Consider the following 55075-nt stretch of genomic DNA (forward strand, 5'->3'; position numbering starts at 1 on the left):
ATTTTGACCGAGCGTCTCCGGGACAATCCCTACACGGTTCTGCTCCTCGACGAAATTGAGAAGGCGTCACCATATCTGCTCAATCTGTTCCTTCAGGCTTTTGACGAGGGGTGGTTGACGGATGGCCGTGGTAAGAAGGTCTATCTATCCGATGCCATTATCATCATGACCTCGAACCTCGGTAGCGAGAACTTCAAGAAGTACATGAAGCCGCTTGGTTTTGGCGTCAAATCGCTTGGCGACATGAAGGAAATCAAGAACGAAGTGCTGAAAGCCGCCGAGACGCGCTTCTCGCCGGAGTTTCGGAACCGGATTGATGAGATTGTCGTCTTCTCGCCGCTGACGCAGGACGAAGTGCGGCAGATAGCGGTGCTCTACCTCAAGAAAATCGAGCGGCAGATGGCCAAGTTTGGCAAGTCCATGCAAGTCACCGAAGCCGCCATTGACCAGCTCGTGCAGCAGGGCTTCAGCCCGGCCTATGGCGCGCGTTTCCTCAAGCGGACGATTGATGAAAAGGTCAAACTCCCGATTACGCTTCAGTGGAGCGCCGCGAATGCCTTTACCGTGGATGCGCGCGACGGGCAGGTGGTGGTGACTGAAGAACGGGCTGAAGCCAGTCCGGTTTCCTTTTCCGTCAACTGAGCCAGCTTGCAGCTTCAACGCTTATCTTGGGGACACCCGGCCGGGTGTCCCCAAATATTTTGGCATCAGTGACTTCCTACCTGCGACGACTTAGATGCTCGGCGAGCAGAGAACTTCCGTCAGGACCCCGATGGCGAAAGCCAAGTCGGCTTCGGTCAGAATGAGTGGTGGGAGGAGGCGGATGACCTGCGTGCCAGCATTGAGCACCAGAAGCCCCCGCGCTTGCGCGGCCGCAATGTATGGGGCGGCTGGTTCGGTGAGTTCAACGCCGATCATGAAGCCACGTCCGCGAACGTCCCGAATACGCTCGCTTGGGATGGCGCGAAGCTGCTCAAGAAACCATGCGCCACGCGCTGCGACCTGGGCCGGGAGCTGCTCCGCTCTGAGAATGCGCAGGGTTGCGCGGGCTGCTGCGCAGGCCAGGGGCGCGCCGCCAAACGTCGTCCCATGCTGACCCGGTGATAGCTTCACGACGCGCTCCCCTAACGCCACGGCGCCCATTGGAAAACCGCTGGCAATGCCCTTGGCCATGGTCAGGATGTCGGGCTGAAGGCCAACGGACTCACAAGCAAAAAACGTCCCAGTTCGCCCAAAGCCCGATTGCACTTCGTCCACGATGAGGAGCGCCCCACGGTCTGAACACAGGCGTTGAGCGCGCTGGAGAAAATCGGCCGTCCCCGGCTGGACGCCGCCCTCTCCCTGGATGACTTCGAGAATGACGGCGCCGACGTCATCGGTCACGGCCGCTTCAAGCGCCGCGAGGTCATTGTAGGGAATATAGTTGAAGCCGGGTAGCAACGGCTCGAATGGCTCGCGGTACTTTGGCTCCCAGGTTGCGGTCAACGCGCCGGCCGTGCGTCCGTGGAAGCCACGCATCGCCGCAACGACACCGGTGCGGCCGGTCGTCAAGCGCGCGAACTTGAGCGCGGCTTCGTTAGCTTCGGCCCCGGAGTTGCAGAAGAAGACTCGTGTTAGCCCGGCCGGAAGGACGGTGGACAGTTCGGCATAAAGTTGAGCGCGTTGGTCGTTGCCGAACGAGCCAGAGCAGGCAATGAGCGTTGCGGCCTGGTGGCTGATTGCCGCCACGACGGCTGGATGGCAGTGGCCGAGGCTAGCCACGCCGTAGGCGGCCGTACAATCGAGGTAGCGCCGTCCATCGGCGTCCCAAACATAAGCGCCTTGCCCGCGGGTCAGGGTGATGCCCCGCGGCACGTACAAGCCTAAGCCATGCCGTGACTCAAGCGCCGCAAACGTTTCCTCTCCGGGGTCAACCTGCGTGGCAGTTCCATTGAGTACGGCGTCACGCATTCGACCCCCGCTGGCCGACGCCATTGGCAAGGTGTTTTTTGATGAGCAGCTCGGCCAGGTCGGGCACGACTTCCCAGGCAATTTCGCGGATCACCTGGTCAGAAATTTCGGCAACGACACGCCGCACGATGTCATCCACCACGGCTTGCGGCAAGGTGAAATTTGACCAATCAGGAGCGCCGGTTGCTAGCTCGGCAGCCGGCGGCATGGTCAGGGTCGGCGCGGTTTCAGTCGGTGTCGGCGCCCGGTCGGTCAGCATCGGCTGCGCTTCGGCTGGAAGCGCCTGGTCAGTCGGTGTGACCGTCACCGGCAGGCTTTCCATGGCTGGCGAAGCGCCCACGCTTTCAACCACCGTTGGCTCGACCCCTATTGGGGCTGAAGCAGGCGCAACGCTCGTCGGTTGAGGCAAAGCCGGTTCATGGATGGTCGCATCCACTCCCGTGGCCATCTCGGTGGCCATCTCGGCGGGTGGCGCTGATTCCGCTTCACTGACTGGGGCTGCCTCTTCATCGAGCGGCGGCAAAGCAAAGACCGGTGGCAGGCTCGCCTCGGTCGCGGTCAGTGGCTTGGGCTGAACTGGCGTGTCTAGCGCGGCGCTGGCATCTGCTTCCGGCGCAGCTTCTGGCACGGATGGGGTGGGGGACGCCGCAAAGAGCGTAGCCGATGGGATCGGCTCCGGCGTGAAAGGTTGAAAAACAGGCTCCTCGACCGTGGCCGGGGCAGTAGCCGTCACCACTGGCGGCGAGGTAGTGTCTGGGACGGGTTCGACTTGCTGCTGGTTTCGGATGGCAAGCAACTCGTCTGGGAGCAGGTCCGTACCGCGGACGGGAGGCTCGTCCTCCATCACGACTTCAAAAACCGGCATCGTTGCCATCCCCGCTGGTTCGGGCGAAGTCGTGGCCGTTGCCAAGCTGGGCGGCGGTTCATCTGGCTGGCTTTCGACCGAAGGCGCGGGTGGTTCGGTCGGTGCCGGTGGCGAAACCAGTCCGGTGAGAAAATCAGGCGGCGGAATCGGTTCGTTGAGCAGCGCGCTGGTTTGGGTGGCTTCAAGTGAGGACGTCACGGGACTCAGTGACGATGTTTCAGCCTGTGTTTCGAGCGGTGTGGTGACTGGCGGCTCAACTGTCACCGATGGCGACCAGGGTGGTGCGACCTGGACTGGCGGCGTCACAACCACGTCCGGGGTCTCGATTGGGGCTGGCTCGACCAGCGCACTCACGCTGCTGACCGGGGCGATGTCTTCGGCGGCCGTCGCCGGAGGTGCTTCAGTCACTACTGGCGGCGGCTCGGCCGGGACAACCTGAGATGACTCAACCTGAGACGACTGGGCGGCCGGCAGCGGCGCGTCATCCAGCTCCAGTGGTGAGTCCACATCAACCGAGGGCGGCGCAACCGCAGCCCCAAGCAACTCTGGCAACTCAGAAGGAGTAAACCGAGCTGTTTTCGTCCCAAGGTCCGGGGTGGGCATCTGGGAGAAAGTTGGCCGCGCGATTGGTGACGAGAGGGTTTTGGGCGGTTCTGGGTAACTCAGCACCGGCGGGGCTTGTTCCGGCGGCGGCAGGTCGAGAATAAAATCCGTGGCTTCTTCGGTTGTCTGGGCTGGCGGCGCGGTATCGAGCGGCAAAAGCGGCTCCAGGTCCGGTAGTCGCCCATCATCCAGCATTGAAGGCAGCATTGAGGGCGAAACCTTGATGGTCGGCGGTGGAACTTCCGAACTGGGGTCACCGACCGGGCTGCCAAAGTTAAACTTTGGCAAGCTACTGCCGAGCGCGGAAGGTTCCTTGGGCGCGACCGGCGGTGAAACAGAGCCTAAAATTTGCGTCTGCGCTATTGGTGTTGGTGGAGCGGCAGCGTTCTTGCCCGCGCGTTCCAGGGCCGTCTGAATGAGCGAAACAAACTCCTGTTCCCCGATGGGCTTGATGATGTGCCCATCGGCCTTGACACGCTCAGCTTCTTTCTCGTCATAAGGCTCGAACTTGCCACTCAGAAGCAAAACGGGAATGTGCTTGAAACCTGGATGCTGCTTGACGTACTTACACACCTCATAGCCGCTGCGCCCCGGCATAAAGACGTCGGCCAGAATGAGATCGGGGCACACATTGGGAAGCTTCGAGATCGCCATTTCGCCATTACTGGTCGTGATGATATCGATGTCGTATTTTTCAAGGTACAGCCCGAACATCTTTTGGATGCTCAAGCTGTCATCTGCCAGCAAAACTTTACGACGCATTGGCCGCTCTCTCCCCTTTCACGATGAGGGCTGAATCAACTTTGAGTACGAAGTGGAAAGCGAGCGAAAATTAACACCCTTGTCGAAGCCTGTCAAAACCTTCACCAACCAATTACGGGCTGCTCGTCGTCCGCCCACGACCGCTGCCAGTCGCGCCGACCGGTCGGGGAAGACCATCCGCGATGCCGTGCATGGCGATATGGTCTTTTCATCTGACGAGATACGGTTGCTCGACACCCGCGCCATGCAGCGGTTGCGTGGGGTCAAACAGCTTGGACTCAGCAACTTAGTTTATCCTTCCGCAGTCCACACGCGCTTTGAGCACTCGCTCGGCGCTTGTCACCTAGCCGGAAAAATCATTGAAAGCCTTGAACAAAAAGGTGTGCATCGCTTCAGCCAGGACGACCGGCGGCACGTCCGGGCAGCCGCTCTGCTACACGACATTACCCATGTTCCATTCGGCCATACCTTCGAGGACGAGCGGCGCATTGCCCCGCGCCACGATGCCGACCCATCCCGGCTGGAAAACGCTTTGGCTGATGGGGTTGGCGATGAACTCAAGCGGCAGGGGCTGCTCCCGGCCATCCGCCCCTACCTCACCGGCGGCATATTGGCAACGACTGAAGACCAATTTCTACGGGATATTTTCGCCGGGACGATTTGCGCCGACCTACTCGACTATCTCCGACGCGACGCTGCTTTCTGCGGGCTGACGATTGATTACGACAACCGAATTTTTTCGCTGTTCACGCGCCTGGGCGGACGCCTTGCGCTCGACCTCCAACGCCATGGACTGTTTCGTCACGATGCGCTGTCGGAAGTCGTCCAGGTTTTGCGGATGCGTTACCTTCTGACGGAGCGCGTGTATTTTCATCACGCCAAAGTCGCGGCCGGCGCGATGTTGTCAAAAGCTTTGGAACTGGCGATTGCCGCCGGACACTTTCGCTACGCCGATCTCATTCAGTTGCGGGATGATGCCTTTTTGCATGTGTTACAGGAACGGGTTGAGTCCCTGCCAGATGTGCGGCAACTATTGACATCACTGGCTACGCGCCAGTTGTATAAGCCAGTTTTTCTGTGCACGCGCGATGGGTTGGACGATGACTACCTGGAGGGCCTCAGGCGACAGTTTCATGAAAATGCAGATGGTGCGCGGACTAGGTTAGAGGACGAGCTATGTACTGCGGTTGGCGTCCCCAATGGAAGTATCATTGTGTATTGTCCGTCGCCCGATATGGCGCTCAAGGAAGCCAACGTCACCGTTCAGCTATCAGAAAACCATTCGGCTCAACTCGCATCACTCCACCATCCTGAGATTGAGACCCTACTTCTGCGCCATCGTCAGCTCTGGCGGCTAGTGGTGCTGGCCGGCCCGCACTTTGGGCGACACGACGCCAAAATCCGGCGCGCACTGGCCCACCTTTGCGAGGAACGGCTCAACCTTCCAAACCAGATTGCGCGCGCCCGGAGCCTTCAAAAGGCGCTTATCTTTCCGGCCTGATGGGGGTGGCTCACGGGCCGTCGCCCTGGTCGTTGGACGGCGCAAGGCGCTTCAATAGCTGTGTGATGCGCGCGCGGTCAAGGTGAAACGCTGCCCGATTGACGATGCACCGGGCGCTGACCGTGGCAATTTCTTCGAGCATTACCAATCCGTTTTCGGCCAGCGTTTGACCGGTTTCAACAATGTCCACAATACAATCTGCCAGTCCCAATACCGGCGCAAGTTCGACTGAACCGGTGAGTGGAATGATCTCGACCGGCGTCGCGCGGGTTTGAAAGTGGCGCTGAGTGACATTTGGATACTTGGTCGCTACCCGCATCTTTGAAAGGCGGTTGGTTTGTCGCCAGTCCGCGTTGGGATAACCGGCGACCACCAGCCGGCAGACGCCAAAGCCAAGGTCAAGCGGTTCATAGACATCCGGTTCAGTTTCAAGAAGTACGTCGCGCCCACAGACCCCGGCCTGGGCAACGCCATGCTCAACGTAGATCGGCACATCCCCCGGCTTGACAAGCAAAAAGCGATATTCTCCGGCTGCATCGGTCAGCACCAGCCGCCGACTCTCAAGCTGCTCTGGGCTGACGACAATGCCAGCTTGGGCCAGGCGGGCAAGCGTTGCGTCCTGGAGGCGGCCCTTAGCCAACGCCAGCGTGGTCACTGTGGGTTGCTCGCTCGCCGCGCGCGCGTCACGTTGGGAGGCGTGGAACGGGCGGCATCAGAAGCGTCGCGCTCCTCCTGGTCGCGAGGCGCGGCGGTCGCCGGTTTGGCATCGTCACCATTGTTTTTGTTCTTCATCCGGCGGGCAATCTGCGGCGCATATTCCTTGGCGGCGGCGGCCAGTCCGAGATAGACCGTCTGGAAGGCTTCAAAGGTGATGGCCATTTCCGTCCGCAGCGACCACTTCAGGCCGATATCCTGTTCCTTGTCCACGAAGAAACTCCCAAAGGCGAGCGCCTCGTTGGCATTGAGCAGGAGCGTCCGTAGGTCGTCGGCATCGCTGGCATCGGCCAGGTTGCCAAAGGCGTAGGAGTACAGTCCAACCATTTTCTTGCGCGGTGAGTGGATCACCACAATGTCAACCTCTTCGCCGGTGGTCATTCGGTAGCGGCTCACGATGGTGTTTGGGTCTTTGTCGGCCCGCTCCAGCCGGACGCCTTTGATCTGCCGCAAATACCCGCGCAGCGTCTCATGGAGCGGCTTAGGTCTAGGCGCATTCGGATCGGGCGGCGTTTGACCGGTTGTGGCTGGTTTGGCGGTTGCCGGTGGCTTGGCCTGGGTGTTTGCGCCTGGCGTCCCAGCGCTTGGCGCGGATGGTGCTTTGCGACGGGTTGGGGCAGTCTCCTGGGCTACGACCTCCGCGCCAATGAGCGCGATGCCCAATGCCGCCAGCATCACGTGACGTCTCATGAGTGCATCCCCGCAGGTTCAAAAGTTGAAGGCGTTCAACCGGCCAACAACGCTATCATGCCTGAGCCAAGTTGGGCATGACGGACTTCAGGAGAGGCATCAAAGCATAGCTACCTTTCAAGCCGCATCATAGCGAAACCTTTGTCCACGTCGAATGAAAGGCTTTTCAAAGTATTCCCAAGAAAGCTTGGCCAACCAGATAACGACAACCGCAGCGGCGCTTGTCACCAGAATGCGCGGCAGCGTCTCCAAATTGGGCGGGCCACCAAACACGACGGCATGCGCCAGCCCCAGGACTGGAACATGCATGAGGTAGAGTCCGTAGGAAAATTCGCCCACCCAAACAAACCACGACCACCGAAAGAAGCCCGCCAGCCGTCCACTCTGGCGCGTCAGCACCAACCAGAACAGCATGGTGTAGGCCACGGCTTGGGCAAAGTAGAACGTCGCCACCTGGGCTGGCGCGTAAAAACTCAACCGCCGACTGTAGAGCAGAAACAGCCACCCGCTGGTGACGGCAAGCATGGTCCACCACCAAGGTCGTTGCCGCGTCAGCCAGTCCCAAGCCGAGGCGTCCCGGTAGAGGAGCGCCGTGAGCACCCCAAAGCCCAGCGCGTCAAAGCGCAGTGGCGTGAGAACGTACTGCGCCGTTGCGTTGCCATAGGGCGTCAGCGCTAGCCCAAAACGCAGGATGGGCGCAGCCATGATAAATCCCAGCACGACCCCCCGCAGCCAGCGCGCCGGAACGTAGCGAATCAGCAGCGGCAACCCCAGGTAAAACTGTTCCTCGACGGCCAGCGACCAAGTCGGCGATAACCAGTACGCGCCGTATTCGCCGGCATAAGCCATGGCGAAGTTTTGAAGGTAAAGCCAGTAGCTGATAAACCAGCGCCCATCCGTGGCATTCAGGGTGCTGACCGGCCGTTGGATGAGCCAGTGGAGCGCCTCCAGCCCACCGGCCCACGCCACCAGCCTGGCGATGAGAAATAAACCGACGACCGCATAGTAAAGCGGAAAAATGCGCAGCAGGCGTCGCAGGTAAAAGGTTTTGAAGTAGTTGGGTTTTAGGCGAGCATCATACAGGACGCCTGCAATCAGAAACCCTGACAGGATGAAAAATAAATCCATGATGCCAATGGTCCAGCCAAGATAGTCGGCGGCATGCTTGAGCGGACTGGGTGGTGACTGGCGCGTGATCAGGTGGACGTAGTGAAAAAGCACCACGACCAGGGCCCCAAAACCGCGAATGCCATCCAACTCGACGAAGCGTTTCGTTCCTGGGTTAGCCATGCCAAAACTGTAACTGTCCTTGTTGATTGTTGATGTCCACTGTCCTCAAGCCGAACTAGAAAAATCCAGTCTTTTCAGTAACAAACTGTTTACATGGTGGGCATAACATTTAGCTCACTCTACAAGACATTTGTTCCCCATGAACGTTTTTTTCCATTGCTTCGCTGCCGCCGTTCGCCACGCTTGTCACGGGGCAGCCAGGCCTCAGGTTCAAGGAGTCAAAGCAAACATGCAAAGCTTAAGAATCCATGCGCGTCAGTCCCGCCGGGCACTGGCGCTGGCGACAAGTGTGGCCTTGGCATTGGCCGCGCTCTGGTTGCCGTGGGGGCGGTCAACCCAGGCTGATACCACGGTCGGGAGTCTCCCAGCCGCGTCGGTCACGACCGCCTCAACCACATCGGTGATGATCCCTTACACTGAAACCTTCGATGGTATCGGTAGCGGTTTGCCCGCCGGGTGGACGGTGCGCACCGGGGCTACCGCCACCTCACTTGGCACTGCGGTGTCGTTTTCAACATCGGCCATTGACTGGGCGAATACCAGTGGTGCCTTCAAAAATTTTGCTTCCGCCAACAACACCGGTTTCAGCGATACAACCCCAGCCGGAACCCAAAACAGCGCGCCGGACCGGGCGCTGGGCATTCGCCAGACTGGTGCGTTTGGCGACCCCGGCGCAGCATTTACCTATCAACGCGACACCACCGGCGAAACCATTGATACCATTAGCTTTGACGCGCAGATGTTGAGTGTCCAACCGCGCAGCACCACCTGGACGCTCCAGTATGGCGTTGGCGCTGCGCCCACGTCATTCGTAACGCTGGCAACCTACAGCGATCCTGGCGCGTGGGGCAACACCAACATTTCAGTCACCTTGACGCCGACGCAATCGGCCGATGTCAGTAACCAACCGAGCGTGTTTTTCCGGGTTGTGGCCCTGACCGCTTCAACTGGCTCTGGCAGTCGCGACAGTTTTGGAATTGACAACTTCACGCTTTCCAACTCGAGCGGTCCGCCGCCGACCTCCCCAATCGTGCCATCCTGTCCCGGCACGGTTGCGGCATTTCAGGGGACGACCGCCGTGGCCTGTGGATTGAGCGCGACCGACGCCGACAGCATCGTGAACAGCGCGACGGTTTTCAGCGTGACCCCGCCGACGAGTGGATTCTCGATCATTGGTTTTACCCCGGCCGGCAGTGTCGGCGGCACTGCGACGGCAACCCTCCAGATTGACAACACGGTTCCAACCGGCACCTACAGCGTGGTGGTTCGCTGGTCCAACGACGATACGCCGACGCCCCAGACGGCCGATTGCACGATCACGGTCAATGTCGTTACCGCCACATCGGTCACGCCGATCAACCAGATTCAGGGCACGGGCAACACCTCCCCGCTCGTCAGTACGGTACAGACGACTGAAGGCGTCGTTTATGGCCTGCGCAGCAACGGCTTCTTTATTCAGACGCCGGATGGTTCGTCACTGGATGATGGAAACCCAAACACGTCGGAGGGGATTTTTGTGTTCACGGGCAGCACGCCACCGGTGCAGATTGGCAACCTCGTGCGCGTGCGCGGAACGGTAGCCGAGTTTGTCCCAGCGGCCGATCCACAACAACCATCGGTCACCCAGCTTTCAGGCACGCTGACGATTGCCCGGCTTGCCTGTAGCGCCCCCTTGCCGGCGCCAACAATGATTACCCCGGCCATTGCAAACACACCTTCGCCACTCGAACCGGCGCTGCCGCTGCGCTATGAACGGTTTGAAGGCATGCGGGTGTCGGTCGAGCACTTGGCCGTCGTCTCGCCAACCGGTGGTAGTATCAACGAGACGAATGCCACCTCGACCACCAACGGCGTTTTCTTCGGCGTTGTAGCCGAGGTATGCGGCAGTGATTTCTGTTTTTCGCGTCCGTTCCGCGAACCAGGCATTCGGTTCCCTGACGCGGTGCCAGGTGGCGGAGTTACCGGAACCCTTCCGGCCCCGATCAACGTGCCCCGGTGGGATGCCAACCCGGAACTCCTTCGGGTCTTCAGCACAGGACAGCCTGGCACAACAGCCCTCAACGTGCCGGCCGGAAATCCGCCGGGTAACTTACCCAAGCCGGCAATTGTGACCAATCTCGTCGGCGCGATGGATTATGCCTTCCGCACCTTTACCATCCTGCCGGAGTTGGCCAATCCGCCGGTCTTCAGCAACAGCAGCGATCCGGCGGTTGGCGCGGCCGTGCCGCTAGCGGTTCAGCCGTCCGGCCGGGTAACGATTGTCTCGATGAACCTTCAGCGGTTTTTTGATAACCGGAATGATCCAGGGCGCGGTGAACCGGTTCTGACGACTACGGCCTACAACAACCGCCTCAACAAGTTTTCGCTTCAGGTGCGGGACATCCTTCGTAACCCGGATGTCATCGGGTTGCAGGAGGTGGAAGCCCCGACAGATAACCTGTCGGTGGTCATCAACGACATGGCGGCACGGCTCAATACCGACAATGGGAATCCGTCCAATGGCGATCCAAGCCTGCCTTTTTATGTGGGCTACATCTTCCCGACCAACGACGTGGGCGGTATTGCGGTGGCCTACTTGGTCAACACGAACCGCATCACGGTCAACAGCGTGACCCAGGTGGGTGCCAGTGACACCTATGTGCGGCCGGACAGTTCAACGGCGATTCTCAATGACCGCCCACCGATTATTCTGGAAGGGACACTGGGCACCTATGCCTTTACCGTCATCAATCTCCACCAGCGTTCGTTGAACGGCGTTGCTGATGGGGGCGCGCCGGTCAACGGCTATCCGAATGAGGGCTACCGGGTACGTCACAAGCGTCAGTTGCAGGCGGAGTTTGTCGCCAATCTCATTCGCCAGCGGCAAATCCTGAACCCCAGTGAGCGCATGGTCGTGATCGGTGATTTCAACGGCTTCCAGTTCAACGATGGTTACACCGACATCTACAACACGATTCTGGGCAATCCGCCGACGCCGCCAGCCAGCGGCGCGAACGATACCCGCGTTGTGTTGGCTCCGACCGGAGCGTGGAATCCGCCGACGCCACCGCTGGTCAGTCTCACCGGGACAGCCGCGACGGTTTCTAACTATTCGTTCCTGTTTGACGGTAGCGCCCAGACGCTCGACCAAGTGGCTGTGACGCAGAACGTGAGTGACGAAGGCGCATTTTCGGAGACGGCGCGAGTCAATAGCGACTTCCCGGAAGTTGACCGCAACAACCCGTCGTCGCCAAGGCGGTTGTCCGACCATGATCCGAAGCGGGTGGTGTTGGTTGTGCCAACGGCTGCGCCAGTTCTCCAAAACTGCCGGGTGTCGCTCAATGTGACTGGGCAGGTGCTTTCGGGCAACACTTGTGGTTTGCCAGACTACGCCGGCGACTTGGTGCTGACGGCCGTGCTGACCAACACTAGCTCGCAGACGATCTCGGATGTTTCCATCCAGGTTGCGGGCTTGGGCTACCCGGACAGCACGCCGACGGGCGTGATCGTGCCGTCGCCGCCGCACCGCCTGTTGACGGCGGATGGGGCGACCTGTAGCAGTGGCGGACAGGCCGGCGCCAGCCAGTCCACGGTCAACGGTCAAGCGCCGATTGGCAGCAATACACCGATTGGGACACTCAACCCAGGTGACACGCGCACCATCACCTTCCGCATCGCGTTGCCGCAGGTACGGCGGCTGCGGTTCTACGTCAACGTGTTTGGGGTTGGGGGGACGGCGTGTCCGGTAGCCTCAAATGAGACGCGGTTGACGGGGCCGGTGATGGCAACGATGACGCAACTGGAAGGTCCGGCGCTGGGCTTTGAGTTGCTACGCGACAAGGGCGGCGTGACGGTCAAGCCGGTGGAGTCGCGTCTGACCAAAGGCGAGCAGCCAACGGCTGGACGGCGGTAAGCCGGTTAGTTCAGCTCCTAACCTTGGCGGGTGGTGAGTTCCTCACCACCCGCTTTTTTAGCCACCTCATTTGGTTCGAGCTTCGTGGATACTACCGCCCTCGACGGTTTTTTCCCCGAGTCTTATTGTCGGCAAGCCCTATCCTTGAGGGTGGTAAAGGGTGCGTTCAGGTGCCGCCGGCATCGCACAAACGCAGGTTACTTCTTGCGAGTTGTTCTATTTGAACTTTCGTGTCATGCTACGCAGCTACCGTTTCGTCCGCAACAGCTTGATGGCTTGCGGTGGCACGGTATGAGTCATCGCGAAATTTTCCAGGATAGAGTATGGCACATTTGCGCCGCCGGATAGTTGGATTGGCGATACTGCTTGTCGCGCTGATGGTTGCGATAGGTGTCGGGGTCAGTGCGTACCAAAGTCTTCGACAACCAGTAAGTCACCGAGCGGCTGAAGAACTGATTACGGTTGAGCCAGGGATGGGTGCGCGTGAGGTGGTAAATTTGCTCTATGAACGGGGCGTCATCACAAATCGCTACCCGGTGCTGCTCTACTTGCTGATCAACCCGGTCGGGCGACGCCTGCAAGCCGGCGATTATGAGTTTGAGTCACCGATCTCGCCAGTAGCAGCACTCGACAAAATCCGCCGAGGCGCGGTGGCAACCCGCAAAATCATGTTCCGGCCGGGGCTGACCATTTATGAAGTCAACGAACTTCTGCCGAACCGCCCTCCAGAGGGCAAACTCGATCCGGCACTCCTGGACGTACGCTTGATTGCTGACCTTGACCCAACTGCCAGAAGCCTAGAGGGGTACATTTTCCCGGATACATACATTGTCCCGAAGCGGGCGACAAATGCAGAAATTCTGGCCGAGGCCGTGGCACGTTTTCGCAGAGCCTGGACGCCGGAGCTGCGCCAACGCGCCGAAGGATGCCGTCTGACGGTGCGCGAGGTGGTCACGTTGGCCTCGCTCATCGAGGAAGAAGCGGCGGATGATGCAGAACGTCCATTGGTGTCGAGCGTTTTTCACAATCGGTTGCGCAGGGGCATGCGGCTTGAGTGCGACCCAACGTTCATTTACGGGGCGAAGCTCAACGCGACTTGGGATGGCAATGTGAATAACCCGGCCCACCGTCGTTTGCTGTCTCCCTATAACACCTACCTTTACCCAGGACTACCGCCAGGCCCGATTGCCTCGCCAAGCGAAAAGTCACTCCGGGCGGCGCTTCAGCCAGCGACAACTGACTACTTCTACTTCGTTCTAAGCGCTGGTGGCCGACACCGCTTCTCCCGAAACGAAACCGAACACCAGGCCGCCGTCGCCGAATACCGCAAGCTCCAGCAAGTGCAGCGACAGTCCCTGCACACGCAGGACATCAACAAAAAGTGAGCCGGACAAGAACCCACGTCTCGATGGACGCCGAGTTGCAGAATCCGCCCGCGTTGCGAGAACTGCTTGAAGCCGCGGTTGACACTGGTGAAATACAAAGCGCTGTCTGGCTGGTGTCCGACCGGGGAAAGCCGATTGCGGAAGGCGTGGTTGGGGCAGCGCAACCGGACACGATCTATGATTTGGCATCACTGACAAAGCCGCTGGTGACGGCGCTCCTATGTGCCCGGCTGATCGAATGTGGTGACTGCGCGGCGCAGGACACGTTGGGCAAGTGGTTGCCGGCGCTGCGTGATAGTCCCTATGCGCGCGCCTCGATAGAGCAAGCCCTGACCCACACGGCCGGTTTTCCGGCCTGGCTTCCGCTCTATGTCCTGTGCGGCAATCCAGGCGAGGCCCTGGCCGTCATCGCGCAAACTCCACCGGTTGCCGCGCCTGGAACCGAAGTCGTGTACAGCGACCTGGGCTACATCGTGCTGGGACAACTGCTCGAACGGTTGACCGGGCAGCCGCTGGACGCCTCATTCGATGAACTCGTGGCGCACCCGCTGGGGCTAACGTCCACCCGTTTCTGTCCACCGCCGGATTGGCGCTACCGGGTTGCCCCAACGGAAGACGGCAACGCCCATGAGCGCCGGATGACCGAGCAGCTCGTGACCGATGGGCGACTGGCGAACCCTGATGCCCAGGCACGCCTGCGCCGCTATGCGGGATGGCGCACGTCCCGCATCCACGGCGAAGTTCACGATGGCAACGCTTATTTTCTCGGCGGTGTGTCCGGTCACGCCGGACTGTTTTCAACCGCCACGGAAGTCTGGAAACTGGTGCAAGTGTTTTTGCCGGACAGCCCGTTGTTGCGCCCCACGACCTGCCGGTGGTTTACCACCAACTTCACACCGGGCAAGGCGGAAGACCGCTCCTTCGGTTGGATGCTCGCATCTTCACCAAACGCAACCGGTGTCGGACTGTCGCCCACTGCCTTCGGTCACTTGGGTTTCACCGGAACAAGCGCCTGGTGTGATCCCCAGACCACGCGCGTCTATGTGCTGCTTGCCAACCGAACCTTTCCCTTTCGGGCCAGTTTGCAGGATGTCCGCCGGTCCTTCCACGCCCTGGCGTCGTCAGTGGGCAACCACGGCTGAATCGTTTGGTGGAATGCGCTATGCTTCCGCCGTTGCTCAACCATCATCTGCCCGCACGGTCACAAGGTTGCTCAAGAATGTCTTTTATCTCGGAAAGGATGTTGCCCCATGCCAGTCAATCCGGTTGATGCCAAGAAACTTGCCACGGAAAAAAACACCACCGATTTGCGCCAGATGCTGGAGCAATCCGATGAGTTGATGCGCGTCGTCATGGAAAAGGGTGACATGGAAACCGCTGAGAAGGCCGCCCAAGAGGCCGCGGCCGCGGCCGCGGCGCTTATCGTGCGGAAGCAAGGCGGGGTACGGGAATTGGCCAAGCGCGTCCGTGAGCGCGTTGCCGGTGAAAAAGATGACGCCGAAGATGAAAATACGCAGCCAACGACTGGCGACGCCGGACAGTAGCGCGTCTGACGGGTCGCCTTGCCTGTTAGGATGGATGCACATTCCCTTGTTGCGCGCTTCACTTCCAGCGCCGGTGGCTCGTGACAACCGGCGCGGATGCCTTCATGCCAATCTTTCTCTATGACTTTCGGCGCTGGCTGCCGGCTCATGTGACGCCGCAGGCGGTCATTCATGAGTGGCTAGCGCAAGCGCATGCCAAGGCGGGGGCAGGCGATGAACCCACCTTGGCTGCGGCTCGCATGCGTCGCGCTTTTGAGCGGTTTGGTTGCGCCCCAGACCGCGTTGCCCAGCGCTTCCACGCGCTCGAAGACTTTACCCACCAGGACTGGGGGCGGATGCGAATTTTCGACCTCACGATGGCTTCCGAAGGTCACTCGCTGTCAGCTCGGACGGCCTATTTCGCGGAAGTTTCTTCCCAAGTGCTGGCGCAGTTGTATGCCGATGAAGCGGCTGCGCCGTCCCATCTCATTCATGTGACCTGCACGGGATATGCGTCGCCCAGCGCCGCCCAACGACTCGCGGCGGCCAAGGGGTGGTTCACGACCGTGGTGACGCATGCCTACCATATGGGCTGCTACGCCGCGTTTCCGGCTGTTCGGCAAGCCGCCGGTTTTTTGCTGTTGGATGGCGCTTCCGGTCGGGCCGATGTCGTACACACCGAACTGTGCACGCTGCACCTCAACCCGGCGCTGCACGACCCGGAGCAGCTCGTCATTCAGAGCCTTTTCGCGGATGGTTTCATTCGCTACACCGTCGAAGCCACGCCTCCAGCCGCCACATGTTTCGAGCTGTTGGCTGCCGTCGAAGAAATCGTGCCGGATTCATCAGACGCCATGACTTGGCAGTGTGCTGAGTGGGGATTTCACATGACGCTGGCGCGCGACGTGCCGGCCCGGTTGGCGCAGGCGCTCCCTGGCTTTGTGGCGCGGCTGGCAAGAAAAGGCGGACAAACCGAAGCCGCCGTCCGCAACGCGGTGTATGCCGTACACCCCGGCGGGCCGAAGATCATCGAGCAGGTTCAGGCGGTACTCGAACTCGACGCATCACAGGTGGCGGCTAGCCAGCAGGTGCTTCGCCAGCATGGCAATATGTCGTCCGCCACGCTGCCTCATGTTTGGGCGACGCTCCTTGGCGATGCTGCCATCCCAGATGGCGCGTTGATTGTCAGCCTGGCGTTTGGTCCGGGCTTGACCCTGTGCGGAAATCTGTTGGTGAAGCGATGGTCATGATGGTTCACGGATGGCTGGCCGCGCCGTTTCTCATCCAGGGCGCCGCCATGCTGGTGGATGAGTTCTGGTTTCACCGGCGGCGCGGATTGGGACGCTGGGAGCGGGTTGGTCACCCGCTCGATACCCTGACCGTGCTGCTCTGCTATGCCATCGCGCTTTTCGTTCCCTATTCACCCGACAGGCTGCCGTGGTATGCCGGTTGCGCGATCTTTTCCATGCTCTTTGTGACCAAGGATGAATTCGTGCATGCCAAGGCCTGTTCGGCCGAAGAGCATTGGTTGCACGCGCTGCTGTTTGGGCTGCACCCGGTAACGTTGGCAGCCGCCGCACTCATTTGGATGGACCTTCCTTCGGGCGCTGCCGCCGGGCGCGGGTTTCTGGCCGGGACGTTTGCCTTGGTGATGGGGTTTGGGCTTTATCAGGTGCTTTACTGGAACTTCTGGAAGGCGCGGCAACCATGACGACCGTCAACAACGCGCTCTACGACACGCTTGGCAACCGGTGGTACACCGCGCAGGATGACCCGGTGGCACTGCTCCGCGCCGAAGGCAACCTGCGCAATCCGTGGATTGCGACGGCAATTGCCACTCGGTGTGGAACGGGCGCGGCCGTCCTGGATATTGGCTGCGGCGGTGGCTTCTTGTCGAACGAGTTGGCACGCGCTGGTTTCACCGTGACCGGATTGGATCAATCGGTGGAAAGCTTGGCCGTGGCACAGGCATACGATGCCACGCGCAGTGTTCACTACGAGGCCGGGAGCGCCCTGGAACTACCTTACCCAGACAAGTCATTCTCGGCCGTCTGCGCCATGGACTTCCTCGAACACATCGAAGACCCGGCGCGGGTTATCCAGGAAGCGGCCCGTGTGCTGCGGACGGGTGGGTTATTTTTTGCCTCGACTTTCAATCGCAACTGGCTGAGCTGGCTGATTGTCATCAAAGGCGTCGAGTGGTTCGTTCGCAATACGCCACCAAACATGCACATCCTGCGGCTGTTCATCACGCCACAGGAGATGACGCAATACTGCCACGCGGCCGGACTGGTCAACGTGGCGTTTCGCGGGATGCGACCGCGCCTAAACGCAGCCTTCTGGCGCATGCTGTGGACGCGCGAGGTGCCGCCGGATTTCGAGTTTACATTTGTGCCGTCGCTCCTGACGGGCTACCTGGTCACGGCCGAAAAAGCCTAAGCCTGGCTCAGGGCAGTTCCGAAGATGCCGGTACCACGGGCGTGCCAACGGATGGCGTATTCGTCTGGCGCAAACGCTCAGGACGTTCCGAGCGGTCGCTCAATCCGCGGTCACCACCCACGCGCTGGCCGGGTTCCTCGATCAGTTTGCCAAAAATCATTTTGCCGGCCGTTGTTTGCAAAACGCTCGTCACGCTGATGTCCACGGCGCGTCCGATCTGTCGCCGCGCATTGTCCACGACGACCATGGTGCCATCATCGAGGTAGGCCACCCCCTGGTTGTATTCCTTGCCTTCTTTCAGAATGAAGACCTGCATCGTTTCACCCGGCAGGACGACCGGACGCAGCGCGTTGGCCAGTTCGTTGATATTGAGCACCAAGACGCCACGCAGTTGCGCGACTTTGTTGAGGTTGAAATCGTTGGTGACGATCTTGGCGTCGAGCTGCTTGGCAAGTTCGATGAGCTTGAGATCGACTTCCCGAACATTCGGGAAGTCCATGTCGGTGATGATTGTGTCGAGCTTTTTGTTTTTTTGAAGGCGTTGCAGGATGTCAAGTCCACGCCGTCCGCGGTTGCGCTTGGTTGCCTCGGCGCTGTCGGCGACGTGTTGCAGCTCCCGAAGCACGAACTGGGCAATGATCAGGCGCTCGCCCAAAAAGCCGGTCTCGGCGATGTCAGCAATGCGTCCGTCAATGATGACGCTCGTATCGAGAACCAGATTCAGTGGGCGACCATCTGCGCCCGCCGCGCTTTTCGTCGAGGCGCCAAGCAGCTCCCACCACCGGTCGCTTGCGCCGCCGCGCACCATGCCCAAGTAGCCAAGGCCGAGCAAAGTCATCAATGCGACATACGTCTTGATTGAGTCCGGCAAGCCTGGCTGGAGGCTGATGATGAGGCCGATCAGCGTCGCCGCGGCCAGTCCGGCCAAGAGTCCGAGCAAGCCCCCAAGCAGCGTTGTCATCGGACGCGATCGCAGATGGTATTCAATGGCCACGACCGCGCCGCCAACACCTAGTCCAAGGGTGGCCGACCAGAGTGCCGATTCAGATGGTTTTACCAGTAGGGCAATTCCAAGTGAAAGTAGCACCAAAATGAGTTGCGTAAACAATCGAGCACTATGCATACGGTAGTATCAAACCTGATTGGCTGGCGATGGGGTGGCAGCCAGCTCGCAATAAGCCTGTTATGTGTGGAATGTGACTGATTCAATAGCCTGCCGCAAGCTGGACTGACGGTCACCGCGCATTTCAAAATCGGGCCAGGTCAGGCAAAGTGGAAGTCTTCGGTAAGGTCTGATGAGGGGGATGAGTTTTCGTGCAATCTCTTGCCTGGGCTAACCTTCAGCATCGCCCGGCTCGCTCGTTGGCGACGGTTTTTGGCGTCGCGGTTGGCACCGTGCTGGTTTTACTGACGACTGGGTTGGCGCGTGGCATCATTGCCGAGCGCGCCGAGCGCGAAGCGCGGGTTGGCGCGCACGTCATGGTGCGCCCGCCCGGCTCGTTCGGCGGTGGGGTCGTGTCCAATCAGCCGGCCTATCCGCTCGACAAGATACCGCGCATGGCAGCTATTCCCGGCGTGCGGGCGGTCGTGCCGGCCATCCAGTACGCGCTGCCGTCTGACAGCGGCATCGGCTTCCGCTTGCTCGAAGGCGTCCCGTGGCCAGACTATGCCGCCATGAGCGGCGTTCAGATTGTCGCCGGCCGCGCGCCCCAGGGTCCAGATGAAATTGTGATTGACCAGGAGCAGGCGCGCAGCCGTGGCTTTGAGTTAGGCGCGCGGGTCACACTTTCCAAGCATGCGTTTACGGTCGTTGGTATCTATGCTCCCCCCAGCGGAGCCCGCATCAAAGCCCCACTAGAAACGCTTCAATCCATGCTGGAAGCGCCGGGTCGGTGCTCGTTGGTATTCGTGCAATGCCAAGCGGCCGGTGAGCAGGAAGCCGTCTATCAGCGATTGCGCGAGGCGTTCCCCACGGACCAGATCATTTTCATGCGCGACTTGCCCAGCCTTTACGCTGGAGGTTTGCCGGCGCTCGATACGTTTCTGCGGGTTGTCGTCGGATTGTCATTGATTATCAGCCTACTGATTGTGTCGCTGGCGATGTACACCTCGGTCATCGAGCGGACTCGTGAAATTGGCATCCTCAAGTCACTTGGCGCGACCAATACCTTTATTTTGCTGGCGATTGAGCAAGAGGCACTCCTACTGAGCAGCTTGGGTGCCGTGCTAGGCATTGGGTTGGCCTACCTCGGTCGCTGGTGGATTGTCAGCTTCACTGCCTTTCGCGCCATCGAGTTTGACCCCGTATGGTTCGCTACCGTGGCCGTTGTGGCGCTCATTGGCGGCGGCGGTGGCGCACTCTATCCTGCTTGGCGCGCGATGCGGCTCGATCCGGTTGAAGCGCTGCGCTACGAATGACTGGGGCGCTGGGGTGACGGCGTCTGGGGGCCGTCAGGGGTGCGCAATACCGACACACAAATTGCCGCAGTAAGCTTCACGCGCATGGCAACCATCGGGTACATCGAACTTCTGCGCCGGAATCCCCGCTTCCGAAGGGTCTGGTTTGCCCAAGTCGTCAGTGAGTTGGGCGACTGGCTCAACTATGCCGCGCTGATGCAGTTGGCGCGGCAGTATGGTGGCGGCGCGGAAGTCGCCGCGCTCATCATCGCCATTGAACTCCTTCCGTTTCCGCTCTGGAGTCCGGTGGCCGGCATGGTTGCCGATCGCTTCAACCGGCGGCACGTCATGATGGTTGCCGACGCGCTGCGCGCCATCATCGTTTTGGGGTTCCTGCTGGTTGATCGGCCTGAACGCCTCTGGCTGATTTATGTGCTGTCGGCACTTCAGTTTTCACTCGCGGCCTTTTTTGAGCCGGCCCGGCAGGCGCTGATCCCCTCGGTAGCGCGACCGGAAGAACTCATTACGGCCAACCAGCTCACAAGCCTGACTTGGTCCTTTACGCTGGGGTTGGGGGGCTTTTTGGGGGGCGTGGTCGCCAACGCCTTTGGGTTGACGGCCGCCTTTTTTGTGGACGCCGCTTCGTTTCTGGTTTCCTTTGCCATCCTGTTCGGCATGCGCGACGCTCCCGCTGTGGCCGAGACGAAGGGTATGGCGTTCGATACGGGGTTCTGGGTCGCCGTCAGGTATCTGTTCGCGCATCCGGTGACGCTGGCCGTAGCGCTAGTTAAAACCGGGATTTCGATTGCGGGCAGCGGCGTTTGGCTGTTGGCGGTCGTCTATGGTCAAACGGTCTTCCCGTTTGGCAAGGACGGCGCGCTGGCGGTCGGGATTCTCAACGGCGCGCACGGCCTTGGCGCACTCATCGGCGCGTTGACGGCCGGCTGGTTCATGCGCCGCCAGTTCAACATTGCCTGGAGTATCTTCTGGCTTTTTATGTTGCGCGGGCTGTTTTTTGGTCTCTGGGCCGGCGCGTTCAGCCTCTGGGTGGTTGCTTTGGCCACGATTCTGATTACGATCTGCGGCAGCTTGCTCTGGGTGGTCAGTACCACGTTGCTGCAACGGCTGGTCCCGGATGCCTTGCGCGGGCGCGTGTTTGCCATTGAGTTCGGCGCATTGACATTTGCGATGGCGGGTTTTCTATGGTTGACCGGACGGGCGCTCGATAGCTGGGGCTGGACGCCGACCCTGACCGTGCTGGCCACCGGCGCGTCGGCGTTTCTCGTGGCGGCCGGCTGGTTGCTCCTGATGGGGGTGTCGTCCCTGACCAAGCTTTCTGCCGAGACGACAGCGGATACGGTCGCCAATAAACCGGCTCGGGAACCCGGCGTGGCTTGAGTGCGTCAACGCACCAGACACATTCTGCTACGTCCCGGAGCGCACATCATGCCAACCTTTCCACGCTTGCTTACGGTTCTCGTTTTGGCACTTTTTCTGGTTACGAGCCATGACGCTTTTGGACAGAAACGCAAGCGCCGTCCGGTTTCCCGCCCGACATCTGGCTCACCAGTGGTCGCTTCCCCTATTTCCAAGGAGTCATCCATGAACCCCGCAACCGCCCCTCAAGAAGCCGCCGGTGGCGTCAACCGCTTTGCGGTGGCATTGCACCGGCGACTTGGTCAGCAAACCGATGGCAATCTGTTTTTCTCCCCATACAGCATCAGTTCTGCCTTGGCGATGACGGCGCTTGGCGCACGCGGCGCGACCTTGTCAGAAATGAATACTGCGCTTCAGTTCCCGTCCGGCATTCCCCATGCGGCTTTCACTGCGCAGGACAACCTCATCAAAACGCCCAACGCGCCCTATGTGTTGGCGGTGGCGAACGCACTGTGGGGGCAGCGCGGGCTGGGCTTTGCGTCAGACTTTCTGGCAGCCACGAAGACGTATTACGGAGCGGGATTTGAAGAAGTTGATTTTCAGGGAAACCCGGAAGGCTCACGCACCCGAATCAACGATTGGGTGGCCGGCCAAACCAAGGGACGCATCCCGGATTTGTTGCCGCCGGGCTTCGTGACGCCCCTGACCCGTTTGGTATTGACCAATGCGATTTATTTCAAGGGGGACTGGGCGACCGCTTTCAACCGTGATGGCACGAATGAGCAAGACCGTTTCCAACTGGCCCGGGGCGGCACGACGACGGTTGCCATGATGAATCGGACGGGCCGCTACGCGCATTTTGACGGTGGCACATTCCAAGCGCTGACGCTGCCTTACCGTGGTCAGGAATTGGCGATGGTCATACTGCTGCCCAATACCACCGATGGACTGCCCGCGCTGGAGCAGTCGTTGACGGCGGAGCGCCTTCAGGAAGTGACGACGAAGGCTATTGCGCGCGAGGTGCAGGTCAGTATCCCGCGCTTCAAGCTCACCTTGCGCGTGGATAGTCTCGTCAACGACCTCAAGGCGTTGGGGATGCCCTTGCCCTTCACTGAAAGCGCCGATTTTTCCGCCATGACCAAGCAAACCAAGCTGTGGATTGATGGCGTGGTTCACAAAGCCTTCATCGAGGTCAACGAAGAGGGAACGGAAGCTGCCGCCGCTACTGGCGTCGGGATGCGGACGACTTCAATTGCCGTCGAACCGGTGCGCCCGCTCGTGTTCCGGGCCGATCACCCATTTTTGTTTGTGATTCGGGACAACCGCAGTGGCGCGGTGTTGTTCATGGGGCGAGTGATGAATCCGTCCGCGCAAAACTGACCCACCGCGGCGCGCGCCAGTGACGCAATCCCGCGCTGCGGTGACGTTCTTTGGGGAGCCAGATCACCAGGACGGTGCTCAAGGTCGTAAACAGCGCCGTCCCAACGATGACGCCGTGGTAGCCACCAACCAGCGAGGCCAGCGGCTCGAAGGCGCGTGGTGCGAGTGACCCAACGCCCCAGGCAAAGCCCATCATGAGCGCCGATACGGTGGCCGTTCGCTGGGGAACGAGTTCCTGCGCCATGGCGACGTTCACTGGAATCGTTGCGCCCAGGGCAAAGCCGCCGCACACGAGCAAAGGGAGCGTCCAGTGGGTTGGCGCAAGAAAGGCCGCGGCCAGCAACGGCCCTGACGTAATGCCTGAAAGCACCGTGACGGCGCGTCCGCCGATGCGCTCGGCAAAGAAGCCGCCGGCCAGCCCGCCAATGCCCCCGGCTAACAAAAAGACGGTAAGGGCGTTGCCGATCTGGGTCAGCGAGGCCCCCTGGGCTTGCAAAATAAACGGATAGTACGCATTGACGAGCATCTGCGTCGCGGCCCGCGCGACCGTAATCGCGTAGAGTGCCAGAAGCGGAACACTTGCCAACTGCAATGCCTGCACCAAACCCGGTTGAGTTGGTTCGGCTGGAGCTGTGGTAGATGGGCGAGGTGGTGGCGTCGGGAGCGGCGGAAGCCAAAAGAACAGACCCGTCATGATCGCGACGCCGGCAATGGCCAGATACCAAGTACTCCCCAGACCGGCGAGTTCAATGGTTTGCGTGACCATCAACGGCCCACAGGCCACGCCGATCGTTCCCGCGGCTGAGAACAGCGCCATGCCGATGCGCCGGCGCTGACCACTGGCGAGAGCCGCCATCGCCGCTCCCTGTGGGTGGAACATGCCCACGCCCATCCCCCCGACGACTAAAACCAGGATCAACCAACCGTAGCCGGTGGCTTGGCCAATCGCCGACAGACAGAGCGCCGCCAGCAGCGGACCTACGAGGGCAAAGCCGCGCCGCGACCAGCGATCAGACAGCATCCCATAGGCCGGCTGGAGGAAGTTTGAAAAGAGCGCGTAGATGGGAATGAGCCAAAACGCTTGCGCCGCCGACAAGTGCAGGTGCGCCGTCATCAGCGGCAGCAGCGGGAAGATAAAGCTTGAGTAAGCATCGTTGACAAAGTGCGCCAGACAGGCCAGCCACAGTGCCGTCGGATTGGCAAAATTCGATAGACGCGGTGCGGAAATGGGTGAAGAGACTGAAGCCGTCGCTGCCATAAGATGCGCGACCTTAGCATGGCTTGCGTCTGGATGAGTGCCGTTTTGCCGGATAGCCGCGAAGCCGTAAACCCGCTGAGATGCATTGCGTGGCAGTGCTATGCTGTTGCATACCAGATTGCGTGAAGGGAATGGCAGACCATGAAACGCGAAATTGTCAAATACGGGTCAAAGGTTTTGACGGAAAAAGCTGCGCCGGTAACGGAATTTGATGACGCTCTGGCGCAACTGGTCGCCGACATGTTTGAAACGATGTATGACGCGCCAGGCGTCGGGTTGGCCGCGCCGCAGGTCGGGGTTTCCAAACGCCTCTTTGTGATGGATTGCAGCAAGGAGAGAAATCGGCAATTTGTTTTCATCAATCCAGAAATCATCCAGACCGAAGGCTCACAGACTGGAGATGAAGGCTGCCTGAGTTTTCCCGGAATTTACTTTGATGTGGAGCGCGCCGCGCGGGTGATTGTTCGGGCGCAGGATGTGAAAGGTACGTGGTTTGAGGCTGATTTTCTTGACCTCGAGGCCCGATGTGTTCTGCACGAGTACGACCACCTCGAAGGCGACCTCTTCATCGAGAAAGCCAGCCCACTTCGCCGGGAGCTGGTCAAGCGTAAAATCTGGAAGCTCAAGCGGGAAGGGAAATGGTGAGCTGACGTGGGGGATGCCTTACCCTCGATTGCTGCGTCGGACTACCTCAACTCGGCCGTCCTCATGGAGGACTTTCTCACCGGCGCGCAGCGCGAGTCTTGCCACTTGATAACGGATGCCGCGCCGGCGCGATGCGCCGAACTACTCCGGCAGGGCGAAGTTACCGCGGCGTTGATCCCCGCCATCGAGTATCAGCGCCTACCCCATCTGTTAGCCGTGCCCGGTGTGGCAATTGCTTCCAAACGCGCTGTGCGCAGCGTCGTCCTGGTGGCCAAAAAGCCGCTGCCCGAAGTCAAAACCGTTGCCCTCGATACGTCATCGCGGACGTCGGTTTCACTCATTCGTATTTTGTTTGCCGAGTTTTATCGCCAACCTGCGGCCTTTCATCCGGCACCCCCAGACATCCCACAGATGCTTGCCGACGCCGATGCGGCGGTCATCATTGGCGATCCGGCACTGACATTCGATCCGACTGGGTTGTACGTGTTTGACTTGGCCAGCGAATGGCGGCGCTTCACGGACTTGCCCTTTGTGTTTGCCATCTGGGCCGTCCGCGAGGCTGCGCGTGACCAGGTCGCGACACTTGACTTCATCGCTGCGCGAGACGCTGGTTTACAGGCGCGTCCGGCATTGGCGGCGCGTTACGCTCCGCGGCTTGGCTTGCCCGTTGAGACACTCAACACGTACCTGCTGGAAAACATTCACTACCGATTGGATGCTGACGATCTAGCCGGTTTGATGCGCTATTGGGAGCTGGCGGCCAAACATCGGTTGATTGACGAGGCGCACCCAGTTGTTTGGCTGAATCCGGCTGAAGGCTAGGCTGGCTTGAGTCGCGCCAGGTCGAAGCGCGCCGGTGGGCATCCGGTTTGCACCATTTCGGCGGCCAACCGACCGACTTCGAGGCTAAAGCCCATGCCGTGGCCATGGCAGGCCAGGGAGAACCATACCTGGGGGTGATTGGGAAGTGTCCCTAGAAGCGGCAATCCATCCGGCGTGAAGCCCATGACGCCCGCCCAGCGATAGTCAATGGGCAGACCCGACAGCTCTGGAAAGTGCCGGTCTTTGAAGCTTTCGAGAAAACCCTGGACCTCGGCCGTCGGCGTTTCATCCGTCCCGATTTCGGTGGAGGCAAACGCGCGACGGCCGCCCCCAAAAAGAAACCGACCATCCGGCAACTGACGGAAGTACTCATAGCCATGGTTGGCATAGACAACCTCCGCCAAGAGCCGCCTGGGGTAGGCAGCGGTGACGAAAATCTGCCCACGGGTTGGAAAAACCTTGTCGGCAAAGTCTGGACTGAAATGGACGGCCTCACCATTGAGTGCCAAAAGAATGCGCTCGGCGCGGAGGCTCCCCCTGGGGCCGTGCGCCCGAACCCCATCGGGGGTTGTTTCGAGTGCCGTTACGGGCCAATGCTCGAAAACTTCTGCCCCGGACTGTTCAATCAGGGCCCGGACGAGCTTGACCGGGTGAATGCCGGCGTCGTGGGGATTGTGGATTGCCGCGTAAAAACCACGTCCGAGCGGATCGCTCGGCAGGAAGGTCACGTTGAATCCGTCTTCGCGCAAAAGTTCGGCTGACTGTGCGAGGACGTTGGCTTCGTCGGGTGTTCCCGCCAACGTCAAGCTGCCGCAGGGCAGGTAATCGCAGGCTACGGTCGGGTAGCGCGCCAGGAACGCCCGAATGTGGTCATGACTGGCAACCGTGGTTGCAAACACGTCACGGGCGGTCGCGCGGCCGTACTTGGCAACTGACACCGCGTAATGATCAGCCGTGCCAGCGAGTAAGAAACCGGCATTTCGCCCGGTTGCGCCGCCGCCAATCTGACGTCGGTCAACGACGGCCAGTTTCCAAGCCGGTTTGGCCTGGGCCAAGGCATAGGCGGCTGCTCCCCCGGCAATACCACCGCCGATGATGAGGCAGTCAAACGTCTGCGCGGTAGGTGATGGTGGTTGCCAGGGTTCAGCCGTGGCCTGCCAAAACGATGCGGAGGTCATCGGTAGGTGCGCGCGCCCGCTTGCTCTGAACGCGCTGCGACCTGCTCAGGGGTGTGCGGCGCGGCATCCAGGGCAAACGCCCGGCGCAAGTCAACCAGTTCAGAATCTTGTTTGGCCGCTTCACGGAGTCCCAGAATGAGTGGGTGAAGGGTCTTGTTGACAATGCCCATGAGTAGAAACTCCCGAATGGCCGCTTCTTGTTCGGGTGTCAGGGCGCCAAGGCGCTTGCGATGACGCTCAAACTCAGCTTCGCAAATCTCGGTCAGGCATTCCTTGAGTGCCGCAACGGTCGGTCCAATATCAAGCCGGTCCGCGTCCGTCAGGAAGGCAACCATCTCGGCTTCGACAATTGCTTCCGCGCGTTCGGCTTCCCGTCGCCGTTCGCGCTGGTTGGCGGCGATGACCCGCTGTAAGTCGTCGAGGTCAAAGACAAAAGCGCCGTCAATCACCGCAATGTCGGGCGCAATCGTCCGGGGAACCGAAAGATCAAACAGCAAGAGCGGGCGGTAGCGCCGCCGATCCAGCGCCGCGCGAACCATCGTCGTGTTGATGTGATAGGTCATGGCACCGGTTGAAGCCACAACGATGTCGGCCTCGTGGAGCCGGAGCGGTAGTTCGTCAAGTCCGAGCGCGCGCCCCCCGCCGTGGAAGCTATCCGCAAGGTGCTGGGCATGGGCAAGCGTCCGGTTGGCGACAAAGAGCGTATCAACCCCGGCTTCAAAGAAGCATTTGGCGGCCAGTTCGGCCATTTCTCCCGCGCCGATGAGCAGCAGGGCTTTGTTCGTCAGATGGTCGAACACTTTCCTGGCCAATTCGACGGAAACCGAACCAAGGGAAATGGCATGTGCGCCAATACCGGTTTCTGTCCGAACTCGTTTGGCGACGGCAAAGGCTCGCTCGAAAAGGCGTCGCAGGTGGCGCCCTAGGGTGTTGGCCGCCGTTGCGATGGCGTAGGCGCGCTTGACCTGTCCCAGGATTTGGGCCTCGCCAACAATCATTGAATCGAGGCTGGCCGTGACGCGCATGACGTGCCTGACCGCGGCGCTTGACTGGTGAACGTAGAGATGCGGGCGGACTTGTCCACTTGGGAGATCGTGAAAGTCGCACAGGAAGGCCGTCACTGCTTCAACGGCTTCGGCCGTTGGCACGCAGGGAACGACGACCACTTCGACCCGATTGCAGGTCGAAACAATGACCGCCTCGCTGACGCGGCCACCAGACAGGAGTCGCTGGAGAGCCACTGCCATCCCGTTCTCGGAAAAAGCCAGCCGCTCGCGCACGCTGACTGGCGCTGTGGTGTGATTGAGTCCGACGAGGAGCAGGTTCATGGAGCGCGGTACTAACTAGCGGTGATGGTCGGGGGGCGCACTGCTCACCAAGCGACTTTGAATAAATCAGCAACGGCCTCGCGCGCAAAGCTGGCGGCTGAAAGGCTGGCAACCGCGCGCACTGACAAAAGCCCAAGAGCATTCTAACCGATGGCGTGAAATCCGTTAAACCAACCAATGCCAACCAGGCTTACGATCACGATGGCAAATCCAACGATGCCCAACCACGCGGCTTTCCGTCCCCGCCATCCGGCGGTAAGACGGTAATGAACCACACAAAAGTATATTAGCCAAGTCGCCAGGGAAAGAAATTCAAGTGGGTCGCCGTGCCAATAGACGCCATTGAGACGGCGCGATCCGACAATCCCGGTCAGTATCCCCAGCGTAAGCAGCGCAAAGCCGATCATCAGCGCCTTGGTGCTTACGTCATCACAGGTATCCAGGGATGGAAGGCGCGACCAGAGGGGGCCAAACTGTTTTCGCTTAAGCTGGCGCTCCTGCACGATGTACAAAATGGCCGCCACAAACAGAATGGCAAACGCCGCATAAGCGAAAACGAAAAGCACCGCATGCAGTGTTAGAAGTGAAGCGGTCTGACCATAAAACTTCAGGACGGCGGCGGTGTCACTTGGCGCTGGCAAAAGCCAAGCTGCCAATGCAAAAAGGAACACCATCGGCATCGCAAAGGCCGCAAATGACTGCGAGCGATACCAGGCATAGGCTCCGAGAAAGTAGGCTGCAATCGCCCACCCCAGAAATGAACAGACCTCTTGGTAACTCAACAATGGGCAACGGGCGACTTCCCAGCCGCGAACCACAACCGAAGCTGTGTGCGCTGCAAAACCGGCACCCATCAACCACAGGGCCAGCCAAAACCAGCGCGGACTGAGTGGACGCCATAATGCAGCCAAGGCATGGCCAGCGCCAAAGGCATAGCAGGCAACGGCAATGAGAAGCAGCGCAGACATAGGAACTATCTCAAGACAGCTTGACTCTAACGTATGCCACTAGGCTTACGTCATAGACGTGTGTCATGGTACGCACGATCAGCCGCGCACTCAATTCGTCCAACCACGCGGCTCCGCGCTCCACGAAAATGATTGCGCAGGGCAGGACACGATGACCTTGAGAAATAGGTTGCATTTACCATGAAGGAAAACTTTCAGGGCGGCTTGCTGGGGGCTGCCATCGGCGATGCGTTAGGGTTTCCATTCAAAGGATTGAGCGCCGCAGAAGTTAGCGAGTATGGTCGTTTCGAGTCACTGCGTGAACTCCAGCCCGTCCCGTCTGTCCGCGCCTTGCCTGGCGAATTAGCCGACGAGGGGCAGCAGCTCTTGCTGACGCTTGAGGGAATCTGCACGCAGCGCGCGCTCGATGTGCCAGACCTTACTCGGCGGCTCAAAGGCTGGTTTCGGAGTCATCCAAAGGACATGACGCCGCTTGTCCGGCATGTCCTTACCCGTCTCGATGCTGGCGAAGTTGCGGACGAAGCGGCTGAAGGGGCGTCGTTCGATGCACAGTTTAACCCACCCGATGGTGGGCATCTCACGCGCTGCATCCCGGTGGCGCTGTACCGGGTCAGGGATGCCGACCGTCGCCGGGCGGACGTCACGGCCGTTGCCCGTCTGACCCACTGGGATCCGGTCGCTGTCCAGGTTGCCTTGGTGGTGGGAGAACTCTTGGTGCAACTCGTCCAGGGCAAGTTGGGTTCACTTGACACCTGTCTCCCCCCCGATGCGTTGCCGGAAGTGCAGGCGGTTGTTCGGTCATCTCGTGAAGCCGAACAACTAGATGTGTCAGGCAGCGCTCTTGGGGTACTGGGGGTTGGATTGTGGGCGCTGAACAGGTCCAAAACCTTCGAGGATGGCTTGGTTGAGGTTGTTTCCCTTGGCGGAGCAACGGATACAAATGCGGCTGTCGCGGGCGCACTGCTCGGCGCGAAATTCACCCGTCTCGCGCTTCCTCAGCGCTGGGTATATCGTCTGGAAGGGCATGCCCGACTCGAGGTCCTCGGAACGCGCTTATTTGAGCTGGCAACCCTTGTGACTCAGCGTTGATCGGGGCGCGCGGTTATGTGTCGTCTGGTTTGACGATGACGGCTTGGGATGGCGGCCAGAAAACCTGAACTCGCGTGCCTACCGCCCAGTCGCTGGTTGGCGTGTGGCGGAGTGCGGCTGTGATGACTTGTCCATCCGATAAGCGGATAGTCCAGTAGGTTTCAGACCCGGCATACGCTCGTTCAGTAAGTTGCCCAGTGAGCGCTGTCCGATGGTTGGAGAGGACGTCGGACAGGGATGCAACCTGAATACTTTCCGGGTGGACAGCAATGGTTACTGTCTGCCCCGGCTTTGTCGGGAGATGGTTATTGGCGACGTTCACTAGGTGTTCCCCGATGACAACGGTGCAGGTGTGGTGCTCCGTGCGGCGCACTTCACCTCTCAGTAGATTGCAGTTGCCGATAAAAGACGCCACAAAGGCCGTGCTCGGTGTGGTGTGCAGTTCTTCAGGGGTTCCGACCTGTAGTATTCGTCCACTATGCATGACGGCAATGCGGTCTGAGAGGGTCAAGGCTTCAACTTGGTCATGGGTGACAAGAATAAAAGTCATTCCAAGTTGACGTTGGAGCGCTTTCAACTCACGTCGCATATGGCGGCGCAGGTGTGGGTCAAGCGCGGACATCGGCTCATCGAGTAGTAACACTGGCGGCTCACAGGCGAGCGCGCGGGCAAGGGCAACGCGCTGTTGTTGCCCGCCAGACAGTTCGTGTGGGTATTGGTGGTGAATGCCCTCCAACCCGACGAGCTTGAGCATGGCTTCGACCCGCTGCCGAATGACGGACTGGGGCTGCCCCTTCCGCATCAGCCCAAAAGCAATGTTGTCGCCCACATTCAGATGGGGAAACAGCGCATAGTTCTGGAAGACAGTATGAACTGGACGGCGATACGCTGGCTGGTTTGTGATGTCTTGCCCGGCCAGGTGAATGCGCCCAGTGTCGGGATGCTCCAGCCCGGCGATGAGGCGCAGGAGGGTTGTCTTACCGCATCCCGACGGTCCCAGGAGTGTCAGAAACTCCCCGGCATCAACCTGTAGCGAAATATCGGCGAGTGCAATCTGTGAACCGAATCGCTTGGTAAGCGTGAATAACTCAACGGCAGGTAGCATGACGCACGGCGGGCGATAGCTGAGGAGTTATTATGCTGTGCTAAAAGGTGGTGTCTTTGAAAGAAGTGTTACTGATCGTCAGTCATGAAGTCGGTTCAATACTACTGCCGCACGCAAAAAACGGAAGCAGAAAGTACCGTTTCAAAAACTTTGCATGGATATCGCATTCCTGCCTCCATGCAAAGGTTTAGCCGTCACGCCACTTGACTCGATACATCCTGCTTCCCTTGACTTCAAATCATTCTCAGGTTTGTTGCTTCGCTATTGCAGGCAGGGTCGGCGCTCCAAAAAAACCTGTTTGAAGCTTGTTTTCTCTTTGACTTGCGCCGTTTTCACCCGTATCCCCTCACCCAGTGGGTTTCTTGAGGGATTTTGCTTTGCGGTGCTTGGCGACTCGTTCCTGCCTCAGTTCAATGCGCCGTGATTTTGATGGATTAGGGCTTGACAAGGCTTGTCGGCTGTTCGTAGTATAGGCGTTTCGTCACTCGAAAAGTTACCGAGTCGCTCACGAATGCGAACGTTAGAAGTTTTGGGGTGGCGGGTCGCTTCCTGGCGACTGCTTGCGTTTTGAGAGAGTTTTTGGAGGTCAGCGTGCCAACGATCAATCAACTCGTTCGCAAGGGACGAGAAAAGGTCAGATACAAGACGAGTAGCCCAGCGCTCCAATCCTGCCCACAGAAGCGTGGTGTCTGTACGCGCGTTTACACACAGACGCCCAAGAAGCCAAACTCTGCTCTGCGTAAAGTGGCGCGTGTGCGCTTGGTCAATGGGATTGAGGTGACGACCTACATCCCTGGCATCGGACATAACTTACAGGAGCACTCGATCGTGCTCATTCGGGGCGGTCGAGTCAAAGATTTGCCCGGCGTGCGTTACCACGTCGTGCGCGGTACGTTAGATTCGGTAGGCGTTGCCAATCGCCGCCAAGGTCGCTCGAAGTACGGGGCGAAGCGTCCGAAAGAAGGCGGCAAGGGCGCTCCAGCCAAGGGTCCAGCGAAGAAGAAATAGTTTTGGGAAAAAGAGAGTCCAGGCGGAAAGTCGGGCTGCCGCTTCCCGCTAGCGTATGGAGCAGGGTGATGTATGCCACGAAGACGAGTCGCTGAGAGACGGGAAGTACTCCCCGATCCGATATACAATAGTGAAATCGTGACAAAATTTATCAACTGCCTGATGTGGGACGGCAAGCGCTCTGTAGCTGAAAACATATTTTATCGCGCTATGGAGAGCATCCGCGTCAAGACGGATGATGACCCACTCAAGATTTTTAAGAAGGCTCTCGACAATGTTCGCCCGCGCGTGGAGGTCCGTTCGCGGCGCGTTGGTGGTGCGACCTACCAGGTGCCAATTGAAGTTGATTATCGGCGGCGTGGTAATGCTTTGGCGATTCGGTGGCTCATTACTTATGCCCGTCAACGCGGCGAGAAGGCAATGATTGACCGACTGGCTAATGAGCTTCTTGATGCTTCTAACCTGCGTGGCGCGGCCGTCAAAAAACGTGATGAAGTTCACCGTATGGCTGACGCTAATCGCGCTTTCGCACACTACCGTTGGTAGTTTTCACAGGGTGATGGGGGCGTTATGGCAAGAAAGGCTCCGCTCAGCAAATTTCGTAACATTGGCATCATGGCACACATTGATGCTGGTAAGACGACTACCACTGAGCGAATTCTGTACTACACCGGCCGCAATCATAAGTTGGGCGAAGTCCACGAGGGCGCGGCGACCATGGACTACATGGTTCAAGAACAAGAGCGTGGTATTACGATAACCTCGGCTGCAACGACTTGTTTCTGGCGACTCGGTGGCGCTACGGAAGGTGAGCAGTTCCGTATCAACATTATTGATACGCCGGGACACGTAGACTTCACAATCGAAGTGGAGCGTTCCTTGCGCGTTCTGGACGGCGCGGTTGCTGTATTTGACGCAGTGGCTGGTGTTCAGCCTCAGTCGGAAACAGTGTGGCGTCAAGCAAATAAGTATGGTGTTCCGCGTATCGCCTTTATCAACAAAATGGATCGCGCCGGAGCCGACTTCTACAAGAGCACTGAGTCTATTCGTACTCGCTTGAGTGCTCGTCCTATCCCAGTTTTTCATCCGATTGGTGCAGAAGATGCTTTCGAGGGGGTCGTTGACCTCATTACCATGCAAGCAGTCCGGTGGGACGAAGAAAGCAATGGACAAAAAATGCTCTTTTCAGAGCCAACCGGCGACTTGCTTGAGGAAGCAAAGGCGGCTCGCGATCGGATGATTGAGCTGCTTGCGGATGTGGATGATCAAATTGCCGAAAAGTATTTGGAGGGTGCGGATATACCTGAGGCCGATCTGCGCGCGGTGCTGCGACGCGAGACGATAGCCATGAATATCGTCCCTGTTTTGTGTGGCTCGGCTTTCAAGAACAAGGGAGTCCAGCAGCTTCTCGACGCAGTTGTTTATTACTTGCCTTCACCGATTGATATTCCGGCTGTCCAGGGAGTTCTTCCAAGGAGTGAGGAAACGAGTAGTCGTCGGGCCGCAGATGATGAGCCATTCTCAGCGCTTGTTTTCAAGATTTTGTCTGACAAGCATATTGGACAACTCGCCTTCTGTCGCATTTACTCAGGCGTTCTTACGTCAGGTTCCTATGTTCTGAACTCAACCAAGGAAACTAAAGAGCGTGTTGGCCGCGTGATGCAGATGCACGCGAACAAGCGCGAAGACCTTGAAGAAGCCTACGCCGGGGAAATCGTTGCCGTTGCAGGACTAAAAAATGTCGCAACTGGAGATACTATTTGCGATGAGAAATCTCCAATCATTCTTGAGGCAATGGAGTTTCCAACACCAGTTATTGAAGTGGCGATAGAGCCGAAGACTAGACAAGATCAGGACAAGTTGAGCGTTGCTCTTGGCCGTTTAGCTCAAGAAGACCCTTCGTTTAGAGTCAAGACCGATCCTGAAACTAATCAAACCCTAATTGCCGGCATGGGCGAACTTCATCTCGAAATTATCGTTGATCGCCTACGCCGTGAATTCAATGTGGATGCCAACGTTGGTCGTCCACAGGTTGCTTATCGGGAGACGATTCGCATGCCGGCAGATGGTGTCGGGAAGTATGTGCGTCAAACTGGCGGCCGGGGTATGTACGGGCATGCTGAGATCAAGTTATACCCACTTGACCCAGGCTCTGGCTTTGTTTTTGAGAATAAAATTGTTGGCGGCGTTATCCCACGTGAATACATACCCGCTGTCGAGTCTGGAATCAAAGAAGCCATGGAGCGAGGAATTCTCGCTGGCTATGAAGTTGTTGACGTAAAAGTTGAATTAGTTTTTGGTAGCTACCACGAAGTTGACTCAAATGAAATGGCTTTCAAAATCGCAGGCTCAATGGCGTTTCAGGAAGCTGCAAAAAAAGCAAAGCCGGTTTTACTTGAGCCGGTTATGGCAGTAGAGGTCGAATCGCCTGAGGAGTACTTTGGTTCAGTGACCGGGGATTTGAGTTCACGTCGTGGGCGAATCGAGGGTTTTTCAGAGCGAGCTGGATCACGAGTTATCTCGGCTGCCGTTCCACTCTCAGAGATGTTTGGTTACTCAACGGTTTTGCGTTCTATGTCGCAAGGGCGAGCTATTTATACCATGCATTTCAAATCTTATGAGGAAGCACCACGGTCTGTTGCAGAAGAGATTATTGCGAAGGCAAAGGGTGCAACTGGCAACTAAGTGTAAAAGTATCTGAAGTGGCATTGATTTTTGAGGAGTGATGTATGTCAAAGGAGAAATTCGATCGGAGTAAAACGCACGTCAACATTGGGACGATTGGACACGTGGATCACGGGAAGACGACGTTGACGGCAGCGATTACGACGGTGTTGGCGAAGCGGAATCCGAAGGTGCAGAAGAAGAGCTACGACCAGATAGATGCAGCGCCGGAGGAGAAAGCGCGTGGGATTACGATCAACACGGCGCACGTGGAGTATGAGACGGCGACGCGGCACTACGCGCACGTGGACTGCCCTGGGCATGCGGACTACATCAAGAACATGATCACGGGGGCGGCGCAGATGGATGGGGCGATTTTGGTGGTGGCGGCGACGGACGGGCCGATGCCCCAGACGCGGGAACACATTTTGCTGGCGCGGCAGGTTGGGGTGCCGGCGATGGTGGTGTTCATGAACAAGTGCGACATGGTGGATGACGCGGAGTTGCTGGACTTGGTGGAGTTGGAAGTGCGGGAGTTGTTGTCGAAGTATGACTTTCCTGGGGATGACATTCCGGTGATTCGGGGGAGCGCCCTGGGTGGACTGAACGGGGAAGCGAAGTGGGAGGAAAAGATTGAGGAGCTGATGGCGGCGGTGGACAACTACATTCCGACGCCGGTGCGGGACATTGACAAGCCGTTTTTGATGCCTGTGGAGGATGTGTTTTCGATATCTGGGCGTGGGACGGTGGCGACGGGGCGCGTGGAGCGCGGGGTCGTGAAGGTGTCGGACGAGGTTGAGGTGGTTGGGATTCGGGAGACGCGCAAGACGGTGGTGACCGGGGTGGAGATGTTCCGGAAGCTGCTGGATCAGGGGCAGGCCGGGGACAACGTAGGGTTGCTGCTGCGGGGCGTGGATCGGCGGGACATCGAGCGGGGGCAGGTGATAGCGAAGCCTGGGACGATTACGCCGCACACGAAGTTCAAGGCAGAGGTGTACGTGTTGACGAAGGAGGAAGGTGGGCGGCACACGCCATTTTTCAAGGGGTATCGGCCACAGTTTTACTTTCGGACGACGGACGTGACTGGGGTGGCGGAGCTGCCGGATGGGGTGGAGATGGTGATGCCGGGGGACAACGTGGCGTTGGCGGTGGAGTTGATAACGCCGATTGCGATGGAGAAGGGGCTGCGGTTTGCGATTCGGGAAGGAAGCCGGACGGTGGGCGCTGGCACGATTTCCGAAATCATCGAATAGGCTGTTTGGGTTTTGTAGGTCTCACCAGGAGAAATAAAATGAGTGATAAGATACGAATTAGGTTAGAGGCATACGACCACAGGATACTTGACCAATCTGCCTTAGAAATTGTTGAAACCGCACGCCGAACTGGGTCACGTGTGGCTGGTCCTATTCCTTTGCCTACGGCAATGAGCCGTTTTACAGTTCTTCGTTCACCGCACGTAGATAAAAAGTCACGTGAGCAGTTCGAAGTTCGTACCCACAAACGTCTGGTGGATATTTTGATGTCTACGCCTCAAACAGTAGATGCATTGATGAAACTGGACTTGCCGGCTGGGGTTGATGTTCAAATAAAGACCTTCTTCAAAGAAAAAAGATAGACTCTATTCGGTGAGAAACTATGGCAAATGGTATTCTAGGCATAAAACTTGGCATGACACAGGTCTTTCAGAGTAATGGGACGGTAGTTCCAGTGACGGTGATAAAAGCCGGACCCTGTGTTGTAACCCAACACAAAACCCAAGCTAAGGATGGCTACAATGCTATCCAAGTTGGACTGGTAGAAGCAAATCCTCCTAAAAAAGTAACTAAGGCTCTTCGCGGACATTTTGAAAAGACGGCTAGTGGAACTCCTCCCACGCGACTTCTTAGAGAGTTTCGAGTCGAGGATGTAGAGAAGTTTCCGATAGGATCTACTATCTTGGCCAATGTATTTAGTCCAGATGAACTGGTTACCGTCAGTGGTAACTCAAAGGGACGGGGATTTGCAGGTTTCATCAAGCGTCATGGTTTTGGTGGGGGGCGTGCAACCCACGGATCAATGTTCCACCGTGCCCCTGGTTCGATCGGTGCCTCGGCATTCCCATCGCGAGTTTTCAAGGGAAGTCGTATGGCAGGTCACATGGGCAATGAGAAATGTACCGTAAAGAATCTAAAAGTTATCAAGGTGGACGAAGACCTTGGCATCATACTTGTTCGTGGTGCTGTGCCCGGTGCGAATGGAACTTACTTGATGGTAAAGAAAGCTTCTTCATAAAAAAGATTGACAGTGTGAGAAATAAAAATGACCACGGTAAAGATGCGAACCTTAGACAATGACCAAGTTTCTGATTTAGAAATAAGTAGTGTGCTGTGGCAATTCCCATTAAATACCACGCTAATATCAGAAGCTATTCATGAGTACCGTGCAAGGGGACGTGCTGGTACTGTAGCTACTAAGACCAGAGGTGATGTCTCTGGTTCAGGTAAAAAGCTGTGGAAGCAAAAAGGAACAGGTCGCGCTCGCATTTCTAGCATTCGCTCTCCTTTATGGAAGGGAGGTGGGAATGTTCACGGTCCTCAGCCACGAGATTGGTCATACAACCTTCCAAAGAAAAAACGCTGGAAGGCAATTGCGACAATTTTCGCTGAACGTCTAAGAGAAAACAACGTTCTTGTTGTTAGTGATCTCTCACTTTTCTCTCATAAAACTAAACTCTTAAAGTCGAAGATAGATACACTTGGTCTCTTAGGACATAAAATTTTAATTATTGATTCAACTGAAAATAAGAATCTGATCCTTGCATCGAGAAATCTTCCTGGAGTTAAGGCTATCACCTCTCTGGGCGTTAACGTTTATGATTTACTCTTCCATGAGAAGGTACTGATTAGTAAATCAGCGCTCAACACGTTGTCAGATAGTCTGTCTCGTATACTTAATGGAAAGTGATTGTGTACTAAAATGAATGTATTTGAAGTTATAGAGAAACCACTAGTTAGTGAGAAAGCTCTTAAACTCAAAGAGCAGGCTGTCAGCTCAAACCAAGTCATTGCGCTTCGCGTCGCTAAGAAGTCTGATAAGGCAGATATTAAAAATGCAGTAGAGCTCCTCTTTAACGTAAAAGTTAAATCGGTCAACACAATGAATTATGAAGGGAAAAAAGTGCGTCGTGGCCGGTACACAGGGAAGAAGAATGATTGGAAGAAAGCTTATGTTACGCTGGCTTCTGGGTATAGTATAAATGATTATCTAGAGTCGTTGTGAGATATTTATTTGGTTCATAGATGATAGAGATTTGAGGCTACCAACATGTCAGTCAAGACTGTAAAACCTACATCTCCTGCTAGGCGTTTTCAGACATTTATTGTTGATCCTAGTCTGTCTCGTGAACGCCCACTAAAATCTCTAACTGAGAAAAAGGAAAAAATCTCAGGAAGAAATAATGACGGACGCGTTACCACTCGTCATCGTGGCGGTGGTCACAAGCGTCTTTATAGAATCATAGACTTCAAGCGAAATAAATTGGGTGTGCCTGGTAAAGTGGAAAGAATTGAATATGATCCAAACCGTTCTTCGAGGATTGCGCTGATCAGCTACCTTGATGGTGAAAAGCGCTACATACTTGCTCCGGTTGGACTTACGATTGGACAGCTTGTTATGGCAGGTCCCGACGTAGACATTGTATCTGGTAATGCTTTGCCCCTGAAAAAGATACCGCTTGGCACAGAAATTCACAACATAGAGTTGAGACCAGGCAAGGGAGGCCAAGTTGTGCGAGCTGCGGGAGCAAAAGCACAACTGATCGCCAAAGACGATAAAATGGCACAGATTCGGATGCCTTCAGGTGAGGTAAGGAAAATACTTGTTACCTGCTACGCAACAATCGGCCAAGTCGGAAACCTAGATCACGAAAACGTTTCGCTTGGTAAGGCTGGTCGAGCCCGTTGGCGTGGGTTGCGTCCCGAAGTACGGGGCGTTGCTATGAATCCTGTGGATCACCCGCATGGCGGTGGAGAGGGAAGAACTTCTGGCGGCCGGCATCCTGTGACACCCTGGGGTATTCAAACTCGAGGGTACAAAACACGCCACAATAAGCAAACAGAGAAATATATCGTCCGTCGCCGTGGTAAGTAGTTATGCGGGTAGTAGTGCGAGTGGCTTGTGACAAATGGAGGATTGAATGCCGCGTTCGATAAAAAAAGGTCCGTTCGTTGATAATTCTGTTCGTGACTTGGTTTCTCGCTTGAACGAAGTTAACGAACGACGTGTTATTAAGACTTGGTCAAGACGTTCAACTATCATCCCTGATATGGTTGGCCACACATTTGCAGTTCATAATGGGAAAAAATTTATCCCTGTTTTTGTATCCGAGAACATGGTCGGACATAAGCTTGGCGAGTTTGCTCAGACCCGATCTTTCAAAGGGCACGCTGGTGATAAAAACGAAAAGTCAGCCAAACGGAGATAAGAAAGGTTTTTGAAAAATGCGCTCCACTGCTCTCCTTCGATCATCAAAAGGTTCACCCCAGAAAGCTAGATTAATTATAGATCAAATCCGCGGGCGCAACGTCACCGAAGCCTTGGCTCTGCTTAATCTCAGCAGAAAAAGATTAGCTCCTATCCTAAGAAAAGTTTTATGGTCTGCTATATCTAATGCTGAATATCGTGCCGAGCAGAATAATATACAACTTAATATGGAGCAACTTTTTGTCGAAGAATGTTCAGTCGAAACAGGCTTAACCAAGTATCGCCGCCGTGTGCGACCTGCTCCCATGGGAAGGGCTTACAGAGAGCAACGACGACTCTTCAATGTGAGAGTTGTTCTTTCTGACGATAAAAAATAATACGACATTTGGTGAAAAATAATGGGACAAAAAGTTCATCCTTACGGATTCCGACTAGGTGTTGTTCGTAATTGGCGATCAACTTGGTACTCCAATAAGGCGACCGAGTTTGCAAAGTTGATTGCAGAAGACTTTTATCTACGTAAGGAGTTGAAGAAGCGTTTTTCTGGTGCAGGCGTCGCGTCTATTGACATTGAGCGTGCTGTAAACAAGCTGAAGATAATAGTCCACACTTCACGACCGGGTGTGATCATTGGCAGGAAAGGTTCTGAAATAGACAAACTCAAGTCAGAAATACAACAAAAAACAGGACGTGATGTGATTATCAATATTCAGGAAATACAGAAGCCGGAGTTAAACGCTCAATTGCAGGCTGAACAAATAGCATCTCAAATTGAGAAACGCATTGCGTTTAGACGTGCAATGCGAAAAGTTACGGAAAGCTCTCGTAGATTCGGTGCGCAAGGAGTAAGAGTTATTGTTTCGGGAAGACTCAACGGGGCAGAAATTGCAAGAAGTGAGCAATACTTAGAAGGTAGGATGCCGCTCCACACATTACGTGCTGATATTGATTATGGTTTTGCTGAGGCACATACTACATATGGTGTTATTGGAATAAAAGTTTGGATATACAAGGGAGAAATCTTTTCAATAAGACGTGCCGCCAACCAAGGAGAGTCCTGGAAGGCTCAGAAATAATGAGCAAAGTGGAAATTAATCATGGCTGAATATAAATCACCAAAGAAAACAAAGTACAGAAGACAGCAACGTGGGCGACGCTCTGGTTTAGCTACGGCTGGCTCTAGTATCAGTTTTGGACAGTTTGGACTCAAGGCACTTGAGGCGGCCTGGATAACGAGTCGCCAAATAGAAGCTGCGAGAATTGCTATTTCCCGCTCTTTGAAGCGAGGTGGTAAAATATGGATTCGCATTTTTCCAGACAAACCCATTACGAAGAAACCAGCGGAAACCAGAATGGGAAAAGGTAAGGGGGCTCCAGATGGCTGGGTTGCAGTTGTAAAACCTGGCAGGATTCTATTTGAAGTTGAAGGCGTCAGCGAAACACTTGCTAGAGATGCCATGTACTTAGCGGCCCAGAAATTACCGATAAAGGTAAAATTTGTCCTCAGAGATTCTGAGAATGGGATGATACTATGATGATGGTCACAGATATACGCTCCAAATCTATTGTTGAGTTAGTCCCCTTAGCAAAAGAGATGCGCAGCGAACTTGCTAGGCTACGTATCAAGAAAAACTTAGGTGTGACTGAAGCTGCCGCAAAAATAGCATCTACGAGAAAGACCATTGCGAGAATTGAAACTATAATAAAAGAAAAAAGTAGGATTGGTGATGTAAATGAATAATAGACGTATCGAAAAAATCGGGTTTGTTATCAGTGCAAAAACAAGAAAAACTGTTACTGTGAAAATTGAAAGACTAATCATGCATCCGATATACAAAAAATTTATCAGAAGACGTTCTAAATTTCTAGCACATGATGAGTTATCGTGCAATGTTGGCGATAAAGTGAAGATAGTTGAATCTCGTCCTTTGTCAGCAAGGAAGCGGTGGATAGTAAAAGAAATTTTGCACAAAGCTTAGTTTTAGATGCACTCATACATGTGCAGGGATTTGAGAGGGAATTCTATATGATACAAATGCGCACTTTACTCGATGTAGCAGATAATTCAGGAGCAAAGAAAATATCTTGCATCCTCCCACTTGGTGGATCTGTTGGAAGGCGGATCTCGCTTGGAGACATTATTACTGCTAACGTTAAGGAAGCTTCTTCAGATGGAGCAGTGAAAAAAGGACAGGTAGTGAAAGCCGTTGTTGTGAGAACCCGTAAGGAAGTTCGCAGAAGAGATGGTAGTTATGTGCGCTTTGATCAGAATGCAGCTGTTCTAGTCAAGAAGGGGAGTGAGGGGTGGGATCCAGTTGGTACACGTGTTTCTGGTCCGATAGCCCGCGAGTTACGAGATAAAAAGTTTATGAAGATAGTTTCACTAGCACCTGAGGTAATATGAAAAGTAATAAGCTCAAAAAGAATATCAGAGTAAATGACCAGGTAGTCGTAATCTCTGGACGCGACAAAGGAAAGTCAGGGGCGATTAAAAAAGTTGACCGCACAAACCTTATCGCCATAGTTAGTGATATTGCTCTCAATAAAAAACATGTGAAAAGAGACTCATCCAGTCAAGATAATGTTGGTATCATAGAAAAAGAAGCATGGGTATCACTGTCAAAATTGCGAAAACAATAGACTTTTATACTTTGATTGATTGAGGTGAGGCTAAAAATGTTAGACTTTGAGAGAAAAGAAAAAATTATAAGCAGGATGCGTGAAGTATTCAATTATAAGAATGTTATGTCTGTGCCGAAACTTGAAAAGATAGTCATCAACATGGGACTTGGTAAAGACTATATATCATCAAAAAACATAAAGGTGCTGGAGTCTGGCCTTTTAGAGCTTTCTCTGATTACTGGGCAAAAGCCAGTTATAACAAGGGCAAAGCTTTCTATTGCTGCATTCAAGTTAAGAGAAAAAGATCCAATTGGTGTAATGGTAACTCTGCGTGGAAGGCGGATGTACGAATTCTTCGAGCGTTTAGTCAATATAGCCTTGCCAAGAGTTCGTGACTTTCGAGGCGTACCTGCTAAGTCGTTTGACGGGCGTGGTAATTACACTCTCGGTATAAAGGAACAGATTATGTTCCCTGAAATAGATATAACCAAGGTTGAAAAATTTCGAGGCATGAATGTGACTTTTGTCACATCAGCTAGAACTGATGAAGAGGCCAGAGAGTTACTTGCCTGTCTTGGAATGCCTTTTAGAAAGTAGCTTGCAGTCACTCTCCAAATAGCAAAATCTTTTGATATTATAGATATGTGTAGGTAGCAAAGATGCATGACCCTATTAGTGATCTCCTAACGAGAATAAGAAACGCAATTAGAGCTGGACACTCCAAGGTAGATGTTAGCTACTCTAAAATTAAGGTCGAGATTGTAAGAATTTTGAGAGAAGAAGGCTACATCAACAATTATAAAACAACAGGTGAAGGGGTTAAGAAAACAATACGTATATACATAAGATACGCTCAATCCTCTGAATCTGCTATTCAGTGTCTTCAAAGAGGTTCTCGCCCAGGCAAGCGAGTTTATGTAGGTGTGAATCAAATACCTCGCCCGCTCAATGGGCTTGGCATCTGTATTTTGAGTACATCTCAGGGAATACTCACTGGAAAAGAAGCTTACCAAAAACAGATTGGAGGAGAGCTTCTTTGTATTATTTACTAGTCTACAAACTCAGGTAGCTAAACTATGTCAAGAATAGGAAAACGCCCAATTCCTCTATTGAATTCAACTGTTCGCACTGAAAATAAAAGTGTCTTTGTAAGTAGAGGGCAACACCTCATTGAAGTAAAAATCCAAAATGGATTGGATGTAGAGCTACAAAATAACAGTTTGGTTGTCGTAGCAACTGATCAATCTAATTGGCAATACCAAGGGCTGACAAGAACCCTTATCGATAATGCTATACGAGGTCTAGATTCCAGTTTTTCAATTAACTTGGATTTAGTCGGGGTTGGTTACAAAGTTGAAAAGAAAGACACAAAATTAATTTTTAATCTTGGCTACTCGCATCCTATAGAATTTGAATTACCTAGTGGTATAGAGTGTAGTATAGAAAAACTACAAAAGCCAATACAACAATACCAGACAACGCTTACAATAAAAGGCTCGAATAAAGCAGAAGTTGGGCAGGTTGCTGCTGACCTAGTCAAATTGCGTAAGCCCGATGCTTATAAGGGGAAAGGTATTCGTTACGCAGCCAAGACCCTGGTCCTGAAACCTGGCAAATCGGGTGGAAAAGGTGGGAAGAAGTAACCTCCCCCCTCAGCTTTATAAGTTAGGAGGTATTAACAACGTGCGAAAAGGAAAGAAAAATATAATTTTGCCCACTCGTTTTCGCCTTTGTGTGCATCGCAGTTCAAAGCATATTCGAGCACAGATAATTGATGACAAGATAGGGGTAACTATTTGTTCTGCAAGCTCTCTTGGAAAAAATGTTCAAAACCTGGAGCTAGTGAGCGAAGCAAACCTTTCAACAAAGATCAGATTCGCCAATCATGTGGGTACGGAAATAGCTAGAAAAGCAAAGGAAAAGGGTATCTTTGAAGTTTTTTTTGATCGAAACGGCTACAAATACCATGGAAGAATTAGGCAGCTCGCGGAAGCCGCCAGGAAAGAAGGGCTCAGCTTTTAGGGAGCCGACTTCAAGGTTAGGATTATAGACATGAAGAATAAAATTGTGAGAAGCTCGGATGAACTTGAACTAAAGGACTCCGTAATTTCAATAAAGCGAGTCACTAAAGTGGTCAAAGGTGGTAAGAATATGAGCTTTAGTGCACTTGTCATTGTAGGTAATGGTAACGGTATAGTTGGCTTCGGAAGTGGCAAGGCATCAGAAGTTCCTATCGCCATAAAAAAAGGTATAGAGTCTGCCAAAAAAAATTTGATAAAAGTTACTTTGCACAAAGGGACATTGCCGCATGAAGTAGTTGGTAAGTTTGGCGCTGGCAAAGTGCTCATAAAACCAGCTAAAGAAGGTAAAGGGGTCATAGCTGGTGCGGCTCTAAGATCTGTTCTGCAGGTTCTTGGTGTTCGAGATGCCGTTACAAAAGTTCTTGGTTCAAATAACCCTGCAAACATCGTGAGAGCTACATTTAATGGTCTGTCAAATGTACGTTCAAGAGAACAGGTTGCTCTTGCAAGGGGAAAAAACTTAACTGATATCTAAAACAGACAAGGACTAAGAGAAGATGCTCAGCTTGAGTAGCCTGTCACAAGTTGTAAGAAGCTCCAAAAAAAGAGTCGGTCGTGGACCTGGCTCTGGCCTAGGGAAAACATCAGGTCGAGGTGTCAAGGGACAGAAGTCAAGGTCTGGTTTTACCTCCAAGCGCGGATTTGAAGGTGGACAGATGCCTTTACATAGGCGGCTTCCGAAGAGAGGTGATTTGCGGGGAAGGAAAAATGTGGAAAATAAAAATGCCGCCATCCTTGATATTGCAAAACTGCTCTCTTGCTATGAGTCAGATGCCCAGATATCTATCCAGTCTTTGATAGATAAGGGGCTTGTCAAAGGTGAGAAGAAAAAAGTAAAAATAATAGGATCTGCAACCAGTGATAAAAAATTCAATTTCATAGATGTAATGACTTCTTTGAGTGTGAAGTCTAACTTTGGGCAGTAATGTAATGAGCATAATTGATACTACAAAAAGTGTTATTACCAACATAGCACAGTCAAAAGATGTTCGGAGTAGATTAATATTTGCCCTGGGCATGCTCTTGATTTATAGGTTAGGCAGTCACGTACGTGTGCCAGGGATAGATCAGGATCGACTTAAACTAATTTGGCAGAATTTACAAGGATCATTAGTTGGTGTTCTTGACTTATTTTCAGGTGGAAACCTAAAAGTCATATCTATATTTGCTTTAGGCATTACACCATACATAACAGCTTCAATAGTTATCCAGCTACTCACCGTAGCTATTCCATCATTGAAAAAATTGCAAGAAGAAGGCGATGCCGGAAGGCGTAAAATTAACCAATATACAAGATATTCGACTATAGGACTTTCACTTATTCAGTCTACAGCCATAACATTTTGGATATTATCACAACCAGGACTTGTCAATATAACTCAAAGCATTTTTGTCCCAGTTGCAGTTATAACACTGACTACTGGAACAGCGTTGGTCATGTGGATAGGAGAGCAGATAACAGAGAGAGGAATTGGTAATGGTATTAGTTTGCTGATATTTGCTGGGATAGTGGTTAGGTTCCCATCCACGCTCCTTCAATTCTTCGACAAGCTTGGAAATGATCCTGTCTCTGCACTTGAGTCCTTACTCATAGTAGCTCTGCTCTTAGCTCTTGTCATTACAATTGTTTTCGTGGAAAAAGCATACCGCGCTATTCCTATAGAGTATGCCAAGCGTAAGATGGAAGGATCTCAGTCCAAATCTTCTTATATACCCTTGAAGATCAACATGTCAGGTGTCATTCCCGTCATTTTCGCTTCCTCTTTACTTGCATTTCCACTGACGATAGCCCAATTTTCCAACGTAGATAGTTCAGTTGCCGACTTCTTGACTAGAGTATTACGCCCAAGCCATCCCATATACGAACTGGTCTTTACTATTGGAATTATATTTTTCTCGTTTTTTTATGTTTCTGTGATATTTGATGTCCAAGAAGTGTCTAACAATCTTCGCAAGTATGGCAGTTATATTCCAACTGTGCGGCCTGGGAAATCAACAGCTGATTACCTTTCACTTATTTTGAATAGGCTTACCCTAGTAGGGGCAATATACCTATCCTTTATTTGTTTTGTGCCACAGTTTATTGCAAGTGGCTTGGATGTGGCAGAGCTTCCGATAATAGGAGATTGGTTATATACTGCCATCTCTACAAACAATGTGTTATCTTGGATAGTAAAAGGTTTTGGCTACACATTTTACTTTGGCGGAACATCTCTACTGATTGCCGTTGGTGTTTCTATGGACACTGCTCAGCAGGTAGAGGCACGACTTCTTACTAAAAAATATGAATCTTCAAGTGGGGTTAGGGTAAGGGGGCGGCGAGCTTTGCAGGAGGCTAATGATGCGCAGTAGAAAACCTCTTGTAATTATCATGATAGGCCCTCCTGGCTCAGGTAAGGGAACTCAATCGAGTAAGATAGGAGCATCACTTGGTATACCGAAAATTTCAACTGGTGATATTTTGCGTGCTGTTGCCTCAGAGAAAACTTTGTTTGCTGAAAGTATAAGAAATACAATATCTTCAGGTGGTTTAGTTTCTGATGAGATATTGGCTACATTAATTAAATCAAGACTTGCTTCTTCTGATTGTGAAAATGGGTTTATTTTAGACGGTTATCCACGAAATACTGAGCAAGCAATCTATCTCGAAAGCCTGTTATCTGAGGCTAAGTATTACATAGTTGTAGTTGAAATCGATCTGCCAGAAGATGTTTTGATAAAGCGAGTGACTGGACGTTTCTCTTGCAAGCTCTGCGGCGCTATATACAATAAGTACTTTCGAGAAACAAAGAAGAAAGGCGTTTGTGACGAGTGTGGAAGCTTAGAATTTGTATATCGCTCTGATGATAGTGAAGTAGTTGTTACAGAAAGGCTGAGAGAGTATGCTCGTCAGACACTGCCAGTTATAGATTTCTACAAATCGAAAAAGATGCTACATAAGATTGATGGGAATAAAACTGCTTGTGATGTTTATACCGACCTAATGTCTATATTTTCACAACTGAATGAGTCAGCTGGTCAATGATCATAACAAAAACCTCTCAGCAGATAAAAAAAATGCATTCTGCTGGTAGGTATCTAGCAGAGTTGCTCTTAGTGCTTAAAGAAGAGACTTTGCCTGGCATCACGACTTTGCAGCTGGATAAAATTGCTGAAGAATGGTTGCACTGTAAACGTTTATATTCTCCCTTCAAAGGCTATCGTGGCTACCCGTCAAGTATATGCGTGTCTATTAATGAGCAAGTTGTTCATGGCATTCCTGCTAAGCGATTGATAAAGGAAGGTGATATTGTTAGTATAGATGCAGGCGTTGTCTTTGATGGGTATGTTGCCGATTCTGCGATTACTATTCCAGTAGGGGAGGTTTCAAAAGACATTCAGAACTTGCTTAGCGTGACAGAGTCCTCGTTGCGTCGAGGTATAGAGCAAATGGTCGAGGGAAACCGGCTTTATGACATTACATATGCGATACAATCTTATGTTGAGTCTAGTGGGTATAGTTTAGTCAAGGAATTTTGTGGCCACGGTGTGGGTCGTAAGATGCACGAAGAGCCACAGGTTCCTAACTGTGGGCACAAGCCAAATACTGGCCCACGTCTTCGTAGTGGGTGGGTGTTGGCAGTTGAGCCTATGGTTAACATGGGCTTGCCAGATGTGAAAATTGAAAGTGATGGATGGACAGTTGTTACTTGTGACGGTCTGCCTTCGGCTCACTTCGAGCATACGATTGCAATAACTCCAAATGGTCCGTTGGTGCTTACTGATTTATCCTAGTAACACATTGAGATTTATGGCTTGCTAGGGGAGGGGTTGTGCCTAAGGAAGATTCAATTGAGGCCTCAGCTTTCGTTTTAGAGGCTCTTCCAAATGCTACTTTTCGTGTTGAGCTTGAGAATAAACACGTAGTTCTTGCTCGAATTTCAGGCAAAATGCGGAAAAACTTTATTAAGATATTGCCTGGTGATAAAGTTTTAGTTGAGCTTTCGCCTTATGACTTGACAAGAGGGAGAATTGTTTACCGTTATAAGTAAGTTTAGCGATATACTAGCTGAAAGGTTTAACTATCATGAAGGTTAGAGCATCTGTTAAGAAAATATGCAAATCTTGTAAGATTATTACGAGATTTGGTGTCGTCAGAGTCATATGTATTAACCCTAAACACAAACAAAGACAAGGTTGATAAACTTACACGTAATTATTTTGGAGTAGTTTTATGGCACGCGTTGCTGGTGTAGATCTTCCAGAAGACAAAAGAGTTGAGATTGCCCTAACCTATATATATGGCATAGGTAGGTCTTTGTCATCTAAAATACTTGAAAAGGCCAATGTCGATCCAGGTATAAAAATGCATAACCTGTCTGAGGATGAACTAGGCCGTATAAGAGCTGTTATTGACACCTCTATTGTTGTGGAGGGTGATCTAAGAAAACAAATCCAGTTGGATATAAAGCGGCTAATGGAGATTCAGTCTTATCGGGGTTTGAGACACAGAAGAAGTCTTCCCGTACGTGGGCAAAGAACGCATACAAATGCAAGAACGCGTAAAGGTCCTCGAAGAGCAACAATTGCTAAGAAGAAGGCTCCTGGGAAGAAGTAATCTAAATTAAACCCGAAACAAGGTTCACTACTATGGCGAAAAAGAATAGTCAGTCTAAACCTTCTTTGAAGAAAAAGACGTTCAAGAAAAAAGAAAAGAAGAATATCCCACAAGGAATAGTCCACATTCAAGCTTCTTTCAATAATACTCTAGTAAGCATAACGGATCTGAATGGTAATCTATTAGCTGCTAGTAGCTCTGGTGCGCTTGGCTTCAAGGGATCAAGGAAAGGTACTCCGTTTGCAGCACAGCAGGCAGCTGCTAAAGCAACGGCAGTTGCAAAAGAATCAGGTTTGCAATCTTGCGAGGTTCGTATCAGTGGACCTGGTTCTGGTCGAGAGTCTGCGATAAGAGCTATTCAAGCTAATGGCGTGGAGGTTCGTCTCATTCGTGATGTTACTCCTATCCCACACAATGGTTGTCGTCCGCGCAAGAAGCGAAGGGTTTAACTCTCCGACTTAGGGTACTTTGAGTATTGAAATAAGATAGGAAGGTGTACTTTGGCAAGATATCGTGATGCTGTTTGTCGTCTTTGTCGTCGTGAGGGGGCTAAGCTCTTTTTGAAAGGGAATAGATGCTATAAACCCTCTTGTCCAATAGAAAAGAGAGGGACATATCCACCTGGTCAGCATGGTAAAGACTCTAAGCGAGGAAAGCTGACGGGATATGGTGAACAATTACGAGAAAAGCAAAAAGTGAAGCGTATATATGGGATGCTGGAAGGTCAGTTCAGGAGTTATTTTGAGAAGGCATCTCGTCAGCGTGGTATTGTTGGAGAGAATCTACTAGTTTTACTTGAAAAACGACTCGACAATGTTGTTTACAGGATTGGTTTTGCAACCTCTAGAGCACAGGCCCGCCAGTTAGTAAATCATGGACATGTGAGAGTGAATGGCAAAAAAGTAGATATCCCCTCTTTTCAGGTAAAAGTTGGAGATATTATATCAATAAAGGATGAAAGTGCGAAAAACCCTCACATACTGCATGCATTTGAAACGGCTGTCGGGCGAGGCCGTCCAAATTGGATAGAAGTTGAGAATAAGACAATACTATCTGGCCGCGTAGTTTCATTGCCAAGACGAGAGGATATTACTCAATCCATCAGTGAGCAGATGATTATTGAGTTGTACTCTAAGTAGACTTTGAAGGTAACTTACTGCCTAAGCGATGGGAGCGATTTATGTGGGCATCTTTTCAGCGTCCTAAAAAGCTAGACTGTGATTTGGAAACACTCACTGACACTTATGGCTGCTTTCAAGCTCAACCCTTTGAGAGAGGTTTTGGGACTACTGTTGGTAATAGTATTCGCCGGGCTCTATACTCTTCAATGGAAGGGGCCGCAATAACAGCCGTGAAAATCGAGGGCGCGCTGCATGAATTTTCTTCAATCCCTGGTATTGTCGAGGACGCAACGGATATTATCCTGAATTTGAAAAGAATTCCCTTTAAGATGTTACACAATCAGTCAGTTTCTACATTGCGACTCAGAGCTACTGAACCAGGTGGAATTTATTCACGCGATATTGAAACTGAAGGTGATGTAGAAATTCTAGACAAAAACCTCTACATTGCAACTGTCAGTGAGGGAGGATCTCTATCTGTCGAAATGCGTCTAAAAATGGGACGGGGATACGTTTCTGCCGACAGAAACTTCGATGAAGATTTAGCGATTGGATATATACCGATCGACTCGGTTCACTCGCCTATAAAACGTGTCCGTTGTAATGTTGAGTCAGCTCGTCTTGGTCAGGATACAGATTACGAAAAGCTCATACTAGAAGTCTGGACCAATGGGAGTATAAAACCTACTGACTCAATTGGCTTAGCCGCTAAGTTAGTCAAAGACCATATGTCAATATTCATAAATTTTGAAGAAACAGAGGTAGGTGTAGAGCCAGTTGAAGTTCAGCATCCAAAACGAGTTAATAACGAAAATTTAGACCGTTCAGTTGAAGAGCTCGAATTAAGTGTCAGATCCTACAACTGTTTGAAGAATGCAGATATAAGAACAATTAGAGAACTCGTCCAGAAAAACGAGCAAGAGATGCTTAAGACTAAAAATTTCGGACGTAAGTCGCTCAATGAAATAAAAGAGATACTAGCTGCTATGGGTCTTGGATTAGGTGCAATTTTTGACGAGAATGGTAATATAGTTGGTTACAGGAATGACTAGCCAAAACTGATTTCAGTTTGCGAGAGGTAGCTTGGAAACGATGAGACATCTAAATGCACATAGGAAATTAGGGAGGACTTCGGCACATAGGAAGTCTTTATTGAGAAATCTTGCAACATCCTTAGTATTAAATGAAAAGTTAGTCACGACTCTGCAAAAAGCAAAGGAGCTTCGCCCATTCGTAGAACGAGCTGTGACATTAGGTAAGCGTGGCGACTTACATGCTCGACGACTAGCAGCCGGTTATTTCCATGCTGGAAATCAGAAATGGAACTCAAACCCAAAGCGCCTGCAAACAGGGACGCAGAGGACGGCTGGTGTGGCTGCTCTATCGAAGCTCTTTGATGTTCTCTCTGCGCGTTTTTCAGACAGAAAGGGTGGTTATACTCGAATATTAAAACTTGGAACGCGTCGAGGTGACGGTGCCGAGCTGGCAATAATTGAATTTGTCGGACCAGAGGACAATTGATATCTAACTCTGACAAATCGGATGAAAATGCTCTAGCTTCGATACTTGATGCTATATCATTGTGTCGAAGCTAAAACTTTTTAGTACGGAGAGAAGATATGAACTTAAAAGAAATAAAAGAGCTCATAGAATTTGTAAGTGAAAAACAAATAGCTGAATTAGAAATTGATAAAGCTGGACTAAAACTTCGGATTAGAACAACTCAATCTGTCGAAACTACCAGTTCTCATCTGCCTACTCTATCGCCAACGAGTATCTCGCTGCCTTCTGGGGGCACTCATATTGAAACCCAGGCTCCAGAAAAGCAAGAAGAGGACTTATATATAGTTCGCTCTCCTATTGTTGGCACTTTTTACAGGGCACCGGGTCCAGATGCGAAACCCTTTGTTGAGGTGGGTACACAAGTGTCGTCCGGTACTGTGCTGTGTATTATTGAGGCAATGAAATTGATGAATGAGGTTGAGTCTGATGTGTCAGGTGAGATTGTTAAGATACATCAAGAAAATGGTAAGCCTGTTGAATTTGGTCAACCCTTGTTCTCTGTGAAAAGGAATTAGCTGTGCCTTTATTCAAGAAAGTCCTTATTGCAAATCGAGGTGAAATAGCCTGTCGCATCATCTGGGCGTGTCGTGAGCTAGGATTGAAAACTGTTGCTGTTTATTCCCAGGCAGATGCTGACTCCTTACATGTTCGTTTTGCTGACGAGGCAGTTTGCATTGGTCCTGCATCATCAAAGCAGAGTTATCTCAACATACCATCTGTGATCAGTGCCGCTGAGGTTACAAATGCTGATGCTATTCACCCAGGATACGGCTTTTTATCTGAGAATGCTCGTTTTGCAGAGGTTTGTGAGGCTTGTAATATAACGTTTATAGGCCCATCACCTAGTGCAATTAGGATGATGGGGGACAAAGCTACAGCTAAGGCCACGATGAAGGCATCTGGAGTTCCCGTTGTGCCTGGGAGTGATGGCGTGATTGATTCATTCGAGGTTGCAGCGTCGGTTGCTTCCGAAATTGGTTTTCCAGTAATGATCAAGGCTACAGCTGGTGGTGGTGGACGAGGAATGCGAGTTGTGCATTCTATAAATGACCTCCAATCTAACTTTGATTCTGCTCAATCCGAAGCTGCTGCTGCTTTTGGTAATCCAAGTGTTTATATAGAGAAGTATATAGAAAACCCACGCCACATTGAAATACAGGTTCTAGCTGATAAACACGGAAATGCTGTTCATTTCGGTGAACGTGATTGCTCAATTCAACGTAGAAATCAAAAACTTGTTGAGGAATCACCAAGTCCGGTCGTTTCAGCTGAAATGCGATCTCAAATAGGCCGGGCAGCACTCAATGCATGTGCTGGGGCTAATTATTTTAGTGCTGGAACAGTTGAGTTTATTGTTGACGAAAAATTGAATTTTTACTTCATGGAGATGAATACTCGAATACAAGTTGAACATCCAGTAACAGAGTATGTAGCTAATGTAGATTTGGTTCGTGAGCAAATACTTGTGGCGGCGGGGGAAAAACTTGATCATTCACAGCAGGACATTGTACTCAATGGACACGCAATTGAATGTAGGATAAACGCTGAAGACCCTCAAACATTTACCCCTTCACCTGGTTGTATTACCTCTCTAAACTTACCTGGTGGCCCTGGCGTGCGTGTTGATACCCATGCTTATCCTGGCTACCACGTACCACCTTACTATGATTCACTTATAGCTAAGCTCATTGTCCATGCGCCAACTCGCGACCAGGCAGTAGCCCGCATGAGAAGGGCGCTAGATACTTTTGTTATCGAGGGTATAAAGACAACAATACCTCTCCATCAACGTATTATGGATAGTGAAATTTTTAAGTCTGGTCACTTTTCAACTCGATTTCTTGAAGAGTTTTTAGCAAGGTAGTAATATGAAACTATTCACTAATTCTTTTTTTATACAGAGTTTTTGCTAACAACTTTGCATCCTCTAGATTAATGACTTTCCCATCAATTTCGAGTTCATGGATTTGATTGATAATGCTTTTTATGTGTGGACCTGGGGGGATACCTACCTCTAAGATATGCCGCCCCTTAAGTAGATCCTGAAAGGGATTTTGTAATAAGCTAAACATTTTCACTTTCTCCTCAGCCCAGGACAGATATTCACTTTCAGGAGTGTGGAAAATAGATTTCAGAAAACAAATTAATAGTTTTATATCTATGATTCTTGCCAATCTTTTCAAATATGAAAATTCGAAGTTCTGTTTTTTTGATTGATAGAATATCTTGTAAGCAGGCAGATGTGTAGATATTATAACTAAAACTTGATTCCTTATATTGTGTCCCTTATAAGTGTATATACCTAAGCTATCAAGTAAGTCAATAAGTCTTGTTGTGCTCAATCCCAGACCTAAAATAGATAGTAATACTGAAAGTTTTTCTGGTTCACTTAATTCTTTTGTATTCTTTTTCCCTCGATCAATTGAAATTAATGTATAATCCCAGAAAGCTTCTTTTGTATAAGGATTTTCAGAAATCATCGAGCTATGCAAATCCCAGAGCATAGGTAAGACTTGGCTAATTATTCCAAGTTTGAGACAATAATCGAGTCCTATAGATGGTTTTGGGGATAGTAAGAGTAATTTTTCAATTTCCTTACGCACTCTCTCCTTAGGGATATCCCCCAAGGAAGTTTGTTGGCACATAGCTATGGTTTCAGGCGATATACTTAGTTGATAGCGAGATGCTAGCTGTGCCGCGCGTAAAACTCTCAGTGAATCGTCCCTAAATGTGCTGTGATTAACTGCCTGAAGCCTTTTGTTGGCTAAGTCTTCCACTCCTCGGAAAGGATCTAAGATAGTCTGTGTAAAAGGGTCCTGTAGAATTGCATTGATTGTAAAATCACGACGACTAGCTGCTTCGTGAAATGGCATCCAAGGATTGCCCTCAATAAGAAATCCACGATGGCCTGGTCTGAGTTTCGACTCATGTCGCGGAAGTGATACGTCAATTTCTATCGAGGCATTGGCTTTAGGCCGTAACTTATAGACAGCAAAGTGTTCTCCGACTGTATTAACACTACCATGCCGCTCTAGTAATTCCCTTAGTTGACCACTAGGTAGTCCGTAAACTTCAATATCGTAATCCTTTACTGGGTAGTTGAGCAATCTATCGCGTACACAGCCTCCGACAAGAAATCCTTTCCCTCCTGATGACTCAATAGTTTTACAAACTGCAATAAGCCATTCTGGGATAGATTGCACCATTTTGATTTGCAATCAGCTTTTTTGCACACTTAGGTAATTTTGAATAGACTCGAGGTTGAGCTGACTTATGGATTCAAAGATGAAGTCAGCTTTGTATAATTTTTCTCTGGCATAAGAATTAGTGATAGCGACACAGTGCATACCAGCTGCTTTAGCCGCTTCAACTCCAGCTACTGAATCTTCGATAACTAAGCATTCAGATGCAGAAATTTCCTCTTTTGCCATATTTTTTTTATTTAAGTGATTAAGCGCAAGCAAATATCCTTCTGGAGACGGCTTTCCATGTTGTACATCGTCTGCGCTGATGATCAGACTAAAATGTTCTAGTAAGGAATGAAGTGAAAGTAAAGTAGTGATTTCTTGCCTCAAGGCTCCTGAGCAGATAGCCAACTGGACAAGTGGTGAGTACTTTTTTATCCAATCACTTACCCCGTGAAAGAGTTTGGCTTGGGGTAGTAACATTTCTAATTTTGAAGTTTTATAGTGGATAAGCTGTGCAAGTTTTTCTAACGAAAGTTCAACACCAACCTCTAAAAAGAATTTCCTAAAGCAACCTTTGTCGTCTAATGCCAAGAAGTGTTGATCATATGT

General features: G+C 53.1%; 63 protein-coding genes (2 of these 63 only partly in view). 50 read left to right on the forward strand and 13 right to left on the reverse strand.

Translation table 11 applies throughout. The annotated features are described in order from the left end of the window. Positions 1–642 carry the end of an AAA family ATPase gene (locus tag J8C06_RS03100; RefSeq protein WP_211429332.1) on the forward strand. The gene continues 1656 nt to the left of window position 1, outside the view, so 642 of the gene's 2298 nt are visible here — the last part of the coding sequence; its start codon lies off the left edge, out of view; its stop codon occupies positions 640–642. Positions 643–732: 90 nt separating this feature from the next. Here J8C06_RS03100 and J8C06_RS03105 read toward each other — a convergent pair whose 3' ends face one another. Then, on the reverse strand, positions 733–1950 hold the full coding sequence (locus J8C06_RS03105; protein WP_211429333.1) for an aspartate aminotransferase family protein: 1218 nt from the start codon (positions 1948–1950) through the stop codon (positions 733–735). Beyond that, positions 1943–4180: a response regulator gene (locus J8C06_RS03110; protein ID WP_211429334.1), complete on the reverse strand. Its 2238-nt coding sequence runs from the start codon at positions 4178–4180 to the stop codon at positions 1943–1945. The genes J8C06_RS03105 and J8C06_RS03110 overlap by 8 nt, the downstream gene beginning before the upstream one ends. Before the next feature lie 79 nt (positions 4181–4259). On the opposite strand from J8C06_RS03110, the gene J8C06_RS03115 reads away from it, so the two are divergent. Next, positions 4260–5681: an HD domain-containing protein gene (locus J8C06_RS03115; protein ID WP_211429335.1), complete on the forward strand. Its 1422-nt coding sequence runs from the start codon at positions 4260–4262 to the stop codon at positions 5679–5681. A 10-nt stretch (positions 5682–5691) separates the two neighbouring features. Here J8C06_RS03115 and hisG read toward each other — a convergent pair whose 3' ends face one another. The 3 genes from hisG to J8C06_RS03130 form a co-directional block, all read right to left on the reverse strand. Next, positions 5692–6336 (reverse strand): ATP phosphoribosyltransferase, encoded by a 645-nt coding sequence (gene hisG, locus J8C06_RS03120; protein ID WP_211429336.1) that lies wholly within the window; start codon positions 6334–6336, stop codon positions 5692–5694. Then, entirely contained in the window at positions 6333–7085 is a 753-nt protein-coding gene (locus tag J8C06_RS03125; protein WP_211429337.1) for a superantigen-like protein SSL4, read from the reverse strand. The genes hisG and J8C06_RS03125 overlap by 4 nt, the downstream gene beginning before the upstream one ends. A gap of 117 nt (positions 7086–7202) precedes the next feature. Beyond that, on the reverse strand, positions 7203–8375 hold the full coding sequence (locus J8C06_RS03130) for an acyltransferase family protein (RefSeq protein ID WP_211429338.1): 1173 nt from the start codon (positions 8373–8375) through the stop codon (positions 7203–7205). 229 nt (positions 8376–8604) lie between these two features. Between J8C06_RS03130 and J8C06_RS03135 the strand changes: the two genes are divergently transcribed. The 7 genes from J8C06_RS03135 to ubiG all read left to right on the forward strand — a co-directional run bounded on the left by J8C06_RS03135 (position 8605) and on the right by ubiG (position 17614). Then, a complete protein-coding gene (locus J8C06_RS03135) occupies positions 8605–12267 on the forward strand; it encodes a nuclease (protein ID WP_246602070.1) in 3663 nt (1220 codons plus the stop codon). A 323-nt stretch (positions 12268–12590) separates the two neighbouring features. Continuing rightward, positions 12591–13652 carry an endolytic transglycosylase MltG gene (gene mltG, locus J8C06_RS03140; protein WP_211429339.1) on the forward strand — a complete coding sequence of 354 codons (1062 nt, stop codon included), beginning with the start codon at positions 12591–12593 and terminating at the stop codon, positions 13650–13652. Beyond that, positions 13649–14794 carry a serine hydrolase domain-containing protein gene (locus J8C06_RS03145; RefSeq protein ID WP_211429340.1) on the forward strand — a complete coding sequence of 382 codons (1146 nt, stop codon included), beginning with the start codon at positions 13649–13651 and terminating at the stop codon, positions 14792–14794. The genes mltG and J8C06_RS03145 overlap by 4 nt, the downstream gene beginning before the upstream one ends. A 108-nt stretch (positions 14795–14902) precedes the next feature. Beyond that, on the forward strand, positions 14903–15196 hold the full coding sequence (locus J8C06_RS03150) for a hypothetical protein (protein WP_211429341.1): 294 nt from the start codon (positions 14903–14905) through the stop codon (positions 15194–15196). 104 nt (positions 15197–15300) lie between these two features. Beyond that, on the forward strand, positions 15301–16425 hold the full coding sequence (locus J8C06_RS03155) for a 3-oxoacyl-[acyl-carrier-protein] synthase III C-terminal domain-containing protein (RefSeq protein WP_211429342.1): 1125 nt from the start codon (positions 15301–15303) through the stop codon (positions 16423–16425). Continuing rightward, positions 16422–16886, forward strand: a complete 465-nt coding sequence (locus J8C06_RS03160; protein ID WP_211429343.1) for a hypothetical protein — start codon at positions 16422–16424, stop codon at positions 16884–16886. Before J8C06_RS03155 ends, J8C06_RS03160 begins: the two co-directional genes overlap by 4 nt. After that, positions 16883–17614, forward strand: a complete 732-nt coding sequence (gene ubiG / locus J8C06_RS03165) for a bifunctional 2-polyprenyl-6-hydroxyphenol methylase/3-demethylubiquinol 3-O-methyltransferase UbiG (RefSeq protein ID WP_211429344.1) — start codon at positions 16883–16885, stop codon at positions 17612–17614. The genes J8C06_RS03160 and ubiG overlap by 4 nt, the downstream gene beginning before the upstream one ends. Before the next feature lie 7 nt (positions 17615–17621). Here ubiG and J8C06_RS03170 read toward each other — a convergent pair whose 3' ends face one another. Then, a complete protein-coding gene (locus tag J8C06_RS03170; RefSeq protein WP_211429345.1) occupies positions 17622–18737 on the reverse strand; it encodes a PIN/TRAM domain-containing protein in 1116 nt (371 codons plus the stop codon). Between the two features lie 191 nt (positions 18738–18928). On the opposite strand from J8C06_RS03170, the gene J8C06_RS03175 reads away from it, so the two are divergent. The 3 genes from J8C06_RS03175 to J8C06_RS03185 all read left to right on the forward strand — a co-directional run bounded on the left by J8C06_RS03175 (position 18929) and on the right by J8C06_RS03185 (position 22768). Further along, positions 18929–20032: an ABC transporter permease gene (locus J8C06_RS03175; protein WP_211429346.1), complete on the forward strand. Its 1104-nt coding sequence runs from the start codon at positions 18929–18931 to the stop codon at positions 20030–20032. 84 nt (positions 20033–20116) lie between these two features. After that, on the forward strand, positions 20117–21409 hold the full coding sequence (locus J8C06_RS03180) for an MFS transporter (protein ID WP_211429347.1): 1293 nt from the start codon (positions 20117–20119) through the stop codon (positions 21407–21409). Positions 21410–21457: 48 nt separating this feature from the next. Continuing rightward, positions 21458–22768 carry a serpin family protein gene (locus tag J8C06_RS03185; protein WP_211429348.1) on the forward strand — a complete coding sequence of 437 codons (1311 nt, stop codon included), beginning with the start codon at positions 21458–21460 and terminating at the stop codon, positions 22766–22768. Here the strand turns inward: J8C06_RS03185 and J8C06_RS03190 are convergent. Continuing rightward, on the reverse strand, positions 22731–24026 hold the full coding sequence (locus J8C06_RS03190) for an MFS transporter (RefSeq protein ID WP_211429349.1): 1296 nt from the start codon (positions 24024–24026) through the stop codon (positions 22731–22733). The genes J8C06_RS03185 and J8C06_RS03190 overlap by 38 nt on opposite strands. A 141-nt stretch (positions 24027–24167) precedes the next feature. Between J8C06_RS03190 and def the strand changes: the two genes are divergently transcribed. Further along, positions 24168–24671, forward strand: coding sequence for a peptide deformylase (gene def / locus J8C06_RS03195; protein WP_211429350.1), 504 nt, complete (start codon positions 24168–24170; stop codon positions 24669–24671). Between the two features lie 6 nt (positions 24672–24677). Next, positions 24678–25493 (forward strand): menaquinone biosynthetic enzyme MqnA/MqnD family protein, encoded by an 816-nt coding sequence (locus J8C06_RS03200; RefSeq protein ID WP_211429351.1) that lies wholly within the window; start codon positions 24678–24680, stop codon positions 25491–25493. Here the strand turns inward: J8C06_RS03200 and J8C06_RS03205 are convergent. The 3 genes from J8C06_RS03205 to J8C06_RS03215 form a co-directional block, all read right to left on the reverse strand. Beyond that, entirely contained in the window at positions 25490–26671 is a 1182-nt protein-coding gene (locus tag J8C06_RS03205; protein ID WP_211429352.1) for an NAD(P)/FAD-dependent oxidoreductase, read from the reverse strand. The two genes, J8C06_RS03200 and J8C06_RS03205, sit on opposite strands and share 4 nt — an antisense overlap. Beyond that, positions 26668–27999, reverse strand: a complete 1332-nt coding sequence (gene hemA / locus J8C06_RS03210) for a glutamyl-tRNA reductase (RefSeq protein ID WP_211429353.1) — start codon at positions 27997–27999, stop codon at positions 26668–26670. The genes J8C06_RS03205 and hemA overlap by 4 nt, the downstream gene beginning before the upstream one ends. 143 nt (positions 28000–28142) lie before the next feature. Next, complete coding sequence (locus J8C06_RS03215) at positions 28143–28967, reverse strand: cytochrome C assembly family protein (protein ID WP_211429354.1); 825 nt, start codon at positions 28965–28967, stop codon at positions 28143–28145. A gap of 180 nt (positions 28968–29147) precedes the next feature. Between J8C06_RS03215 and J8C06_RS03220 the strand changes: the two genes are divergently transcribed. Beyond that, the gene (locus J8C06_RS03220; RefSeq protein WP_211429355.1) at positions 29148–30056 is read left to right on the forward strand and encodes an ADP-ribosylglycohydrolase family protein; all 909 of its coding nucleotides are present in this window, start codon (positions 29148–29150) and stop codon (positions 30054–30056) included. 13 nt (positions 30057–30069) lie between these two features. On the opposite strand, the gene J8C06_RS03225 is transcribed toward J8C06_RS03220, so the two are convergent. After that, the gene (locus J8C06_RS03225) at positions 30070–31161 is read right to left on the reverse strand and encodes an ABC transporter ATP-binding protein (protein WP_211429356.1); all 1092 of its coding nucleotides are present in this window, start codon (positions 31159–31161) and stop codon (positions 30070–30072) included. 591 nt (positions 31162–31752) lie between these two features. Between J8C06_RS03225 and rpsL the strand changes: the two genes are divergently transcribed. The 35 genes from rpsL to accC all read left to right on the forward strand — a co-directional run bounded on the left by rpsL (position 31753) and on the right by accC (position 53142). Continuing rightward, positions 31753–32169 (forward strand): 30S ribosomal protein S12, encoded by a 417-nt coding sequence (gene rpsL / locus J8C06_RS03230; protein WP_211429357.1) that lies wholly within the window; start codon positions 31753–31755, stop codon positions 32167–32169. 72 nt (positions 32170–32241) lie between these two features. Next, positions 32242–32715, forward strand: a complete 474-nt coding sequence (rpsG, locus tag J8C06_RS03235) for a 30S ribosomal protein S7 (protein WP_211429358.1) — start codon at positions 32242–32244, stop codon at positions 32713–32715. Positions 32716–32739: 24 nt separating this feature from the next. Further along, on the forward strand, positions 32740–34854 hold the full coding sequence (gene fusA / locus J8C06_RS03240) for an elongation factor G (RefSeq protein ID WP_211429359.1): 2115 nt from the start codon (positions 32740–32742) through the stop codon (positions 34852–34854). 44 nt (positions 34855–34898) lie between these two features. Then, on the forward strand, positions 34899–36086 hold the full coding sequence (tuf, locus tag J8C06_RS03245) for an elongation factor Tu (RefSeq protein ID WP_211429092.1): 1188 nt from the start codon (positions 34899–34901) through the stop codon (positions 36084–36086). A gap of 38 nt (positions 36087–36124) precedes the next feature. Then, on the forward strand, positions 36125–36448 hold the full coding sequence (rpsJ, locus tag J8C06_RS03250; RefSeq protein WP_211429360.1) for a 30S ribosomal protein S10: 324 nt from the start codon (positions 36125–36127) through the stop codon (positions 36446–36448). Positions 36449–36468: 20 nt separating this feature from the next. Beyond that, positions 36469–37104: a 50S ribosomal protein L3 gene (rplC, locus tag J8C06_RS03255; RefSeq protein ID WP_211429361.1), complete on the forward strand. Its 636-nt coding sequence runs from the start codon at positions 36469–36471 to the stop codon at positions 37102–37104. 27 nt (positions 37105–37131) lie between these two features. Next, the gene (rplD, locus tag J8C06_RS03260; RefSeq protein WP_211429362.1) at positions 37132–37776 is read left to right on the forward strand and encodes a 50S ribosomal protein L4; all 645 of its coding nucleotides are present in this window, start codon (positions 37132–37134) and stop codon (positions 37774–37776) included. Between the two features lie 12 nt (positions 37777–37788). Further along, complete coding sequence (gene rplW, locus J8C06_RS03265; protein WP_211429363.1) at positions 37789–38091, forward strand: 50S ribosomal protein L23; 303 nt, start codon at positions 37789–37791, stop codon at positions 38089–38091. A 45-nt stretch (positions 38092–38136) separates the two neighbouring features. Then, on the forward strand, positions 38137–38961 hold the full coding sequence (gene rplB, locus J8C06_RS03270; protein ID WP_211429364.1) for a 50S ribosomal protein L2: 825 nt from the start codon (positions 38137–38139) through the stop codon (positions 38959–38961). Positions 38962–39007: 46 nt separating this feature from the next. After that, positions 39008–39295: a 30S ribosomal protein S19 gene (gene rpsS, locus J8C06_RS03275; RefSeq protein WP_211429365.1), complete on the forward strand. Its 288-nt coding sequence runs from the start codon at positions 39008–39010 to the stop codon at positions 39293–39295. 16 nt (positions 39296–39311) lie between these two features. Then, entirely contained in the window at positions 39312–39671 is a 360-nt protein-coding gene (gene rplV / locus J8C06_RS15395; protein ID WP_211429366.1) for a 50S ribosomal protein L22, read from the forward strand. 21 nt (positions 39672–39692) lie between these two features. Next, positions 39693–40370 carry a 30S ribosomal protein S3 gene (rpsC, locus tag J8C06_RS03285; RefSeq protein ID WP_211429367.1) on the forward strand — a complete coding sequence of 226 codons (678 nt, stop codon included), beginning with the start codon at positions 39693–39695 and terminating at the stop codon, positions 40368–40370. Between the two features lie 21 nt (positions 40371–40391). Next, the gene (gene rplP / locus J8C06_RS03290; protein ID WP_211429368.1) at positions 40392–40829 is read left to right on the forward strand and encodes a 50S ribosomal protein L16; all 438 of its coding nucleotides are present in this window, start codon (positions 40392–40394) and stop codon (positions 40827–40829) included. Further along, positions 40826–41035, forward strand: coding sequence for a 50S ribosomal protein L29 (gene rpmC / locus J8C06_RS03295; protein WP_211429369.1), 210 nt, complete (start codon positions 40826–40828; stop codon positions 41033–41035). The genes rplP and rpmC overlap by 4 nt, the downstream gene beginning before the upstream one ends. Continuing rightward, a complete protein-coding gene (rpsQ, locus tag J8C06_RS03300) occupies positions 41028–41273 on the forward strand; it encodes a 30S ribosomal protein S17 (RefSeq protein WP_211429370.1) in 246 nt (81 codons plus the stop codon). Before rpmC ends, rpsQ begins: the two co-directional genes overlap by 8 nt. Further along, complete coding sequence (gene rplN, locus J8C06_RS03305) at positions 41240–41698, forward strand: 50S ribosomal protein L14 (RefSeq protein ID WP_455423711.1); 459 nt, start codon at positions 41240–41242, stop codon at positions 41696–41698. Before rpsQ ends, rplN begins: the two co-directional genes overlap by 34 nt. Continuing rightward, complete coding sequence (gene rplX / locus J8C06_RS03310) at positions 41695–41934, forward strand: 50S ribosomal protein L24 (RefSeq protein ID WP_211429371.1); 240 nt, start codon at positions 41695–41697, stop codon at positions 41932–41934. The genes rplN and rplX overlap by 4 nt, the downstream gene beginning before the upstream one ends. Before the next feature lie 36 nt (positions 41935–41970). Then, positions 41971–42513 carry a 50S ribosomal protein L5 gene (gene rplE / locus J8C06_RS03315; protein ID WP_211429372.1) on the forward strand — a complete coding sequence of 181 codons (543 nt, stop codon included), beginning with the start codon at positions 41971–41973 and terminating at the stop codon, positions 42511–42513. 62 nt (positions 42514–42575) lie between these two features. After that, positions 42576–42968, forward strand: a complete 393-nt coding sequence (gene rpsH / locus J8C06_RS03320; protein ID WP_211429373.1) for a 30S ribosomal protein S8 — start codon at positions 42576–42578, stop codon at positions 42966–42968. A 24-nt stretch (positions 42969–42992) separates the two neighbouring features. Further along, positions 42993–43559, forward strand: coding sequence for a 50S ribosomal protein L6 (gene rplF / locus J8C06_RS03325; protein WP_211429374.1), 567 nt, complete (start codon positions 42993–42995; stop codon positions 43557–43559). A 40-nt stretch (positions 43560–43599) separates the two neighbouring features. Continuing rightward, on the forward strand, positions 43600–43938 hold the full coding sequence (gene rplR / locus J8C06_RS03330; RefSeq protein ID WP_246602071.1) for a 50S ribosomal protein L18: 339 nt from the start codon (positions 43600–43602) through the stop codon (positions 43936–43938). A gap of 30 nt (positions 43939–43968) precedes the next feature. Beyond that, entirely contained in the window at positions 43969–44472 is a 504-nt protein-coding gene (rpsE, locus tag J8C06_RS03335; RefSeq protein ID WP_211429375.1) for a 30S ribosomal protein S5, read from the forward strand. Between the two features lie 22 nt (positions 44473–44494). Continuing rightward, entirely contained in the window at positions 44495–44923 is a 429-nt protein-coding gene (rplO, locus tag J8C06_RS03340) for a 50S ribosomal protein L15 (RefSeq protein ID WP_211429376.1), read from the forward strand. 4 nt (positions 44924–44927) lie between these two features. Then, complete coding sequence (gene secY, locus J8C06_RS03345; RefSeq protein ID WP_211429377.1) at positions 44928–46349, forward strand: preprotein translocase subunit SecY; 1422 nt, start codon at positions 44928–44930, stop codon at positions 46347–46349. Then, on the forward strand, positions 46336–47022 hold the full coding sequence (locus tag J8C06_RS03350) for an adenylate kinase family protein (protein ID WP_211429378.1): 687 nt from the start codon (positions 46336–46338) through the stop codon (positions 47020–47022). Before secY ends, J8C06_RS03350 begins: the two co-directional genes overlap by 14 nt. Continuing rightward, a complete protein-coding gene (map, locus tag J8C06_RS03355) occupies positions 47019–47771 on the forward strand; it encodes a type I methionyl aminopeptidase (protein WP_211429379.1) in 753 nt (250 codons plus the stop codon). The genes J8C06_RS03350 and map overlap by 4 nt, the downstream gene beginning before the upstream one ends. A gap of 38 nt (positions 47772–47809) precedes the next feature. Continuing rightward, entirely contained in the window at positions 47810–48028 is a 219-nt protein-coding gene (gene infA / locus J8C06_RS03360; RefSeq protein WP_211429380.1) for a translation initiation factor IF-1, read from the forward strand. A 35-nt stretch (positions 48029–48063) separates the two neighbouring features. Beyond that, positions 48064–48177 (forward strand): 50S ribosomal protein L36, encoded by a 114-nt coding sequence (rpmJ, locus tag J8C06_RS03365; protein ID WP_211429381.1) that lies wholly within the window; start codon positions 48064–48066, stop codon positions 48175–48177. Between the two features lie 33 nt (positions 48178–48210). Next, positions 48211–48594 (forward strand): 30S ribosomal protein S13, encoded by a 384-nt coding sequence (gene rpsM / locus J8C06_RS03370; protein ID WP_211429382.1) that lies wholly within the window; start codon positions 48211–48213, stop codon positions 48592–48594. Positions 48595–48626: 32 nt separating this feature from the next. Next, on the forward strand, positions 48627–49043 hold the full coding sequence (gene rpsK / locus J8C06_RS03375) for a 30S ribosomal protein S11 (protein WP_211429383.1): 417 nt from the start codon (positions 48627–48629) through the stop codon (positions 49041–49043). 51 nt (positions 49044–49094) lie between these two features. Beyond that, positions 49095–49733, forward strand: coding sequence for a 30S ribosomal protein S4 (gene rpsD, locus J8C06_RS03380; protein ID WP_211429384.1), 639 nt, complete (start codon positions 49095–49097; stop codon positions 49731–49733). Positions 49734–49774: 41 nt separating this feature from the next. After that, positions 49775–50767: a DNA-directed RNA polymerase subunit alpha gene (locus tag J8C06_RS03385; protein ID WP_211429385.1), complete on the forward strand. Its 993-nt coding sequence runs from the start codon at positions 49775–49777 to the stop codon at positions 50765–50767. 40 nt (positions 50768–50807) lie between these two features. Next, positions 50808–51236 (forward strand): 50S ribosomal protein L17, encoded by a 429-nt coding sequence (rplQ, locus tag J8C06_RS03390; RefSeq protein ID WP_211429386.1) that lies wholly within the window; start codon positions 50808–50810, stop codon positions 51234–51236. Between the two features lie 98 nt (positions 51237–51334). After that, positions 51335–51793 carry an acetyl-CoA carboxylase biotin carboxyl carrier protein gene (gene accB, locus J8C06_RS03395; protein WP_211429387.1) on the forward strand — a complete coding sequence of 153 codons (459 nt, stop codon included), beginning with the start codon at positions 51335–51337 and terminating at the stop codon, positions 51791–51793. 2 nt (positions 51794–51795) lie between these two features. Next, on the forward strand, positions 51796–53142 hold the full coding sequence (accC, locus tag J8C06_RS03400) for an acetyl-CoA carboxylase biotin carboxylase subunit (RefSeq protein WP_211429388.1): 1347 nt from the start codon (positions 51796–51798) through the stop codon (positions 53140–53142). Between the two features lie 10 nt (positions 53143–53152). Here accC and J8C06_RS03405 read toward each other — a convergent pair whose 3' ends face one another. Further along, the gene (locus tag J8C06_RS03405) at positions 53153–54484 is read right to left on the reverse strand and encodes a CCA tRNA nucleotidyltransferase (protein WP_211429389.1); all 1332 of its coding nucleotides are present in this window, start codon (positions 54482–54484) and stop codon (positions 53153–53155) included. Between the two features lie 12 nt (positions 54485–54496). After that, a protein-coding gene (locus tag J8C06_RS03410; RefSeq protein ID WP_211429390.1) for an HAD family hydrolase crosses the window boundary here: on the reverse strand, positions 54497–55075 show its 3' portion. 114 nt of this gene lie beyond the right edge of the window; only the last 579 of its 693 coding nucleotides appear in the window; its start codon lies beyond the right edge, outside the window; its stop codon occupies positions 54497–54499.

This window comes from Chloracidobacterium validum (assembly GCF_018304825.1).
Lineage (GTDB): Bacteria > Acidobacteriota > Blastocatellia > Chloracidobacteriales > Chloracidobacteriaceae > Chloracidobacterium > Chloracidobacterium validum.

Excerpts from the sequence above, each read along its gene's own strand:
- J8C06_RS03105 (WP_211429333.1), bottom strand. The coding sequence starts at position 1,950 with ATGCGTGACGCCGTACTCAATGGAACTGCCACGCAGGTTGACCCCGGA.
- J8C06_RS03110 (WP_211429334.1), bottom strand. The coding sequence starts at position 4,180 with ATGCGTCGTAAAGTTTTGCTGGCAGATGACAGCTTGAGCATCCAAAAG.
- J8C06_RS03125 (WP_211429337.1), bottom strand. The coding sequence starts at position 7,085 with ATGAGACGTCACGTGATGCTGGCGGCATTGGGCATCGCGCTCATTGGC.
- J8C06_RS03130 (WP_211429338.1), bottom strand. The coding sequence starts at position 8,375 with ATGGCTAACCCAGGAACGAAACGCTTCGTCGAGTTGGATGGCATTCGC.
- J8C06_RS03135 (WP_246602070.1), top strand. The coding sequence starts at position 8,605 with ATGCAAAGCTTAAGAATCCATGCGCGTCAGTCCCGCCGGGCACTGGCG.
- mltG (WP_211429339.1), top strand. The coding sequence starts at position 12,591 with ATGGCACATTTGCGCCGCCGGATAGTTGGATTGGCGATACTGCTTGTC.
- J8C06_RS03150 (WP_211429341.1), top strand. The coding sequence starts at position 14,903 with ATGCCAGTCAATCCGGTTGATGCCAAGAAACTTGCCACGGAAAAAAAC.
- J8C06_RS03155 (WP_211429342.1), top strand. The coding sequence starts at position 15,301 with ATGCCAATCTTTCTCTATGACTTTCGGCGCTGGCTGCCGGCTCATGTG.
- J8C06_RS03160 (WP_211429343.1), top strand. The coding sequence starts at position 16,422 with ATGATGGTTCACGGATGGCTGGCCGCGCCGTTTCTCATCCAGGGCGCC.
- ubiG (WP_211429344.1), top strand. The coding sequence starts at position 16,883 with ATGACGACCGTCAACAACGCGCTCTACGACACGCTTGGCAACCGGTGG.
- J8C06_RS03170 (WP_211429345.1), bottom strand. The coding sequence starts at position 18,737 with ATGCATAGTGCTCGATTGTTTACGCAACTCATTTTGGTGCTACTTTCA.
- J8C06_RS03180 (WP_211429347.1), top strand. The coding sequence starts at position 20,117 with ATGGCAACCATCGGGTACATCGAACTTCTGCGCCGGAATCCCCGCTTC.
- J8C06_RS03185 (WP_211429348.1), top strand. The coding sequence starts at position 21,458 with ATGCCAACCTTTCCACGCTTGCTTACGGTTCTCGTTTTGGCACTTTTT.
- J8C06_RS03190 (WP_211429349.1), bottom strand. The coding sequence starts at position 24,026 with ATGGCAGCGACGGCTTCAGTCTCTTCACCCATTTCCGCACCGCGTCTA.
- def (WP_211429350.1), top strand. The coding sequence starts at position 24,168 with ATGAAACGCGAAATTGTCAAATACGGGTCAAAGGTTTTGACGGAAAAA.
- J8C06_RS03205 (WP_211429352.1), bottom strand. The coding sequence starts at position 26,671 with ATGACCTCCGCATCGTTTTGGCAGGCCACGGCTGAACCCTGGCAACCA.
- hemA (WP_211429353.1), bottom strand. The coding sequence starts at position 27,999 with ATGAACCTGCTCCTCGTCGGACTCAATCACACCACAGCGCCAGTCAGC.
- J8C06_RS03215 (WP_211429354.1), bottom strand. The coding sequence starts at position 28,967 with ATGTCTGCGCTGCTTCTCATTGCCGTTGCCTGCTATGCCTTTGGCGCT.
- J8C06_RS03220 (WP_211429355.1), top strand. The coding sequence starts at position 29,148 with ATGAAGGAAAACTTTCAGGGCGGCTTGCTGGGGGCTGCCATCGGCGAT.
- J8C06_RS03225 (WP_211429356.1), bottom strand. The coding sequence starts at position 31,161 with ATGCTACCTGCCGTTGAGTTATTCACGCTTACCAAGCGATTCGGTTCA.
- rpsG (WP_211429358.1), top strand. The coding sequence starts at position 32,242 with ATGCCACGAAGACGAGTCGCTGAGAGACGGGAAGTACTCCCCGATCCG.
- fusA (WP_211429359.1), top strand. The coding sequence starts at position 32,740 with ATGGCAAGAAAGGCTCCGCTCAGCAAATTTCGTAACATTGGCATCATG.
- tuf (WP_211429092.1), top strand. The coding sequence starts at position 34,899 with ATGTCAAAGGAGAAATTCGATCGGAGTAAAACGCACGTCAACATTGGG.
- rpsJ (WP_211429360.1), top strand. The coding sequence starts at position 36,125 with ATGAGTGATAAGATACGAATTAGGTTAGAGGCATACGACCACAGGATA.
- rplC (WP_211429361.1), top strand. The coding sequence starts at position 36,469 with ATGGCAAATGGTATTCTAGGCATAAAACTTGGCATGACACAGGTCTTT.
- rplD (WP_211429362.1), top strand. The coding sequence starts at position 37,132 with ATGACCACGGTAAAGATGCGAACCTTAGACAATGACCAAGTTTCTGAT.
- rplW (WP_211429363.1), top strand. The coding sequence starts at position 37,789 with ATGAATGTATTTGAAGTTATAGAGAAACCACTAGTTAGTGAGAAAGCT.
- rplB (WP_211429364.1), top strand. The coding sequence starts at position 38,137 with ATGTCAGTCAAGACTGTAAAACCTACATCTCCTGCTAGGCGTTTTCAG.
- rpsS (WP_211429365.1), top strand. The coding sequence starts at position 39,008 with ATGCCGCGTTCGATAAAAAAAGGTCCGTTCGTTGATAATTCTGTTCGT.
- rplV (WP_211429366.1), top strand. The coding sequence starts at position 39,312 with ATGCGCTCCACTGCTCTCCTTCGATCATCAAAAGGTTCACCCCAGAAA.
- rpsC (WP_211429367.1), top strand. The coding sequence starts at position 39,693 with ATGGGACAAAAAGTTCATCCTTACGGATTCCGACTAGGTGTTGTTCGT.
- rplP (WP_211429368.1), top strand. The coding sequence starts at position 40,392 with ATGGCTGAATATAAATCACCAAAGAAAACAAAGTACAGAAGACAGCAA.
- rpmC (WP_211429369.1), top strand. The coding sequence starts at position 40,826 with ATGATGATGGTCACAGATATACGCTCCAAATCTATTGTTGAGTTAGTC.
- rpsQ (WP_211429370.1), top strand. The coding sequence starts at position 41,028 with ATGAATAATAGACGTATCGAAAAAATCGGGTTTGTTATCAGTGCAAAA.
- rplX (WP_211429371.1), top strand. The coding sequence starts at position 41,695 with ATGAAAAGTAATAAGCTCAAAAAGAATATCAGAGTAAATGACCAGGTA.
- rplE (WP_211429372.1), top strand. The coding sequence starts at position 41,971 with ATGTTAGACTTTGAGAGAAAAGAAAAAATTATAAGCAGGATGCGTGAA.
- rpsH (WP_211429373.1), top strand. The coding sequence starts at position 42,576 with ATGCATGACCCTATTAGTGATCTCCTAACGAGAATAAGAAACGCAATT.
- rplF (WP_211429374.1), top strand. The coding sequence starts at position 42,993 with ATGTCAAGAATAGGAAAACGCCCAATTCCTCTATTGAATTCAACTGTT.
- rpsE (WP_211429375.1), top strand. The coding sequence starts at position 43,969 with ATGAAGAATAAAATTGTGAGAAGCTCGGATGAACTTGAACTAAAGGAC.
- rplO (WP_211429376.1), top strand. The coding sequence starts at position 44,495 with ATGCTCAGCTTGAGTAGCCTGTCACAAGTTGTAAGAAGCTCCAAAAAA.
- secY (WP_211429377.1), top strand. The coding sequence starts at position 44,928 with ATGAGCATAATTGATACTACAAAAAGTGTTATTACCAACATAGCACAG.
- J8C06_RS03350 (WP_211429378.1), top strand. The coding sequence starts at position 46,336 with ATGATGCGCAGTAGAAAACCTCTTGTAATTATCATGATAGGCCCTCCT.
- map (WP_211429379.1), top strand. The coding sequence starts at position 47,019 with ATGATCATAACAAAAACCTCTCAGCAGATAAAAAAAATGCATTCTGCT.
- rpmJ (WP_211429381.1), top strand. The coding sequence starts at position 48,064 with ATGAAGGTTAGAGCATCTGTTAAGAAAATATGCAAATCTTGTAAGATT.
- rpsM (WP_211429382.1), top strand. The coding sequence starts at position 48,211 with ATGGCACGCGTTGCTGGTGTAGATCTTCCAGAAGACAAAAGAGTTGAG.
- rpsK (WP_211429383.1), top strand. The coding sequence starts at position 48,627 with ATGGCGAAAAAGAATAGTCAGTCTAAACCTTCTTTGAAGAAAAAGACG.
- J8C06_RS03385 (WP_211429385.1), top strand. The coding sequence starts at position 49,775 with ATGTGGGCATCTTTTCAGCGTCCTAAAAAGCTAGACTGTGATTTGGAA.
- rplQ (WP_211429386.1), top strand. The coding sequence starts at position 50,808 with ATGAGACATCTAAATGCACATAGGAAATTAGGGAGGACTTCGGCACAT.
- accB (WP_211429387.1), top strand. The coding sequence starts at position 51,335 with ATGAACTTAAAAGAAATAAAAGAGCTCATAGAATTTGTAAGTGAAAAA.
- J8C06_RS03405 (WP_211429389.1), bottom strand. The coding sequence starts at position 54,484 with ATGGTGCAATCTATCCCAGAATGGCTTATTGCAGTTTGTAAAACTATT.